The 57,671-nt window shown below is 32.1% G+C and carries 60 protein-coding genes and 3 tRNA genes (1 of these 63 running past the window's edge); 29 read left to right on the top strand and 34 right to left on the bottom strand.

Features of this window, described 5'->3' with window-relative positions; genetic code table 11:
- Positions 1–36: the 5' end (the start) of a DUF2608 domain-containing protein gene (locus tag VLB80_00940; protein ID HSC24768.1), read on the bottom strand. Its footprint begins 750 nt before the window's first position; the window shows 36 of its 786 coding nt (coding positions 1–36); it begins with the start codon at positions 34–36; its stop codon lies off the left edge, out of view.
- 3 nt (positions 37–39) lie between these two features.
- The gene (locus VLB80_00935; GenBank protein ID HSC24767.1) at positions 40–1,530 is read right to left on the bottom strand and encodes a S41 family peptidase; all 1,491 of its coding nucleotides are present in this window, start codon (positions 1,528–1,530) and stop codon (positions 40–42) included.
- 117 nt (positions 1,531–1,647) lie between these two features.
- Here VLB80_00935 and VLB80_00930 point away from each other — a divergent pair, with 117 nt between their 5' ends.
- The 3 genes from VLB80_00930 (at position 1,648) to lysS (ending at position 4,160) form a co-directional block, all read left to right on the top strand.
- Positions 1,648–1,932 carry a septum formation initiator family protein gene (locus VLB80_00930; GenBank protein ID HSC24766.1) on the top strand — a complete coding sequence of 95 codons (285 nt, stop codon included), beginning with the start codon at positions 1,648–1,650 and terminating at the stop codon, positions 1,930–1,932.
- Positions 1,933–1,982: 50 nt separating this feature from the next.
- The gene (locus VLB80_00925; protein HSC24765.1) at positions 1,983–2,597 is read left to right on the top strand and encodes a superoxide dismutase; all 615 of its coding nucleotides are present in this window, start codon (positions 1,983–1,985) and stop codon (positions 2,595–2,597) included.
- 75 nt (positions 2,598–2,672) lie between these two features.
- On the top strand, positions 2,673–4,160 hold the full coding sequence (gene lysS / locus VLB80_00920; protein ID HSC24764.1) for a lysine--tRNA ligase: 1,488 nt from the start codon (positions 2,673–2,675) through the stop codon (positions 4,158–4,160).
- 94 nt (positions 4,161–4,254) lie between these two features.
- Here lysS and VLB80_00915 read toward each other — a convergent pair whose 3' ends face one another.
- On the bottom strand, positions 4,255–4,857 hold the full coding sequence (locus tag VLB80_00915) for a hypothetical protein (GenBank protein ID HSC24763.1): 603 nt from the start codon (positions 4,855–4,857) through the stop codon (positions 4,255–4,257).
- Positions 4,858–5,111: 254 nt separating this feature from the next.
- Between VLB80_00915 and VLB80_00910 the strand changes: the two genes are divergently transcribed.
- Positions 5,112–5,188, top strand: a tRNA-Arg gene (locus VLB80_00910).
- Positions 5,189–6,123: 935 nt separating this feature from the next.
- Here the strand turns inward: VLB80_00910 and VLB80_00905 are convergent.
- On the bottom strand, positions 6,124–6,258 hold the full coding sequence (locus VLB80_00905) for a hypothetical protein (GenBank protein ID HSC24762.1): 135 nt from the start codon (positions 6,256–6,258) through the stop codon (positions 6,124–6,126).
- 332 nt (positions 6,259–6,590) lie between these two features.
- On the opposite strand from VLB80_00905, the gene VLB80_00900 reads away from it, so the two are divergent.
- Positions 6,591–6,782, top strand: a complete 192-nt coding sequence (locus VLB80_00900; protein HSC24761.1) for a hypothetical protein — start codon at positions 6,591–6,593, stop codon at positions 6,780–6,782.
- A 9-nt stretch (positions 6,783–6,791) separates the two neighbouring features.
- On the opposite strand, the gene VLB80_00895 is transcribed toward VLB80_00900, so the two are convergent.
- The 3 genes from VLB80_00895 to VLB80_00885 form a co-directional block, all read right to left on the bottom strand.
- On the bottom strand, positions 6,792–7,058 hold the full coding sequence (locus VLB80_00895; protein ID HSC24760.1) for a hypothetical protein: 267 nt from the start codon (positions 7,056–7,058) through the stop codon (positions 6,792–6,794).
- 46 nt (positions 7,059–7,104) lie between these two features.
- Positions 7,105–7,332 (bottom strand): hypothetical protein, encoded by a 228-nt coding sequence (locus VLB80_00890; protein ID HSC24759.1) that lies wholly within the window; start codon positions 7,330–7,332, stop codon positions 7,105–7,107.
- A 268-nt stretch (positions 7,333–7,600) separates the two neighbouring features.
- Positions 7,601–9,079, bottom strand: coding sequence for a hypothetical protein (locus VLB80_00885; protein HSC24758.1), 1,479 nt, complete (start codon positions 9,077–9,079; stop codon positions 7,601–7,603).
- 222 nt (positions 9,080–9,301) lie between these two features.
- Between VLB80_00885 and VLB80_00880 the strand changes: the two genes are divergently transcribed.
- Together VLB80_00880 and VLB80_00875 are read left to right on the top strand one after the other, a co-directional pair.
- A complete protein-coding gene (locus VLB80_00880) occupies positions 9,302–9,613 on the top strand; it encodes a hypothetical protein (protein ID HSC24757.1) in 312 nt (103 codons plus the stop codon).
- 51 nt (positions 9,614–9,664) lie between these two features.
- A tRNA-Arg gene (locus VLB80_00875) sits at positions 9,665–9,741 on the top strand.
- 224 nt (positions 9,742–9,965) lie between these two features.
- Here the strand turns inward: VLB80_00875 and VLB80_00870 are convergent.
- On the bottom strand, positions 9,966–10,661 hold the full coding sequence (locus VLB80_00870; GenBank protein HSC24756.1) for a hypothetical protein: 696 nt from the start codon (positions 10,659–10,661) through the stop codon (positions 9,966–9,968).
- 341 nt (positions 10,662–11,002) lie between these two features.
- Between VLB80_00870 and VLB80_00865 the strand changes: the two genes are divergently transcribed.
- Positions 11,003–11,079 (top strand) — tRNA-Arg (locus VLB80_00865).
- A 57-nt stretch (positions 11,080–11,136) separates the two neighbouring features.
- Here VLB80_00865 and VLB80_00860 read toward each other — a convergent pair.
- From VLB80_00860 to lepA, 5 genes are all read right to left on the bottom strand, one after another.
- Entirely contained in the window at positions 11,137–12,246 is a 1,110-nt protein-coding gene (locus VLB80_00860) for a hypothetical protein (GenBank protein ID HSC24755.1), read from the bottom strand.
- 144 nt (positions 12,247–12,390) lie between these two features.
- Positions 12,391–13,392: a hypothetical protein gene (locus tag VLB80_00855; protein HSC24754.1), complete on the bottom strand. Its 1,002-nt coding sequence runs from the start codon at positions 13,390–13,392 to the stop codon at positions 12,391–12,393.
- A 141-nt stretch (positions 13,393–13,533) separates the two neighbouring features.
- Positions 13,534–13,830 carry a hypothetical protein gene (locus VLB80_00850; protein HSC24753.1) on the bottom strand — a complete coding sequence of 99 codons (297 nt, stop codon included), beginning with the start codon at positions 13,828–13,830 and terminating at the stop codon, positions 13,534–13,536.
- Positions 13,831–13,901: 71 nt separating this feature from the next.
- The gene (locus VLB80_00845; GenBank protein HSC24752.1) at positions 13,902–14,108 is read right to left on the bottom strand and encodes a hypothetical protein; all 207 of its coding nucleotides are present in this window, start codon (positions 14,106–14,108) and stop codon (positions 13,902–13,904) included.
- A gap of 172 nt (positions 14,109–14,280) precedes the next feature.
- The gene (gene lepA / locus VLB80_00840) at positions 14,281–16,101 is read right to left on the bottom strand and encodes a translation elongation factor 4 (protein HSC24751.1); all 1,821 of its coding nucleotides are present in this window, start codon (positions 16,099–16,101) and stop codon (positions 14,281–14,283) included.
- Between the two features lie 464 nt (positions 16,102–16,565).
- Between lepA and VLB80_00835 the strand changes: the two genes are divergently transcribed.
- The 7 genes from VLB80_00835 to dnaJ all read left to right on the top strand — a co-directional run bounded on the left by VLB80_00835 (position 16,566) and on the right by dnaJ (position 23,066).
- Positions 16,566–17,951: a hypothetical protein gene (locus VLB80_00835; GenBank protein ID HSC24750.1), complete on the top strand. Its 1,386-nt coding sequence runs from the start codon at positions 16,566–16,568 to the stop codon at positions 17,949–17,951.
- A 143-nt stretch (positions 17,952–18,094) separates the two neighbouring features.
- Positions 18,095–18,904 (top strand): PP2C family protein-serine/threonine phosphatase, encoded by an 810-nt coding sequence (locus tag VLB80_00830; GenBank protein ID HSC24749.1) that lies wholly within the window; start codon positions 18,095–18,097, stop codon positions 18,902–18,904.
- Between the two features lie 197 nt (positions 18,905–19,101).
- Positions 19,102–19,914, top strand: coding sequence for a PP2C family protein-serine/threonine phosphatase (locus VLB80_00825; protein HSC24748.1), 813 nt, complete (start codon positions 19,102–19,104; stop codon positions 19,912–19,914).
- 73 nt (positions 19,915–19,987) lie between these two features.
- Complete coding sequence (locus VLB80_00820) at positions 19,988–20,872, top strand: hypothetical protein (GenBank protein HSC24747.1); 885 nt, start codon at positions 19,988–19,990, stop codon at positions 20,870–20,872.
- Between the two features lie 71 nt (positions 20,873–20,943).
- Positions 20,944–21,510: a hypothetical protein gene (locus VLB80_00815; GenBank protein ID HSC24746.1), complete on the top strand. Its 567-nt coding sequence runs from the start codon at positions 20,944–20,946 to the stop codon at positions 21,508–21,510.
- 141 nt (positions 21,511–21,651) lie between these two features.
- Positions 21,652–21,897 (top strand): DnaJ domain-containing protein, encoded by a 246-nt coding sequence (locus tag VLB80_00810; GenBank protein ID HSC24745.1) that lies wholly within the window; start codon positions 21,652–21,654, stop codon positions 21,895–21,897.
- 29 nt (positions 21,898–21,926) lie between these two features.
- On the top strand, positions 21,927–23,066 hold the full coding sequence (gene dnaJ / locus VLB80_00805; GenBank protein ID HSC24744.1) for a molecular chaperone DnaJ: 1,140 nt from the start codon (positions 21,927–21,929) through the stop codon (positions 23,064–23,066).
- Between the two features lie 114 nt (positions 23,067–23,180).
- On the opposite strand, the gene VLB80_00800 is transcribed toward dnaJ, so the two are convergent.
- Genes VLB80_00800 through VLB80_00785 form a run of 4 tightly spaced genes read right to left on the bottom strand, consistent with a single transcriptional unit; the run spans position 23,181 to position 26,605 of the window.
- Positions 23,181–24,146, bottom strand: coding sequence for an ATP synthase F0 subunit C (locus tag VLB80_00800; protein HSC24743.1), 966 nt, complete (start codon positions 24,144–24,146; stop codon positions 23,181–23,183).
- Positions 24,147–24,164: 18 nt separating this feature from the next.
- On the bottom strand, positions 24,165–24,896 hold the full coding sequence (locus VLB80_00795; GenBank protein ID HSC24742.1) for a FoF1 ATP synthase subunit a: 732 nt from the start codon (positions 24,894–24,896) through the stop codon (positions 24,165–24,167).
- Positions 24,893–25,162: a hypothetical protein gene (locus VLB80_00790; protein ID HSC24741.1), complete on the bottom strand. Its 270-nt coding sequence runs from the start codon at positions 25,160–25,162 to the stop codon at positions 24,893–24,895. Before VLB80_00790 ends, VLB80_00795 begins: the two co-directional genes overlap by 4 nt.
- 12 nt (positions 25,163–25,174) lie before the next feature.
- Positions 25,175–26,605: a hypothetical protein gene (locus VLB80_00785; protein HSC24740.1), complete on the bottom strand. Its 1,431-nt coding sequence runs from the start codon at positions 26,603–26,605 to the stop codon at positions 25,175–25,177.
- Between the two features lie 229 nt (positions 26,606–26,834).
- Here VLB80_00785 and VLB80_00780 point away from each other — a divergent pair, with 229 nt between their 5' ends.
- Complete coding sequence (locus tag VLB80_00780) at positions 26,835–27,449, top strand: L-threonylcarbamoyladenylate synthase (protein HSC24739.1); 615 nt, start codon at positions 26,835–26,837, stop codon at positions 27,447–27,449.
- Positions 27,450–27,469: 20 nt separating this feature from the next.
- Here the strand turns inward: VLB80_00780 and VLB80_00775 are convergent, their stop codons facing one another.
- The 3 genes from VLB80_00775 to VLB80_00765 are packed head-to-tail and all read right to left on the bottom strand — an operon-like array spanning position 27,470 to position 31,078.
- Positions 27,470–28,297 carry a hypothetical protein gene (locus tag VLB80_00775; protein HSC24738.1) on the bottom strand — a complete coding sequence of 276 codons (828 nt, stop codon included), beginning with the start codon at positions 28,295–28,297 and terminating at the stop codon, positions 27,470–27,472.
- 28 nt (positions 28,298–28,325) lie between these two features.
- Complete coding sequence (locus VLB80_00770; protein ID HSC24737.1) at positions 28,326–29,150, bottom strand: hypothetical protein; 825 nt, start codon at positions 29,148–29,150, stop codon at positions 28,326–28,328.
- Positions 29,151–29,206: 56 nt separating this feature from the next.
- On the bottom strand, positions 29,207–31,078 hold the full coding sequence (locus VLB80_00765) for a transketolase (GenBank protein HSC24736.1): 1,872 nt from the start codon (positions 31,076–31,078) through the stop codon (positions 29,207–29,209).
- A 307-nt stretch (positions 31,079–31,385) separates the two neighbouring features.
- Here VLB80_00765 and VLB80_00760 point away from each other — a divergent pair, with 307 nt between their 5' ends.
- On the top strand, positions 31,386–32,306 hold the full coding sequence (locus tag VLB80_00760) for a rhodanese-related sulfurtransferase (GenBank protein HSC24735.1): 921 nt from the start codon (positions 31,386–31,388) through the stop codon (positions 32,304–32,306).
- A 3-nt stretch (positions 32,307–32,309) separates the two neighbouring features.
- Complete coding sequence (gene murB, locus VLB80_00755; GenBank protein HSC24734.1) at positions 32,310–33,296, top strand: UDP-N-acetylmuramate dehydrogenase; 987 nt, start codon at positions 32,310–32,312, stop codon at positions 33,294–33,296.
- Between the two features lie 17 nt (positions 33,297–33,313).
- Here murB and VLB80_00750 read toward each other — a convergent pair whose 3' ends face one another.
- Positions 33,314–33,901: a hypothetical protein gene (locus VLB80_00750; GenBank protein ID HSC24733.1), complete on the bottom strand. Its 588-nt coding sequence runs from the start codon at positions 33,899–33,901 to the stop codon at positions 33,314–33,316.
- Between the two features lie 145 nt (positions 33,902–34,046).
- Between VLB80_00750 and VLB80_00745 the strand changes: the two genes are divergently transcribed.
- Complete coding sequence (locus VLB80_00745) at positions 34,047–34,724, top strand: queuosine precursor transporter (GenBank protein ID HSC24732.1); 678 nt, start codon at positions 34,047–34,049, stop codon at positions 34,722–34,724.
- A gap of 54 nt (positions 34,725–34,778) precedes the next feature.
- On the opposite strand, the gene VLB80_00740 is transcribed toward VLB80_00745, so the two are convergent.
- From VLB80_00740 to gyrB, 3 genes are all read right to left on the bottom strand, one after another.
- Positions 34,779–35,669 (bottom strand): phosphotransferase, encoded by an 891-nt coding sequence (locus VLB80_00740; GenBank protein HSC24731.1) that lies wholly within the window; start codon positions 35,667–35,669, stop codon positions 34,779–34,781.
- 234 nt (positions 35,670–35,903) lie between these two features.
- Positions 35,904–36,881 (bottom strand): tRNA lysidine(34) synthetase TilS, encoded by a 978-nt coding sequence (tilS, locus tag VLB80_00735; GenBank protein HSC24730.1) that lies wholly within the window; start codon positions 36,879–36,881, stop codon positions 35,904–35,906.
- A complete protein-coding gene (gene gyrB, locus VLB80_00730; protein HSC24729.1) occupies positions 36,881–39,316 on the bottom strand; it encodes a DNA topoisomerase (ATP-hydrolyzing) subunit B in 2,436 nt (811 codons plus the stop codon). The genes tilS and gyrB overlap by 1 nt, the downstream gene beginning before the upstream one ends.
- Before the next feature lie 209 nt (positions 39,317–39,525).
- On the opposite strand from gyrB, the gene VLB80_00725 reads away from it, so the two are divergent.
- On the top strand, positions 39,526–40,008 hold the full coding sequence (locus VLB80_00725) for a nucleoside deaminase (protein HSC24728.1): 483 nt from the start codon (positions 39,526–39,528) through the stop codon (positions 40,006–40,008).
- Between the two features lie 180 nt (positions 40,009–40,188).
- Here the strand turns inward: VLB80_00725 and VLB80_00720 are convergent, their stop codons facing one another.
- Positions 40,189–41,319: a DNA double-strand break repair nuclease NurA gene (locus VLB80_00720; protein HSC24727.1), complete on the bottom strand. Its 1,131-nt coding sequence runs from the start codon at positions 41,317–41,319 to the stop codon at positions 40,189–40,191.
- Between the two features lie 20 nt (positions 41,320–41,339).
- Positions 41,340–41,720, bottom strand: coding sequence for an iron-sulfur cluster assembly scaffold protein (locus VLB80_00715; protein ID HSC24726.1), 381 nt, complete (start codon positions 41,718–41,720; stop codon positions 41,340–41,342).
- A gap of 299 nt (positions 41,721–42,019) precedes the next feature.
- On the opposite strand from VLB80_00715, the gene VLB80_00710 reads away from it, so the two are divergent.
- The 3 genes from VLB80_00710 to VLB80_00700 all read left to right on the top strand — a co-directional run bounded on the left by VLB80_00710 (position 42,020) and on the right by VLB80_00700 (position 43,766).
- Complete coding sequence (locus VLB80_00710; protein HSC24725.1) at positions 42,020–42,730, top strand: class I SAM-dependent methyltransferase; 711 nt, start codon at positions 42,020–42,022, stop codon at positions 42,728–42,730.
- Between the two features lie 660 nt (positions 42,731–43,390).
- The gene (locus VLB80_00705; GenBank protein ID HSC24724.1) at positions 43,391–43,552 is read left to right on the top strand and encodes a hypothetical protein; all 162 of its coding nucleotides are present in this window, start codon (positions 43,391–43,393) and stop codon (positions 43,550–43,552) included.
- A gap of 13 nt (positions 43,553–43,565) precedes the next feature.
- Entirely contained in the window at positions 43,566–43,766 is a 201-nt protein-coding gene (locus VLB80_00700) for a hypothetical protein (GenBank protein HSC24723.1), read from the top strand.
- A 501-nt stretch (positions 43,767–44,267) separates the two neighbouring features.
- Here the strand turns inward: VLB80_00700 and VLB80_00695 are convergent.
- A complete protein-coding gene (locus tag VLB80_00695; GenBank protein HSC24722.1) occupies positions 44,268–44,732 on the bottom strand; it encodes an adenylyltransferase/cytidyltransferase family protein in 465 nt (154 codons plus the stop codon).
- Between the two features lie 104 nt (positions 44,733–44,836).
- Between VLB80_00695 and VLB80_00690 the strand changes: the two genes are divergently transcribed.
- From VLB80_00690 to VLB80_00675, 4 genes are all read left to right on the top strand, one after another.
- Positions 44,837–45,463: a Maf family protein gene (locus VLB80_00690; protein HSC24721.1), complete on the top strand. Its 627-nt coding sequence runs from the start codon at positions 44,837–44,839 to the stop codon at positions 45,461–45,463.
- A 336-nt stretch (positions 45,464–45,799) separates the two neighbouring features.
- Positions 45,800–46,348: a hypothetical protein gene (locus tag VLB80_00685; protein ID HSC24720.1), complete on the top strand. Its 549-nt coding sequence runs from the start codon at positions 45,800–45,802 to the stop codon at positions 46,346–46,348.
- Positions 46,349–46,378: 30 nt separating this feature from the next.
- Complete coding sequence (locus tag VLB80_00680) at positions 46,379–46,912, top strand: hypothetical protein (GenBank protein ID HSC24719.1); 534 nt, start codon at positions 46,379–46,381, stop codon at positions 46,910–46,912.
- A gap of 331 nt (positions 46,913–47,243) precedes the next feature.
- Positions 47,244–48,998 carry a family 1 glycosylhydrolase gene (locus VLB80_00675; protein ID HSC24718.1) on the top strand — a complete coding sequence of 585 codons (1,755 nt, stop codon included), beginning with the start codon at positions 47,244–47,246 and terminating at the stop codon, positions 48,996–48,998.
- Positions 48,999–49,284: 286 nt separating this feature from the next.
- On the opposite strand, the gene VLB80_00670 is transcribed toward VLB80_00675, so the two are convergent.
- The gene (locus VLB80_00670; protein HSC24717.1) at positions 49,285–50,325 is read right to left on the bottom strand and encodes a C39 family peptidase; all 1,041 of its coding nucleotides are present in this window, start codon (positions 50,323–50,325) and stop codon (positions 49,285–49,287) included.
- A gap of 185 nt (positions 50,326–50,510) precedes the next feature.
- Between VLB80_00670 and VLB80_00665 the strand changes: the two genes are divergently transcribed.
- Positions 50,511–51,782 carry a hypothetical protein gene (locus VLB80_00665; GenBank protein HSC24716.1) on the top strand — a complete coding sequence of 424 codons (1,272 nt, stop codon included), beginning with the start codon at positions 50,511–50,513 and terminating at the stop codon, positions 51,780–51,782.
- Here the strand turns inward: VLB80_00665 and VLB80_00660 are convergent.
- Complete coding sequence (locus tag VLB80_00660; protein HSC24715.1) at positions 51,779–52,309, bottom strand: hypothetical protein; 531 nt, start codon at positions 52,307–52,309, stop codon at positions 51,779–51,781. The two genes, VLB80_00665 and VLB80_00660, sit on opposite strands and share 4 nt — an antisense overlap.
- 536 nt (positions 52,310–52,845) lie before the next feature.
- On the opposite strand from VLB80_00660, the gene VLB80_00655 reads away from it, so the two are divergent.
- The gene (locus VLB80_00655) at positions 52,846–53,337 is read left to right on the top strand and encodes a hypothetical protein (protein ID HSC24714.1); all 492 of its coding nucleotides are present in this window, start codon (positions 52,846–52,848) and stop codon (positions 53,335–53,337) included.
- A 35-nt stretch (positions 53,338–53,372) separates the two neighbouring features.
- On the opposite strand, the gene VLB80_00650 is transcribed toward VLB80_00655, so the two are convergent.
- The 5 genes from VLB80_00650 to VLB80_00630 form a co-directional block, all read right to left on the bottom strand.
- Positions 53,373–54,110 carry a TlyA family RNA methyltransferase gene (locus tag VLB80_00650; GenBank protein HSC24713.1) on the bottom strand — a complete coding sequence of 246 codons (738 nt, stop codon included), beginning with the start codon at positions 54,108–54,110 and terminating at the stop codon, positions 53,373–53,375.
- 272 nt (positions 54,111–54,382) lie between these two features.
- Positions 54,383–54,994 carry a hypothetical protein gene (locus tag VLB80_00645; protein HSC24712.1) on the bottom strand — a complete coding sequence of 204 codons (612 nt, stop codon included), beginning with the start codon at positions 54,992–54,994 and terminating at the stop codon, positions 54,383–54,385.
- A 13-nt stretch (positions 54,995–55,007) separates the two neighbouring features.
- Positions 55,008–55,442 carry a hypothetical protein gene (locus tag VLB80_00640; protein HSC24711.1) on the bottom strand — a complete coding sequence of 145 codons (435 nt, stop codon included), beginning with the start codon at positions 55,440–55,442 and terminating at the stop codon, positions 55,008–55,010.
- On the bottom strand, positions 55,414–55,890 hold the full coding sequence (locus VLB80_00635; GenBank protein HSC24710.1) for a polymorphic toxin-type HINT domain-containing protein: 477 nt from the start codon (positions 55,888–55,890) through the stop codon (positions 55,414–55,416). The genes VLB80_00640 and VLB80_00635 overlap by 29 nt, the downstream gene beginning before the upstream one ends.
- Before the next feature lie 235 nt (positions 55,891–56,125).
- The gene (locus tag VLB80_00630; GenBank protein ID HSC24709.1) at positions 56,126–57,382 is read right to left on the bottom strand and encodes a hypothetical protein; all 1,257 of its coding nucleotides are present in this window, start codon (positions 57,380–57,382) and stop codon (positions 56,126–56,128) included.
- Between the last annotated feature and the right edge of the window lie 289 nt (positions 57,383–57,671).

Below are 57,671 nucleotides of genomic sequence, written 5' to 3'. Positions count from 1 at the left end.
AAGCAAAATCATAGAAAGTAGAGCAAGTTTTTTCATTTTTTATATTTTAACCTCTTCGATTTCTAAACTATCATGGCAGATGTAGTTTTTTTTAAGATACGAGATAGCATCTACACGTTTTGTGACAATTTGCGGCATATAAGTTTGGGCGGTGTTAAGCATAGTGATAAGAGATATACATTCACGTAACTGGTTATCGTTTTGAAGCATTTCTTTTGCGCGATCAAATCGTTTATCACCACTTTTTTTTGTTGTTATTAATGTTGGTTCTTCTTTTTTTTCTTTTATTTCTTTGGGCAACGGAATGCCCTTTTCAGTTACTTTAATGCTGTTGTCCAGTGTTTCTTCTCGACCATAATTTTTAATAAACCATTGAACTTGTTCTGTTATAGGCAGGGTGCGTTCAATTATAAAATCTGGTTCAATGCCTCGTCCTTGAATAGTGGTATCATCTGGCAGAAAGTAGAGACACGTTGTTATTTTAAGCGCACAATTATTACTTATTGGTATAACTTCTTGAACTGAACCCTTACCAAATGTTTTTGTGCCAACTAAGAAAACTAAAAAATTATTTGTTGTGTCAGAATTAATTTTGAGGCATCCCGCAATAATTTCAGCTGCAGAAGCAGTATAATTATTGATAAGAATAAAGATAGGGAGTTTATTGTTTATAATTGGTTTTCTTGTGGTACTATATTCTTCAATTTTTTTACCGTTTTTGTCTTTCGTTAATGTTACTAAGCTTCCTTGTTCCAAAAAAAGTCCTGCAATATCAATTGCTGCGGTAAGTAATCCACCTGAGTTATTACGTAAATCAAGGATTAAGCCCTTTGTTTCTTGGGTATGTGACTTTTTAAGTAATTCTTCAATTTGCTTAACAGCCGTATCGGTAAACATGGTAAGAGACAGATATGCTACATTATGATTTTTTATATTAAAACTTAAAGAATGTTGTTCTTTGACGACATCACGTACAATATCAAAAGCTAATAAATCAGAACTATTTTCACGCATTATTTTTACTTTGACTATTGAATGACGTTCTCCTTTAAGCCAAGAAATTATTTTCTCTGTCATTAGTCCTTCAAGTTTTTCACCATTTATTTCCACAATTTTATCCATTGGTTGAATACCAACCTTATCTGCAGGACCATCGGGAATTGTGTCAACAATGGTTAAATATTTATCACTTTGCTTTCTCATATTATCAATCATAATCCCCACCCCATAAAATTCACCTGAGATCATAGTATGCAAATCATTAAATTTTGTTGGATCTAATAAATTCGAATGTGCATCCAATGAATTAACAAATCCATCGATTGCTTTAATCATATTTGCCTGAGGATCAGTTATGGCATAATGTTTTTTATGTGCTATGTCTACTACTTGGGCAAAAGTACGTGACCAATCAAAAATTGTCTCATCAAAATTTTCATCAGAAGTATTAGTTGTTTTTACCGGTACATCTTCAGCTATGATGCAGGTAATGAGCAAGCTTATTATAGTAATAATAGATATTTTTTTCATTATAATTCCTTTTCTTTAGTAAAAGCTAAATATTGTAACACAAGTCAATATAATTGAAGAATAAAATAAGTTATATGAACTAATGTAATGGTAGCTCATAGCATAAAAGGAGTTTAAGTGATATATATAAAAAAAATATTTATACGATGTGTAGTGCTTCTTGAAATAACATTGTTTACACAATTGTATTTTTTTGGACCGAATGGTATTGTAGAGTTACGAAATCAAGAAAAGGTTGTTTTTACATTAAAAAAAACAATTGATACCTTACGCGAAGAAGTTATTAAAGTAGAAAAAGAGATTCATGCATGGCAAACAGATGATTTTTATAAAGAGAAAGTTGCCCGTGAGCAACTGCAAATGGCGCGTAAAGGTGATGAACTTTTTTATATAGGAATATAGATTTTTGATATAATAGTTTTAATCTTACATAATATAAAGGATTGCATAACATGAAATATGCATTACCAGCTTTACCCTATGAGTATGGCGCGCTTGAACCATATATTGATGCGCAAACAATGGAAATTCATCATGACAAACATCATCAAGCCTATATAAATAATCTGATTGCAGCACTCGAAACATGCCCCGAATTTCAGCCAACATCAGTTGAAAGTTTGCTTATTGATTTATTTGCGATACCTGAAAGCATCCGTACTGCAGTACGTAATAATGCTGGTGGACATTATAATCATTCATTATTTTGGCGCATTATGAAAAAAAATGGGGGTGGCGAGCCAAATGGCTTAGTTGGAGATGCTATTAAAAAAACATTTGGTTCATTTGCTGAATTTCAAGCGATTTTTAATGCACAGGCAAAATCTGTTTTCGGAAGCGGTTGGGCATGGCTTTCGGTTGATAATGATAAAAAATTGGTCTTAACAGCTTTACCAAACCAAGATTCACCTTTATTATATAATGCAACTCCCATAATGGGTCTTGATGTATGGGAACATGCATATTATCTCAAGTACCAAAACAAACGGCCTGATTATATTAGCGCATGGTGGCATGTTATTAATTGGGATATGATAGAAGAAAATTATCGTGCTGTTGTTGAGTAAGTAGTAAAAAAATACAGATATCTTATACTGATAGAAAATAGCTTTGATATTTTTTTATTGTATAGGATATCTCGTATGGAATTAAAAAATGGGTTACATGAACTACCAGAAGAACAATATCAAATTCGTGTAGAAAAAATAAAAAAAATGCAGGCTCTTGGGATTGATCCATGGCCAGCATCTAAACTAACAAATGCAACAAGTAGCGATGTTTTAATAGAATTTACTGATACACAAGAATCACGAATCTATGAAGTCTCTGGACGTATTTTAACCTCTCGTATGCATGGCAAGGCAGGATTCCTTACCATTCAAGATAGCAATGGAAAATTACAGCTGTATCTACGTGAAGATATTATTGGTGAGCAAGCATTTTCTTTCGTCAATAATTTCCTTGATCTCGGTGATATTATTTGGTGCAAGGGCACATCGTTTCGTACTAAAACAGGTGAAATAACTCTTAAAGCACAAGAAGTTACATTACTGAGTAAATGCCTTCATCCATTACCAGAAAAATTTCATGGTATCGCTGATAAGGAAATTAAATATCGTCAACGATATCTTGATCTTATTACTGATGCTGAAAGTAAAGATCGTTTCAAAAAACGTTCGCATATTGTTGCAACAATGCGTTCATTTTTTAATGAACATGGATTTTTAGAAGTAGAAACGCCAATGTTGCACCCAATTCCTGGTGGCGCGATTGCAAAGCCATTTGTAACACATCATAACGCGCTAAATATGGAGTTATATTTACGTATTGCACCAGAGCTCTATTTAAAACGCTTGATAGTTGGCGGATTCGATCGCGTGTATGAAATTAATCGCTGTTTTAGAAATGAAGGATTATCTATTCGCCACAATCCAGAATTTACCACGGTAGAATATTATATAGCTAATCAAGATTATATTTTTATGATGTCATTTACTGAACAATTACTTCATCATATTGTGCAAACAGTCTGCGGAACAACTGACCTTCATTTTGGTGAGTATGTATTGAATTTTGCTGCACCTTTTGCTCGTATGACTATGCAAGAAGCCGTTGCGGCTGTTCTTAAATGTACTGTTGAGGATATTATTGGTGATAAAATTGATACATATATTACTCAACATGCTATAAAAGTTGAGCAAAATAATCCATCATGGGGTTATAAACTTAATATATTATTTGAAGAGTTAGTAGAATCAACGCTTATTCAACCGACATTTATTACGCAATTTCCTATTGAAGTATCACCGCTTTCAAAACGTAATGCTGATAATAATGATTTTGCCGATCGTTTTGAACTGTATATCGCAGGCATGGAGCTAGCAAATGGTTTTAGTGAATTAAATAATCCATTCGATCAGGCTGAGCGTTTTAATGATCAAGCAAAAGCTCGTGCGGCAGGAGAAGATGAAACACATTTTTATGATGCTGAATTTGTAACAACTCTTGAGTATGGCATGCCACCAACAGTTGGATCTGGTATTGGCATTGATCGTTTGACGATGTTTTTGACCAACGCACCATCTATTCGTGATGTAATTTTATTTCCAACATTGCGGATGAAGGAATAGCGTTTAATTTTAGTTTTTTAATTTAAAAAACCTCATGTTTATATGCATGAGGTTTTTTAGAATGTTTACACGTGGTCAGTGATTTCTTAATGGATTATAGTTTATTTGCAATTTCAATGCCTATAGCTCTTGCGGCTGCTTGAGCTGTTTTTTCTTTTTCCATTTCTATCAGGTAATTTTTGTAAGTATCGCAAAGATCTGTATTTTGTGTACGATAAATTATAACACCTACATTTTTTAGATTACCATCATAATCTTTTCGTTGAATGACATTAGGACAAAATATAGCATTATTCATTTTTGCATGTTTGGTAAATTTAGTTCTGAGCTCTTTAGAAATTTGCTGTTTTTTTGTTGTTCTTGTATCAATTGCTTGCTGTTGCATTCTATTTTTTTCAATTGATCCAAGCGTTCCTACTTTTTGAAAAGTTCCATTTTTTGTGTGTTCGATAACTTCTATTTTTTTAAATGTAGTATCGGGGTTATATTGGGAACGATCATTGTTCAGATAATGATATAGGCTATTACCATTAATTTCGGTATAAAGTCCTTCATCAAAAACTTGACCAGATTTATTTTGAGACATAGGATTACTTGGATTACTTGGCAATTCTTCTTTTGATTCATTCGCCAAGGCTACATTACTTGCCGCACAAAAAATAATAGTTGTTATGAGTAATGTGTGTTTTATATTCATAATATTTGTTCTTTCACATAAAAAGTTATAGTTATTTTGTATATTTTTATTCTCAAGCTTAGCGGATACATGAAAAATGTCAAAGTACCCGATTTATAGGAGTATGATACTATATCTTTATTAAAAATATGATATGGGCTCTATATTAATTAGTTAAAACTGGTAAACTAATAATAGTTTATTTATTATTCATCTTTTTAAGCATGATAAATGAATTTTTCTTAATAGCTTAATAGATAGTTACATTTTGAATTGCGCCTGTAGCTCAGTCGGATAGAGCGCCTGACTTCGAATCAGTAGGTCGCAGGTTCGAATCCTGCCAGGCGCGCCAAACTTGATGATCCGAACAATCAAGTATCAAATCGAACGGTTTTTCCGCGTTAAATAGCAGGTTTTTGCCACTTAAGCGTAGGTTCGATAGTATCAGCTTGATAAGTTGCCGTTTTTCCTCAACTTCAGAACTTTTAAATAAATCATAAGCACGTTTTGATAGATCTAGTATGTATTTTGCAGTGATATAGTAGTTATCTTCAGCTTCTTGTAATTTACTTAATTGCATACTCAAGTCAGCAACTTTATCCCGTAGTGATGTGTAAAATCTGTCATAGTCGCTCTCAGTAATTCTCATCTTTAGTTTATCAAGGTATAAATTATCGAGCATCTTGGTGGTTTCTTTGTGTTCTTTTGTAAGCTTATCGAAATGCTGATTATGGAATTCAATTTTACTTTGATGCACTTCATTAAGTGTTTCAACAATTTGATCAACGATATCATCAGGTATTCGCATATTCTGGAATACTGCTTCCAATTGTCTTGTAATCTCTTCTTCTCGTAACCATTGGGCACCATGTTTGCCATTGTATTGTGTGCAATGATAATAGACGTGTCCTTTATGCTTTTCTGGTGTGATTGCAAGACCGCAATCAGCGCAACGGATAAGACCACGGTATATGTATGGTTTGCCGGCATATTTTATTGGTTTCTTGTTGAAGTTTTTTTTCACTTGTTGTACCTGTTCAAAAAGAGTGGGACTAATAAGAGATGGGTATTTATGAGGATATTCTCTACTCTTGAACACCATGATGCCATGATAGAATTTATTATTGAGTATCCAGTCTAGTTTGCTTGTTGTCCAATTAAGTATGTATTCGGTATTAATTTTTTTGCATAACAGAGCCAAAGAAAATGCTCCTGTTGCATAGAGTTCAAAAGCTTTCTGTACAATGCGTGAGTCATACTCTTCAACAATTACGGTGGCTTTGCCTTCTATGGTGATATTTTTATATCCATGAGACGCTCTGCTTGTCCATTCACCGCGTTGCCATTTTTGTTCCATTGCACGTTTGACGTTATCACTAATGGCATCTGAATAATACTTTGCAAGTCCAAGGCTGATTCCAAAATGGAACTTCTCTGCAGCAGAAATTTTGCTATTTATGATTTGCCCGTCTGAAGTGAAGTGTAATTCGATTTCGTCACATAATGCTTTGTCATAAAGGTGTGAAACGCGTTTATCAAATATATTACGAGATAACCGATTTACTTTGTCGCAACAGACGGCAATTTTTTCTTTCTGTTCAATAATAAAGTTAAAGATGGCATCAAACTCTGAACGATCATCTTTGTAAGCACTTTTACGTATTTCTTTAAGTGGACTATGCATCATAGGCAATGTAATCTTATTTGCCTCAGTAATAAGGCGATACCAAGATTGTGGTTTATGTTTGCCTATTATGGATTTAAGCTCTCGCAATGGAGCTGCTTCCATGGCTCTTTTAAATCCCAACAGCATCATTGCTTGTTTTGGTGTTATAGCAGATGATTTAAATTTATCAAGTTCACTGATTTGGTATAATTCAGGTGTAAGTGATAAAACTATAGTATCTATCATTTTGGGGTCTCATGAAGCAGATTTTATTTTTTAATCACAATTCTTAGTCGTTAATTTTATCTAAAATAAAGTGTGATTTTACATTGTTATGTAATTTGTTTTTGAAGCATTCTGTATGACAATAGAAAAACTGATCATGTTGTTGTTTTTTTGGTTTATCAATGTTAACGACAAGATTAAGATCAGCAGGATATTGATCAAGTGACATTATTGATTTGTTACAAAAACAACATGAAAACCCTAGTTTTTCATTCATTGGATTGACACTTATTTTTGACCATATAATTTGTAATATTTGTTTTATTTTCATTTTTTATACTTTGACTGTTGGATGATTATAAAAATATTGAAAAATATTAATCTTCTTTGATAAAGCTATCCAAGTGAAAATGTATTTTTAGTTTGGGGTCTAACTGTTCTTTAAAGCATTCCATGTGACAATAAAAAGTCTGATTATCTTGTTTGCTTTTTGGTTTGTCAAAATTTATTAAAATATCTATTTCCATAGGGTTTCCGTGTGAAGGAATGATTAACGTATTACAAAAACAACAAAGATAATTATTGTTTATTTCATTTCCAACCATAATTTTTCCCCATTTGAGTTAATTTTTTTTGAGTGGTGTTTTTTAGAGATGTTACAACTTCTTCTGTGTGTTCATTTAAAACAATGACGTTAAATTTTTCTCCTATTTGTTTTACATATGCTAGTGCACCGTCGTTTTGTATTTTTACAAAAGAGGGAGTTTTTATGAGAGCTTCTACTTCTTTTGGTGTGAAATCTCGTTCAATAAATCTTTCTATGCCATGTCGACTTGTTTTGAGAATGGAAGTAAATTCTTTGATTTTAAGCCATTATTTTAAATTATCATATTGATTAGGACAAGATGCAGTACAAGATGTTTTAGCGACGCTTTGTAACAAATATCCTTCAGGGGTTGCTAAATATTCTTGTATGGTAAAAGAAGAAACATTATTTTGCGCAAAACGTACAGCTTTTTGTTGAATGGTATTGCAAAATTTGCCTAATCCACCAAGTAATTTACCTTGTGCTTTATATCCGACAACAAAAGCAGTGCCACCTTTAATGGCATCGCGCACTGTTAATTCTTTTTTATAGATAGCATCAATAATGTCGTTTAATGGTTCAGTATATTTGTTCCATTTTTCTTTTGCATTATTAAGATTGTTTATGGCGGTTACACCAATGTCGGCAACATTATAAAGAACTTTACAGAGTTGATAGGTAAAAACCTGTTTGCCCGCAACTATGCTTATTGTTACCTGGATAGGATTATTCAGAATATCAGTTGCGGCAGAATATACGCCAAGTGCAGCTCCTTCAGCAACTGCTTGGCCATAATCAAGAAGGGTCCAACACAGATCACCAATGTGCATAGCTTTATCAGTAAGGTTTTCATGATTATAATCTACCATTGCTACCGTAAAATCGATTAACGCTTCTTGGTGATCGTGCAGCATTGAATTGTGTGGTAAGGTATCAATGCGATTAAGAATGTCCAAAGATTCCTGATGAATAACATGGTGTAACTGATGGCCATAGCATTGGGTAAAGCGTGTTGCATCATGTTCGTGGTGCGATAATAGTTGTTGAACATTATTGTTGAGGTTATATGATTTGCTTGTGTATTGCAGAGCGTAATCACCTTTGGTCATATCTTTATATGCATCTACCCGTTTTCCAATAGCAGTAGATAGAGATGGTGTATGTGTATTATACGTCGACTGTAAAGCCTTATACTCAGACTGTTGCGCAGGGAATGTTTCAAGCGAATGTTCTTTGTATGCTGAGGCTGTATAAGCGGGAGCTTTATGTTTAAGTGTGTTTAATTGATCATATAAAAAGTGGATGCGTTTTTGTAATCCAGGACAATAAGTGCCTTTAATTATGCAATGAGCTTTTTGTATAATGTTAAGGTTGTTTAATTCAGTATAGAGCTGTTGTATAGCGCATTGGTAGCTGGAATATGTTTGTGCAAATTTTACAAAATTATCAAACATATATAAACAATGCTGATTTAATATTTGGCTTTCTGCATATTGCTGAGCAATAAAATGTTGCTGAAAATCCTGAGGTGTATAGCGATCAAAGTGATTTCTGTGCGAGGAGCTTTTATTAACATTAGGATTGTCCCATTTGTTATTATGAGAAAAGTCATGCTGAGATCTATTTCTTGTAAAGTCTACACTATGTGTTTGATTTCCTGAATTGACTGTCATTTTTACCATAGAATATTCTGCAGTAATAGGAATGCAGAGTAAAGCAGAAAAAAATAGTGTGATAATGTGAAAGCGATTGTAGGGTGTATGCATTGTCTCTCTCTCTTTTTTTTTGTTCTTCGAATTTTATGCGAAGGAAGATAAATAGAGACAGTTTAAATAATTTTTAGCATTATGTCGTATTTTTAATATTATTTTAGCCTCAAGAGTTCAATGACCTTTTGCACACTCCTGTAGTATGCCAAAGTAAGATGAGGTTTATATATCCCGTTTAAGAGTTCTTTTTTTGGTACCGTTTTGTTTGGATACTATGCTATGAAAGGCCTTGGTCTTCGACGCTTTAGCGGAGTAAATTTTTGGGATGAAGCATTAGCAAAGTATTATGAAAATACTATTCTTCCTATTTATGAAAAAGCAATTGATTATACAGATAAATTTGAACAAATTATGCAAATAACTATGGTTACATTTTTACAAACAAAAATAGATTTTACTCAAAATCAAATACGAACGAGCGAAGTTCAGCAAGCAGTTTGTAATGCCTTTAGTCGTCTTGAAAGAGTTGTTGGTAAAAGAATTGATCTTATGGATCACAATTTTCAAATTACAACGCACATTGCATTGTGACATACGGGATAAATGGCTGCAAATACAAGGCCGTACTGTTCTTATTGAATTGTGCCTGTAGCTCAGTCGGATAAAACGCCTGACTTCGAATCAGTAGGTCGCAGGTTCGAATCCTGCCAGGCGCGCCATACTTGATGATCAGAAAAATCCCAGCATCAAATCGAACGGTTTTTTTCGCGTTAAATAACAGATTTTTGTCCCTTAGGCGTAGATTTGATAGTGGCAACTTGAATAAGTTGCCACTATTTTTATTCAACTTCAAACTTTTTAACAAATCGTAGACAATAGTTGATAGAATTGATATGTATTTTTCAGTGATGTATAAATTTTTTTATAGTTGCTTTCTGCGATTTTAAACTGTTTGCTTAATTTCTTTTAATTGTACAATAATCGCTTGATCACGTTCAAAACGTTTTTGAAGCTTTTTAGTACATGCATTCAATTTGCCATGGTACCTACAAATGTGATAAAGTATCGTTAAGCATACGCCGCCGGAAGCAAGAGCAAGAAAGAAGGATGGTAATAACCATTCAACAGCCTTGATTACTTCAGGATTTTGGTTTAACTTCCATGCTAAATTTTGCGCTACTACTTTTTCATAGTCACTGGTTGTCATCTGATAATACGCAACATAATCAGTGTACAAATTCCCAGTTTTTTTAAATAAATTACCATTTTGGGTAGCTTGTCTTACTTTATCTGCAGCAATAGCATGAATAGTCCCTGTTAGCAGAGTAATGCTTCCAAAAAATCCCGCTGCTAATTTATTCAGAAAAGGCACAGTGCTGCGGACAGAAGTACTTTTACAAAGATCAATTTTAGCTTGTAGTACGTTTTTATGATCAAATAATAATTGAATATCACGATCAATAACTTCTGATAATGTTAGATCATTTTCTGCTAACGTAGCTGTATTGATGCGGTTGTGTTCATAGTTCGAATATAATTCTTTGCGAATTGCACGCTTTTCACTATCACTCATTGGGAGCATTGATGTTGTGCAACATACCATCACATTGATTGCTAATATCATATTTTTTTTATTCATAATCATCCTCATATAATTATAGTTAGTATTGCTTTGTGCAGCATACTTATAATTTTATATTTTTATTTCAAAATGTCAAAAAATCCCATAAAAGCGATATAAATATATAAACTATGCAGAAAAACCCATTAGCACAGCAAAGCAGGCATAAGAAGTATTGTTCGGGTTTTATTTTTTTTTAAGCATCGCGATGGTATTTTTTCTTGCAGTAAATTAATAAATATTTTTATTTTGTAAAAAAGTGTTTGCATGGGATGTAAACTAACGGTAAACTATATTTTATAGTTCCTGAAAATGTCTAATATTTAATGTACCATTTTTCTTAGAAATTATAGTCTATTGCGTCCGTAGCTCAGTTGGATAGAGCGACAGATTCCTAATCTGTAGGTCACAGGTTCAAGTCCTGTTGGACGCGCCATATTTATTCAAATTTTTTTTTAGTCAGTTTAGCAATGTTAAGCATCTGGTAAAGAATTTATCCTTTTAAATAACTTAAAATACCAAACATAAGCTCAATAAAAATTAAAATTATAATAAGTACAGAAAAAAGATCTTCTCGATTAGCATCAATTTTTTGTTGAAATACTGTTTGCACATCTTCGACAATGCGTAACTTTCTATCAATACCGTCATGCCAATTTTTTAGATCAAGTTTATCCGCAAGAAGATTATGAATTTCTGAATAATATGGTTCACCTGCAATTTTTATACTGCTCTCTAAGCGTTCGGTAATTACTGAAATATCAGCTTTTAATTTGCGTAGTTGGCCAACAGGATCGCTAAAAAATGTGCCAAAAAAGGGTAAATATGCGCCCCAGGACAATGTTGTTTCTTTTCGTTCATAAATAGTATTTATCTGGTGGTCAAGAAGTCGATCAAAAAAACGTAATTCAAGCTGTTGGATATTAGCAAATTCAAAAAGATCTATAATGTCGTCATAATCCTCTTCATAAACAAAAGCTGCATCAATATCAATGACAATTAAACTACCACGAAAATAGCCAATAGCAGAATCTAAAATTTCATTTTTTTGTACTTCCGATAATATTTCTGTTTCAAATCTGAGTGTGGACGCAATGGTGCTACCATATTCTTTTTGTAATTGAGGCAAATCAAGTGACATTGGCTGAGGGTCAACTTGGATAATAACATAGGAGGCACTTGTTTGAAAAAATTTTGGTTGAATGATAAAAGGTTCTATTTTTTGATAGATAGATTGTGCATCTTGAATGCTTTGCTGTTGATATTTATTGGCAAGTTCATTACAGTTAACGCGTAGATTTTCTAATGTATCGGTGAATGGTATTTTATAGGTTATTGAAACTGCTCCAAAGCTATGTATTTTATTGCCAATACATAGCGAATGATTATCTGAATGAGGAAGTTCAATAGCAACAGGGACATTATATTGTTTAAAATGTTTGGGTAATTGCAATGGTAGTTTAATAATAGTATCGGATTCTTCAATTTTTTGAAGATTAATATCTTCGCCAACGTCATATGCCCATAAGATAAGAATATTGCCTGAAAATATGTGATCACTTTTTTCTTTTTTTAATTCATTATTTTGCATAAGAGGATGCACAGATAGATCTCCTTTTTGTTCAAATATAGACGTGATTATTACTGAGCATAGCTAATATTGAAATATTGAGCAATGGGGATGATGTAAAAAAAAGGGCGTACCAATTAGGTATGCCCTTACATATTCATCTGCCTGTAGTTTTTTTTAGTAATTCCATCTAGAACGACGACCATACCGACCATCGTGTCTATAACGATCGTAGTCACCGGAGCTATTATAGTAATATTCACAATCTCTCGGACAATCTCCATCAGGACAATCATATTGCGTATCACATTCATAAAAACTTATACGATTGTATTGAGGAGAGTAATAGTAATCATACCACCACGGATAAAGATCCCAGAAGCCATACCATGGTGTCCAAAATCCATTATACCAATAATACGGCACACCGCCCCAAAACGAGGTTGCATAGAAACGATTTCCATGCCAGAATCCCCATGCCCTACGTCCGCCAGCGTTAAATGATTGAGGTAAGGCATTACGTGTGGTAGCACCGCCGCGTGGCGCTTGTGTAACTCGCGATTGTTGGGCAACTGCGCTATTAACTGCAGTTGGATTAGCTGCAGATTGTGTTTGAGCTGTTTGAGTCGCTGTACGTGCTGCCGCTACACTTGTTGGAGCTGTTTGAGCGGTTCGTGTCGTTGCTATACCACTGGTTCTCGCTGCCCCAGTAGTTGCAGCTGTTCCGGCTGTAGCTCTTGTTGATGTTGGAGTTGCGGCACCACTAGCAAGGTTGGTTCTTGCTACTGGCTGACTTGCTCTAGTTGCAGCTGAATTAGTTGCTGCAGAAGACCCGACAGCTGCAGAAGTACCAACAACTGCCGCTGTTCCTAGCGCTCCACCTCTACCATAATACCTAGATCCTGTTCCAGAAACATTAACATTAGTTGTTCGGCCGACATTTGCTCTTCCTGGGCCAACGCTCCTACCACCCGCACTACTGAAGCTTCTGCTGCCACCCATACCACCCATACTTCTACCACCGCCGCCCATGCTTCTGCCACCGCCACCGCCACCGTGACCTCCACCGCCACCGCCATGACCTCCACCACCTCCACCGCCTCGAGGTAATATATCTTGTGTTAATAATAATATACTTGCAAATATGCTCAGTACTAATGCACATTTTTTTTTATTCATAACTAATCCTCTTTTTTTAGTGATCATCAAAAGATAATAATTGATATTACTAAAAACGAGCTTTCACATGATGAAAAAGCTCGTTTTTAGAATAATTAAAAAATAACTGTATGTAGTTTTACATCTAGTTATAATTTTTAATTACCATTTTTTCTTTGATGTATTGTCTTGTTGTTTTTTGTCCTCGTGACTGCTGCTTTGATTTTTGTAGCCTTCATTGCTGTTCGTCATTTTTTTACTATCACAGCTTTTGTCATCACATGACTTTTGAGAACGTTCGTTTTGCTGATTAGGATTATAAGATTTTTGCGTTCCGCTTGTGGTGTTTTTGCTAAAAGGCTCATTTTTTGATCCATGAGACTTTTGTGTAGTTGATTCTTCTGATGTTTTGTTATGGATATCGTTTTGATATCCTTGATTATTTTTATGATTTTTCATAAAAATTCCTTTTTTTGAGAGTTTAGAGATATTTACTATAATATTTTATAATTCATCGTAAACCTTGTGTTTTAGTCACAACAATGGCCACCGGGTTTAGCATTGCAATTACAATTATTGCAACCACAACGGCATTCAGTGTTATCGCAAGAACTTTTTTTCGAATCATTATTGTCGAAGTACTTGTTCTTTTCTGTTAAACCATTATTCTGGCTATTTTTTTGTTGATTCGATGTAGTAGTATCATTGAGATGATTATTTTCTTTATGATTCTTCATAGTGATCCCTTTTATTTAGAATTAAGCAATATATTACTTTTTAAATATATTACAATAAGAAAATAAAAAGCAACCTTTTTTCTATTTTTTTTAATAAAAAACGTTGATAGGCTAATGTTTTTTGCTGAAAATAGCGTTCCCATGATAACAATTCAGTGGGCACATTGAATATTTATTTTTTAAGCAATGACAAGAATGCTTCTTGAGGTACTTCAACAGAACCGACTTGTTTCATTTTCTTTTTACCTTCCTTTTGTTTCTCAAGAAGTTTACGTTTACGTGAAACATCACCGCCATAGCATTTTGCTGTTACGTCTTTACGTAGGGGGGCAACTCGCTCACGAGCGATAATTTTGGTTCCAATAGCTGCTTGGATAATAACCTCAAACAGTTGTCGATGAATAACCTTTTGGAGGCGTTGAGTAAGATCTCTACCTATATAAAAAGCTCTATCGCGATGAATAATGATGGAAAGTGCATCAACAGGTTTACCATTAAGGAGTATATCCATCTTAACGAGGTCTGCAGGTTCATATCCGGAAAATTCATAATCAAAACTTGCATAGCCTGAGCTAAGACCCTTAAGTTCTCCATAAAATTCCATTGCAACTTCATTAAGTGGGAGTCGATATTTTAAGATAACTCGTGTATCATCAAGATAGGTAAGATTTTGCTGCTTACCTCGTTTTTCCTCACATAATTTGATGATGCTACCAAGATATTGTTGAGGGACAATGATCGTTGTATCAATCATTGGCTCAAGAATCTCATCAATATGGTTACGTTCAGGAAAGTCTGATGGGTTTTCAATATCAATGATTTTGCCTGTTCCAGCCATTTTTATTTGATAAAGCACGCTAGGAGCAGTAGCAATTACTGACAAATTATATTCTTGCTCTAAGCGTTGCTTAAATACTTCCATATGTAACATACCCAAAAATCCACACCTAAAACCAATGCCAAGCGCTGCAGATGTCTTTTTTTCAACCGATACGCTTGCATCATTAAGGGTTAATTTTTCAATCGCTTCTTCTAATAAACCAATTTCTTCAGTATCAACAGGAAATATTCCCGCAAATACCATTGGTTTAGCTGGTTTAAAGCCAGGAAATAATTCAACGGTTTTTTTATTATGATAAATAGTATCGCCAATTTGCGCCTCTTTAATGGTTTTCATACCAGTAATTAGATATCCTACTTGGCCAGCATAAAGCGCATTAGTTGCCGTTGGTTCTGGATACATCAGGCCAACTTCCAAAACTTCATAATGTGAGCTTGCTTGCGCAAGACATATTGTATCCCCTTTTTTGATGATGCCATCATGAAGTGCGATAAGACATACAACACCACGATACTCATCAAACCATGAGTCAAATAATAAAGCTCGTAATGGTTTATCCGCTGATACATGTAAACTCGGAATGTTTTCAATAACCGATTGAAAAATTTCTGTAATACCAATATTGGCTTTTGCTGATGCTCTGATTACTTCAGTTGGCTTAAAATCAAATAAATTCACAAATTGATTAGTAACTTTTTCAGGATCAGCATTAGGTAAGTCAATTTTATTAATAACCGGAATAATAGTTAAACCCTGTTCAAATGCGAGATAAAAATTTGCCATGGTTTGTGCCTGCACTCCTTGAGCAGCATCAATAAGTAATAAAGCACCTTGGCATGCATAAAGTGAACGTGAAACTTCATAAGTAAAATCAACATGACCTGGTGTATCAATAAGATTAAGTAAATATTTTATCCCTTTATATTCATAAAACATGGAAGCCGTTTGCGCCTTAACGGTAATACCCCGTTCACGTTCTACCTGAAGTTTGTCTAAAAATTGTTCTTTTTTTTGGCGTTCGGTGATGGTTCCTGATACTTCCAACAATCTATCAGATAAGGTGGATTTACCATGATCGATATGGGCAATTATTGAAAAATTTCTAATCCTATCAGGAGTGAATTCTTGTAAATTGGGAATGCGGTGGCTCATGTATTTCTCATTCTATATTTTATTGGTGTTTTTTAAAGGGAAAAACCTTAGATTTAAGTATAAGGAGATACCGTTTATTTGTAAATTTTTGTACTGATTTTTTAGAAGTTATTTTGTATGTAGCTTATAGCAATATTTTAAAGATGCTTTAGTAGTATACATTGTTACATAATGAACAGCTTAAACAAAAAAATTAAAAAGCGTAGGATAATAGTTTTTTAACTGTTTTTTGTGTATAAATTGACCAATCTGCAAACTTACTGATTAATGCATTCACTGGATGGACAATAAGTCTATTTTTAGGTTCTCTTTTGCTTTTACTTTATCATTTTTGACGAAAATATGCTTGTTGAGCGCAGAATATCATATAGTTAGACGAGAGGTTATATTTCTATTTGACAGTATTTAAAAATAACGATAAAATAATAATAAACAGTTAAATGGCTTATAAATTAAGGGTTTTTATGAAAAAATTATTATTTATTATTGCAATTATGATGGGTATTGCGCATGAGTCGAGCGCAATGATTCTTAAAAACGAAAACGGTCAATATAGATTAGCATTATATAGTGACCCTTGTTGTAATACCGTAAAGCCATCACCCGCATTACCTTTAATAAAGTTACACTATGATAAATGGTTTTTGTTTTTCAGTAAGCAAACAATGGTTCCTGCATGGAGTCATGTGACGGAAGAGGTGAATCGTCAAGGCGGAGGCAAGGCACTGAAAAGTAAAATTTTGGATAAAAATGAACAGTTTGATGGCGCTATACGTAAAATTGGTAATCCTAAGATGACTTATAGTTATGATGACAAAGGAAATATTCTTAAGAGACAAAAGTCAAGTATAGATAAAAAAAATATTACCACTGCAAAAACAAGGCTTAATCAATGGTATCAAATCTTGAAAGAAAAACAACCAAATGGCGGAATAAGCAAATCGTCATATAACGATCATAAAGAATATTATGAATCATATTATCTACATCAAAATCTTATAGCTGAAATAAAAAATAATGATAGTGTGGCATTGAATATTTGGTACGCTTTTTTTAAAAACAAAGATTTAGAATGGGCTAAAGGATTAGAGAATGATTATAAAGCATTGATTAATACGGCAAATTCTCACAAAAAAATAAACAATAAAAATTCAGAAGGGTTAAAAGAAATCAATAATGCAGAAAATCAGGCGTTTGTTGAACATCGTGAGTCATTATATATGTTAAAGGCGGTAATGCAAAAAAACCTTGAAAATACTTTTATATTGACAATGTTAAAGGCGGTGATGCAAAAAAACCTTGAAAATGCTTTTATACTGACAATGCCTATTAATACTATCAAAAAATATCAAGAATCAATCAAAACTTTAGATGATGAAATTCAAAATTTTGAACAGTCAATTAATCGTTATGCATTTACAAGATCATGCGTACCTAATGGGGGCTATTTGATTCCTATTAAATATATTAACGAACTTGCATCAGATTTTAAAAAAAATATCACTACTGATACAAATAAAAAAAATATTAACTATTATTACAAAGTAGATGATCTTAAATCAAAACTTCAAGACCAAATTAAGAATAATGATGAAGATGCCGTTCTTTTAAAGGATACAACAGATCAACTTATATTACAACTAAACAATAAAATAAACAAAGATAGAACTGAGGCCACAAAAAACAATATATATTATATTGAAAAAACAAAAGTTGATGGTGTTGTATCAACTTTAAAAAGTAATATATCCACACCAAAAAAAAATAAAAATAAAAAAGATATTTTGTATTATCAACTTCGAGAAGCTCGCCAACAAATAAACCTATCTGATGATACTACAAGGTGTTAAGGATCACCATTCATTTTTAAGTATCAAATATTTGTATGAAAACGACAGAAAAATTAATTTTTAAAAAACTTTCTATCGTTTTTTTATTATGATATAGCATATTTATATGATCTGGAAAATGATAATAGCATTAGGAGTTTGTGGTGAACAAGAAAATTAGTTTTTTATTGTTGGTCTTTATTACATCATGGAGTTATGCAAGTGAAAAACGTGAATTAGCTATAAGTTGTTATTCTTGTCAAAACAAACGGCCTTATCAAGAAGATAGATTTTATCATGGTAAAGTTAAAGGTGGCAATTTTTATGCTGTGTATGATGGTCATGGTAGTAAGGATGGTTATCAGATAGCACAATTTTTGTCAGAAAATTTGCATACTTTTTTTAGTGAATCAACCGGATTTATTGCAGAAAAAATGAACACGGCCTTTGAGTACGCTGATTCTTGCGATTTTGTAAAACAAAATAAATTTAGTGGCTCAACAGCATCCGTTGTGTTTATTAAAGATAATGTTGCTCATTTTGCACATGTAGGAGATTCGCGTGCGGTATTAGAATGCGATGGTAGCGTCATGTTTTTTACCAGTGACCATAAGCCTAATAGAGCCGATGAATATGTCCGGATAGAAGATGCAGGGGCGAAAGTTTATAATAAGCGTGTTAATGGCTGTCTTGCTGTATCACGCGCGATTGGTGATTGGAATTTAGATAAAAATGCTATTATTGCCAAGCCAGAATACCAACAAATATTGTTAACGAAAGAAAATAAATTTTTGGTTATGGCAACTGATGGTTTATGGGATGTTATGAGTAATAAAGAAATAATTGATCTGATCATGGAGTTATACACTACAAAAAAAGATATGCGCGGGATTGCTAAAATATTAACCTCGGCTGCGATAGAAAAGGGATCTGCTGATAACATAACGGTGATGGTAATTGATTTGTTGTCGTGATTAACATAATCAAATAGATAAATCTTATTTTATTTTTCCTAATGATACTACACGGTGTTAAGGGGCACAATTCATCTTTTAAATATCAAAATTTGTATAAAAAAAACGATAGAAAAATTAATTTTTCTATCGTTTTTTTATTATGATATAACATATTTATATGATCTGGAAAATGATAATAGCATTAGGAGTCTGTGGTGAATAAAAAAATTAGTTTTTTATTGTTGGTCTTTATTACATCATGGAGTTATGCAAGTGAAAAACGTAAATTAGTTATAAGTCGTTATTCTTGTCAAAATAAAAAGCCTTCTCAAGAAGATAGATTTTATCACGATAACGTTAATGGTGGCAGTTTTTATGCCTTATATGATGGCCATGGTAGAGATGATGGTTATAAAGTAGCACATTTTTTGTCAGAAAATTTGCATGCTTTTTTTAGCGAATCAATCGGATCTATTGAAGAAAAAATGAACACGGCGTTTGTATATGCTGATTCTTGCGATTTTGTAAAACAAAATAAATTTAGAGGCTCAACAGTATCCGTTGTGTTTATTAAAGATGATGTTGCTCATTTTGCACATGTAGGAGATTCGCGTGCGGTATTAGAGCACCAAGGTAGTGTTTGCTTTTTTACTAGTGATCATAAGCTTACGAGAGATGATGAATATGATCGCATAGAAAAGGCGGGTGTATCAGTCTATTGGGGACGTATTAATGACTATCTTGCCGTATCACGCGCAATTGGTGATTGGGGTTTAGATAAAAATGCTATTATTGCCAAGCCTGAATACAAACAAATAGTGTTAACGGAAGAAAATAGATTTTTAGTTCTGGCAACTTATGGTTTGTGGGATGTTATGGATAATGAAGAGATAATTGATATGATCATGAATTTCCACGCTATACAAAAAAATATCTGTGGGATTGCTAAAACATTAGCATTGGCCGCAATAAAAAAAGGATCTTCTGATAATATAACTGTAATGGTGATTGATTTATGTCGTGATTAACATAATCAAATAGATAAATCTTATTTTATTTTTCCTATCAAGTAACGTAGAATGGAAACAAACAAAGGAATTCATGAAGCCCATTCAACGTTTCAAAAAAATAATTATTATTGCGTTCGTTTTATCTTTACTCTTACATGTAGGAAGTATTATCTATATTTTTTGGCAAAAAAATAATGGATATATTAAAAACCATATCAAAAACGATGAAAATGAGCTGCAAAAAAAGATAAGGAAAGAAGATATCTGGGCGGAGACAAAAGCACGTTCAGGGTCGCCGAGCGCTCAAGTATTATTTCAAGATGAACCAGAACATACTGAATCGCCACAAGAAGAAACATTGCCTTTACAAGAAAAGATAACAATTCAAAATAGACCTGAAGATTCAACAATTTTGACCACACCATTACCGGAAATGCACATTACCACAGATACCTCAATTAAGCCTTCATCACCTACACAATTTCCTACAAAAAAACCTGGCTATCAAACCCCGCCAGCTCCAATTAAAAAACAACCATTGTCACTTGCGCAGCTAACACAAGGATTTCTTAATCATAATCATAATGAAGGAAAACATAGAATAAATGTACTTGGTAAAAAAAATAGCACCCCAAGTGATGAGCAAATTAAACATGAACGTTACTTGCAAAGGTTAAGCTTGTGTCTACAAAATTCATTTAATATAAATAGCTATAATTGCCCTATATCGTTGCCAAAGGATACAATTGTACATGTTTTTCTTGCTCTCAACAGAGATGGCACCATTAAGCAGTTGCACATTACTCAAACATCAGGAGATAGGAATTTAGATGCTTTTACACTTTTAGTATTTCGTGAGGCCGGTGGCTCATTTCCGCCCGTGCCAACATATTTGCCCTGCAATCCTTTCATTATTAACTATGTTGTCGGCGTAAATAGTATTGAGCGAAATAATATTACACTATATCGTCGATAATCAAAATTATTCACCTTCACATAATAAATATGATACGGTTTATGTAAACGTATAATCTATGCGGAGATAGTATGAAATATCATATGTATTATGTCTTATTAGTTATGGTCAGCTCTATATCATTCTTAATTTTTTGCACTGAAAAATTTAATGTTATACTAAAACCAAAATGGTATGATCTCGATCAAAATTGTACTAAAGTTGATGAATTTGGGGGCAAATGGATTCTTGCTGGTAGCATTACTTTTAAAAAAAGATGTAAAAATTCAATTTGCATAGAAACAATTTGTCTTCAATGGAATGGTGAATGTCTTGACAACCTTATTGCATCGCTTTATAAGAAAAACCTTGATAAAGATGTTTTTTTACCTATCGAAGAAAATTTAATATGTGATGGAACATGGAACAAAGACAAACAAACATTAGTACTAAACTTTAATGAAAAAGAAAATCTTGCCCCGACAACTGTCTTTTACCTTGTTCTTACTGTTCCTCAATCAATTGAGACCTTGTTAAAAAAGGGATCATTTTTTCTCGAAGAGCAATCTCTTCCAAAACCATTCAAAGAATGTGCTCATCATGAAAAATTATCTTTTATGATGAATGATGCAACAGCCAAAAAATATCATAAAAACTAACCTCATAATCCAATACATTGGTTATTATAATTTCGCACTAAGGAACCCCTTTTTTTTAGCATAAAGAGTAATTTTGTGCTATAATAAGAAAGTAAAATATCAATTTAGTTGTAAAATATAGTTTTAACTCTATGGATTATCATGAAATATTATAAAATTCTTGGTCTTGATTCATTGGCAACATTAGATGAAATTAAAGCTGCATATCGTGCTTTAGCTATGAAATATCATCCAGATCGTAACCCTGGTAATATCGTTGCCGAAGATAAATTTAAAGAGATTCAAAAAGCGTATGAAATACTTGAAGAAAGAAAACAGCTATTTACCCCTAAACTAGATGCTTTACGCTCAAAATCGAAGAAAACGTCTGTACAAGAAGAAAACTAATATGAGGTTCTGTAAATCTGGAGACTATTATGAATAAAACAGATTATTACAAAATTTTAGGTGTTGATAGCTCAGCAACGACAGATGATATTAAAACAGCATATCGTAAGCTTGCAATGAAATATCATCCTGACCGTAATCCAAACAATAAAACTGCCGAAGATAAATTTAAAGAAGCAACTGAAGCCTATGAAGTGCTTGGTGACACACAAAAACGCTCGCAGTATGATCAATTTGGTCATGCCGGCATGCATAATAATGGTATGGGTAGCGGACATGGACATTCAGGCAACATGAACATGGAAGATATCTTTGAAAATTTTGGTGATATTTTTGGATCTATGTTTGGTGGCGGCGCTGCTAAACATCGTCGCAAAAAAGGCCCTCAGCCGCAAGCTGGATTATCGCTAACGAAAGAACTAGAAATAACGCTTAAAGAAGCATTTCTAGGCACTAAAAAAGAAATTGCTTATCATCATTTCTTTACGTGTGACTCATGTAAAGGTTCTGGCGCACAGACAGGAACGTCTGCTCAAACTTGTACTACATGCAATGGCTCTGGTGAGATGCATTTCAAACAAGGCTTTTTTATGTATGCACAAGCATGCACTAGCTGTAATGGAAAAGGATTTATTATTCCTACTCCTTGTTCAACATGCAATGGCCAATCACGTGTTCAACGTTATGATAAATTCACTGTCAATATTCCGCATGGAATCTATGACAATGCAGAGCTACGTGTTAGTGAAAAAGCTGACGCTGGACTTTATGGTGGCCCTGCGGGAGATCTTTTTCTACATATCCGTGTAAAAGAAAATAAAGCATTTAAACGTGAACAAGATGATCTTGTATGTCATGTTATGCTTACTTATCCACAACTTACCCTCGGATGTCAGTTAGATATCGAAAGCATTGACGAAACAAAACATGCGATCAAAATTCCAAAAGGTTGTCCTGTCGGAGAAAAAATTGTTATTTCTGGTGAAGGATTTTATAAATTACGCGGTAAAGCTCGCGGTAATTTAATAATTATCACTCAGTGTTTCATTCCTCAAAAAATATCCGCTGAAGCAAAGAAAAAACTGCAAGAATATGCTGATGCTGTAGGCACACAAACCACTAATTCTGAAGGTTTTATTACAAGTTTTTTCAAAAAATTTTTAGGATAATGGCTAATCTTTATATTAAATAAACGTTCATACATATCAAAAAGTATGAGTGTTTATTTAATATTTTGAAACAAACAACTCTTCTTTTTGTAACATAATAATAAGAATTGATTTCTATCTAAAAAATATCATTAATAATGATAATATAACACTATAAAGAACAACAGTTTCGATTAAACTTTGAGCAAGTATACTGGTACGAGATAAAATATTATACGCATCTGGATTTTTACCAATCTGTGTGCATGCAGCAGCAGCGGTTGACCCTGAGCTTATCCCTGTTCCTAATGTTCCAAGTCCGGTACATAAACCAGCTGCCAAAAATATAATACCATCGATACCATCACTTGTTACCGTACTTGGTAAAACAAACAATAGAGTGATTGCAATGATTAAGCAAAAAATAATAGGTGTTTCAATAAGCGCTTGGCTAATAAAAGTAAATGAAAGTAGTTTGTCATAGGCTTTTGTATTTTTTCCTAGGCTATTAATTGCCGCTTGTGCAAATGTGCTAAGACCAATTGCTGGTCCAATACTACCAATACCAACTGCAAGACCACTTGCAATAAGTCGAAAACTATCATGCATGGTTACCGCTAAACCTGACTGTCTTTGAATAAAAAGAGAAACTAAAAACGCAGAAATCATAGGTGTTTGAATAAGCACTTGCGTCATAAGCATGAATCCAGAAATTCGATGTGCAAAAAAAGGTTGTCGAGCAACTGCATGGCAAGCTGCCTGAGCAGGAAATGCTGATGCAAACCCAATGGTAAGTCCAGTTATTCCCATTGCAAAAATAATGCCTACTTCAGAATAGTGTGAAAATATATTACTAATGTCAGTGTTAGTATACATTAATAAAAAAATTGAAATAAGCAAGCCAAGTATCGCAACTGTCTCTACTAATGTCATACCAATGATTGCTACGCGCATAATATCATTTTGCGCTGTTGGCTGTCGATCAATAGCGCAAAGCGCGCTCCAACTAATGAGTCCTTCACCGAGACCAACAGAAATTGAACTAATTGCTATGGATGTTGCTATGGCACCATAGTGTAGAAATTCAGGTGAAATATACATAGAAAATTATCCTTAAAATTAATGACCGCCTTCTTGTGTTCCTATAGAAAGGTAGGTAAGCGTTAACATTGCAAATACAAAAGCTTGTAATAACCCTTCAAATAACGTAAAAAATGCAACAATTAAGAAATTAGCTCCAGAAAAAAGCCCTAATAATTCCAAAATGATTGATCCGCGTATAGAACTAAAATAAAGTTTCGTAATAATTGCTCCGCCAAATATATTTCCAAACAAACGAAATGATATCGATATAATTGATGATAATTTACCAACAATATTCAAAGGAAGCATCACAAAAAATGGTTGAAAAAAATCTTTTATATATGAATATATACCACGTGATTTTATAGTAACCGTCTGAATATAAAGAAATGATATTGTTCCAAGGGCAATAGCAGTATTTAAGTCCCTCGTTGGTTCATCAAGGTATGGAACTAAAGACGCGGTATTGCAAAGCGCAATAAAAATAAAGAGAGAAGATGCAAATACGCAATGTGAATAAACAAAAGATCCAAGAGATTGTTTGGTAAGATCAATAAAAAACGAAACAATCTTAAGCAATATAAATCGACCAAGTGTTGTATAATGCAAAATATAATTAACAGAAGCAAGTAGTAATGCTAAAAAAATCATAATAATCCAGGTATGAATTATTATTTCGCTATTAATCGTAAATAATGGATGATCTTCATAACCTATCATTGAACCAAAAAACCATTGTGGTGTTTCGACTAATTCAGCGTTGTTCATAGTGTTATACTCTTATATTTACGTATAATATACCAAAAGGCTAAAGAAAAAGATATTAACACTAGTATAAGATCGATTGATGATGAGCGCAATACATATATGATACAAAATGCAAAAATAATACAACGAATACAAGAAAATAGCAGTGATGAAAAAAGGTAATAAAGTAGAGATACATGACCAAGAGATAAAGCTCTTCTTTGTTGTGCAACAAAGAAGAGCCCATAAACAGTTCCAATAATTAATCCAAGAATAATTGATATCATCGCTACCAGGATTTAATTAGATAGTTTTTTTAGTCCTTTATGTTTCCAATATTCGGACACAATTGATGTAGAACCGGTGATTACAATAACCCCATGGCGCTCATCAACAGTCTTTTGTGCAGCTTCAAGAGCTTCAGCAAAAGTTGATGTTGCTTTGGCTTTGATTTTTAAACTTTTAATATCATTAGTTATTTTTTCAACATCCCACGCCTTATTGCCTTTATGTCCAGGAACTGAATCTACTGGGCATACAATAACCTGACCTGATGTTTTTTTGAAAAAATAACGTAATAATTTAATAAATTCATGAATATTTAATTCTTCATTATTGCAACCAAGAATAATAGCAAGTCCCTTTAAAGGGCGTTTGTAATGAATAAGCCTTGTTCCAAGAAGCAAATTTCTAAATGCATCAAGATTTGCTGCTGGATCTAAAAGAATTGTTGGTTTTTCTTTATCTAATAATTGGAAATGACCAGGTAGTGTATTTAATGTTTCTTTCCAAAATTGTTCTATGGTGCGTTTTGGATTAAGTTCGGTTTGACGTTTCACCTCAAGAGTTGGTCTACCGCGCATACCTTTTTTCTTAGTTAGAAGACTGTTGGTAACTATAACTGCATCTTTATTGGCAAATGAATTAATATAGATTGAAGTAATTCGTTCTGCTAATGCAGCACATCTACCATGTAACTGTTCAAATGGGTATGCAAGTGGAGCAAGTTTGCGAATAGGCATTGCCCATTCAGCACTTTTTTCTGTGACGATATCTTGCATTGTTTGAAGATTAAGTTTGCTTTGGTCAGCAGATACAACAATCGACCCTGGTTTTACTATGTTTAAAATTTCTTGAATAAGCGCTTTATCTGTGCTTTTTGCATTTGGAGATGCCTGAGGGTCTATAATTCTTGTAACAGCTACAATTTTTGACGAACAAATATTGGTGGCGTCAGATTGATTGTTTTCATTAACTTCGAGAATGGCAATATCAACATTATTTTGTTTAAAATATGTAAGAGCCATCATAGTAAGTAATTCAAAGGAATTAAGAGTTAGATCAAGCTCTTCGGCAGCATTAATAATTTCATTACCAATATCAGTAAAAGTTTTATTAGATACAAGTTCATTGTTAAGAGAAAATCGTTCATTATATGTTAATATATGTGGAGCATAAAATGTACCGACAGTTAAACCTTCTTCTCGTAATAGACGCGTTGTAAAATGTGCGGTTAAACTTTTGCCGTTTGTACCAGCTATTATAATGGTTGGTACTTTTTGTGAAAGAGATCCAAGCGCTTTATCAAGCTGCTTAAGTGAGGAAAGAGCGGTATCTGTACGATTTGCTGTCCAATGTGTATCTAGATAGTCAACAACTTCATTGTAACTACGTTGTTTTCCTGTTACTTTAGATGTTGCGGTAGATTTCTGACCTGTAACATTTTTCATCGAATTTCTCCATCAATTAATGGTTATTTGGTATTAATTTGATATTCTTGCTTTGATTATTGTACTTGCTAATTATATTGATCAATTATTACATATTTTGTAATAAAAATTAGCCAGTTAGGCAAAAAACATTATTTACTTTTCATGATATATCATAATACAAAAATGTCAAACAAGAAATTATAATCTAGGTATTGTATCATTATTTACAAAAGAAAAAGGCTTTTATATGAGAAAATTATTATGGAGTAGTCCAAAAACAATAGATAAATTAGACAAAACATTACGCAATGGTTCTGTTATTTTAGCAGAAGGAGATACGGTTTTTGGCCTATTAGCTGATGTATCCGAAAAAGGACATGCTCGTCTTGATTATATTAAAAATCGATCAAATAAACCTTATTTAATTCTTGTACATGATATAAAAAAGGCATTAAATTTTATTGAAAAAGAGACCATCCATAATATTCAAATTGAAAAAATAATTAAAACGTGCTGGCCGGGACCTGTTACTCTTCTTTTTCCGGCTAAAAAATCTATTTCTAGCTATGCCAAATCTTCAAATGAAACTGTTGCTTTACGTATCCCAAATCATAAGGGATTATTACAATTATTATCTAGACGCGATGGTTTATTCTCAACAAGTGCTAATAAAAGCGGCGAATCAATTCCACATTCTCTTGAAGATGTTGATAAAGATATCATCAATAACATTACCAGCGTAGTAATTAATGATGATCATCATCACGGAACCAATCTACCTTCAACAATAATTGATTGCACACAAGAACAATTAGTCATTGTCCGTCACGGAAACTTTGATGCATCTAACCTAATAAAATAAAAAAAACAATTTTATACAATTTATATAATTATTCTATGAGAATAGCTCTTACGATTACGATACCCTCCTTTAATATAAACCATACAACCAATACAAGGAAAAAGAAGAAACATACAACCTAACGCTACCATCAAGGAAACCCCCTTAGGAGCTCCTGCCAATAGAAAAACTCCAAAAATCGTTCCGCCACCTATTATATCAAGAATAGCTAGCAAACCTGTTGCTATACATGGATTTCTAAAAACACATGGGTCGTGTGCATCAGTATAATAAATCGTCGTCTGCCTACCCTGCAAATAATCATTTATTATATTTTTATCCAGCCTACTAATCATCTCGCTTTCTTCAACAGAAATAATGGGTAAACAACAACTGTTATCTTCCATTAGTCTTAACACCAATTCACGCTCCTCTAAAGTTGATTTAAACAGAGAAGCTATTGACGTATTGTTGCCCGTTAACCGTTTTTGTATATCAGAATACACCGTAAATGCTTCTAAAATTGGCATTTTATAAAATAATTCTACAGCATTCCGATCTTCATCAAGCATATACTCAAGAATATTTTTTCGTATTTCTTCAGGTAACAATAAAGCAATACCATGCAGCGTAAGTAACTGCTCAGACATGTTGTTTATTAATTTAGTTCTGGCAAAAGAAGATAATTCATAATAGTTATCACCAATAGTAGAAAGTGATAATGAAGGTAATGTTTTTGTGTAATATTCTTTTGACTTCTCCATAACAGCCTGATGTGAAGGATTATTTTGTAATGATGGAATAAGTCCCATGGAATATAAACATGGTGATAGTGATAGAAAAAACAATTGCACAGCTATATGCTTCATATCGATTAAACCTTTTTTTTGTAAAAATCTATAAAGTTATTATTTGAGCATGCTTTTCTAGGTATAGTCCTTCCATGCACATTGTAGTCATACAACCACCGGAAGTGAAAAGACATAAACTAGACGAGGCCATAACATAAGCAGTTGCGTCAAGCATCCCGGTGCAAGCTGCTATTCCAAGTATAGTTCCTGAAAATGCTGTACCAACAACACCGAATAAACTTATTATAGCACAATGGCGCTTACAGCTAAATGTATTATACTTGTTATCAGCAAAAGTAATTATTTCCTTATTCTCCAAATAATTATGTTTTATATTTTCATTTAATTCATTGATTATATTATATTCTCCACAAGTAATAATTGGAGGGGAATACCACGACGGATGTGTTACTTTTAATATTAATTTACGTTCTTCTGAGGATAACTTAAATAAAGAAGCTATTGGTTTATTACTATTTCCCCAGTGATGTTTGATATCGACATACAAGTTAAATGCTTCTAAAATTGGCATTTTATAAAACAATTCTGCAGCATCCCGATCTTCATCAAGGATATACCCAAGAATATGTTTTCGTATTTCTTCAGGTAACAACAAAGTAATACCGTGCAGCATAAGTAACTCCTTAGACATTCGTTTAATTACTTTACGCCTGTCAACAATTGGCAATTCACAATACGTATTACCAAGGGTAGAAAGCGTTAACGTAGGTAATGTTTCAGAATAATATCGCTTTGATTGTTGAATAGAGGACTGAGATAAGGGATCTTTTTTTAATAATGGAATAAGTCCCATAGAATATGAACATATTGATAGTGATAAAAGAAACAATTGTACAGCTATACGCTTCACATTCATTAACCTTTTTTATAATTTTTTATATGAATACAGTACTTTTATATAAAAAATTACAGCTTTTGTACAGCTCTTACAATTGCAGCAACATCAATACCTTCCATCGTCAAAAGTTCTTCAGGAGAACCAGATCGAGGCAGACGGACGACTGCAAGAGAATGTATTGTAAAATTTTCATTACGTAATGCACTAACAATTGTTTCGCCAATACCACCTTCAGGATAATGATCTTCTACCGTTATTATTTTATTTTTTGATGCGTGAGCAACAGAAACAATCGTGGCAACATCAAGAGGTTTTATTGAATATAAATCAATAACAGAAATGAAAATATTTTTCTGAGCTAAAATGGCATACGCTTTTAATGATTCATGCAAGGTAATTCCTGCTGCTATTATACATGCAACGTCATTTTGTGATTGCCGCACTACTTTACAGCCACCAATAGGAAACAATTCATCATTGTCGTATAAGACAGGCGTTGCCATACGTGTTGTTCGTAAATAACTAATACCATCACCATATCGCGCCATTTGTTCAACAAGTTTATGCGTACTTACTGCATCAGATGGATACAAGACAATAGAATTAGGCAGACAACGCATCATTGCAATATCTTCTAAACCCATTTGTGAAGGACCATCCTGACCAATAGAAACACCACAATGCGAACCAACTAAGCGCAATGCAGCATTGCCAATTGCCGCCATACGAATTTGATCATGCGCTCGAGAAAAAAACGAACTAAAGGTAGAAATAAACGGAATTCTACCGCGACAATCAAAACCTACCCCCATACCAACCATATTTTGTTCCGCAATAAAACATTGAAAAAAGCGATCCGGATGAATGCTTTCAAAAATTTCTGCATAAGTTGAATTTTTTACTTCCGCATCAAGACTAACCACTGCATCGCATACATCACCTAATAACGCAAGCGCAGTGCCATATGCTTTGCGCGTTGCAATCATTTCACCTTTTGTATATTCAGATGATTCCATAATAATTATTGTTGTTGCGCCCGTATACGCAAGAGCCTTAGGATGAGGTCGTTCTACGTGCCATTCATCATTATCACTAGAATAGTGAACTGCTTGAGGAAAATTATGCTGTAGCTGCCCAAGAGCTTTTTCCTCTTGATCGCCAGTAAATGCTTTTCCATGAAATCCTTGCAATGCAGCAGCAAAATCAACGCCGTATCCTTTTATTGTTTTTGCAATAATCATTATTGGTTTATCAACAACATGATGTGTTTTACCAATAACATCTATTAAACTCTTAATACTATGACCATCAACTTCAAAAACATGCCACCCAAATGATTGGCAGATAGCAACATATCGATTAATATTATAATCAAGCATTGTTTCTGTGCTTTGACCAAGATTATTTACATCAATAAAACATATAAGATTATCAAGTTTATAATGTACTGCTAACTGCACTGCTTCCCACACACTTCCTTCAGATGATTCACTATCACCCATTACTACATAGGTGCGATAATCACGTTTATCAAGCTTTGCACACAATGCAATGCCAACCCCCACAGAAAGACCGATACCTAATGATCCGGTTGCAGTTTCTGCGTAAGCAAAACGTTTGGTTGGATGTCCTTCTAATGGAGAATTTATTTTTCTGTATGAAAGCATGTCTTTATCAGTTAACAAACCTAATTCACGCCATGCAGCATATAATAGTGGAGCAGCATGACCTTTTGATAAAATAAAACGATCATTATCAGGGTTTGTATAATGATATGGATCATAACGCATAGCATAAAAAAAAAGTACCGCAACAATATCTGCTGCGGATAAACATGAAGTAGTATGCCCTGAGCCGGCTTGTGCTGGTGCAATAATAGACCAACGACGTAAGCAATATGCCTTATGTTCAATAAATTCAATTAATTGAGATTCTTTCATTATTACTACCTACCATTAATCATTAGTCTTTAATCTTTATTAACCATACTTATAAAAAGTGATTAAGACATAGATTAAAAAATATGACATTAATTGCAAGCATTGTAGCACACTATGTATTTTGACTTTTTAAGCATCCTAGGGACAGAAAGGTGTTTTTTCTTACGTTCGTAAGTCGCATTTTCATCTAATTGTTTTTGAAAATAATTTTGTGATTAATTCACTAGATAGCATAAAAAAACTTTTAAAGAATTGCTGTGAAAATATGATATACTATTAATAAAACTATTTAATAAGGTAATTAATCATGAATAAGATAATTCTCTTTTATAAATATATTTCTATTGCTTATCCTCACCAAATCATGAAATGGCAACAGCAAATATGCATAAATTTAGAACTTGTTGGTAGAATTCTTATTAGCCATGAAGGTATTAATGGCACTTTAGCTGGATCGAAAAGCGATATTGCTAACTATATTAATCTTATGTCTAATCATGAATTATTTGGCGATATAGATTTTAAAGAAAGTGATGGCGATTCTACATGTTTTCCACGACTTTCTATTAAAGTACGCAATGAAGCTGTCTCTTTGGGTATCCCTTGTGATCAGTTAACAGCTGAGAATGGAGGACAACATCTTACACCTCAAGAAACACATCAGCTCATTACTAATGCTCCAGAAGATCTTATTATTTTTGATGCTCGTAATATGTATGAATGGGAGATTGGCCGATTTAATAACGCAGTTACTCCTCACATTAAAAATTTTAGAGATTTGCCAAAATATCTTGATGATAATAGTGATATGTTTAAAGATAAACAAGTATTAATGTATTGTACTGGCGGCATTCGTTGCGAACGAGCTAGTGCGTATCTTAATAAAAAAAATGTAGCTAAAAAAATATATCAAATTAAAGGCGGTATACATCGCTATGCAGAACAATATCCAGATGGGTTTTTTCGCGGTAAAAACTATGTTTTTGATGGCCGTATTGCGGTAAAAATTACTGATGATGTTCTAAGCACATGTACATTGTGTACAAAATCATGCGATGATTATCACAATTGTCTCAATGCAAGATGCAATAAACATTTCATTTGTTGCGCTGATTGTAGAGAACGATATAATAAAACCTGTAGCAAAGAATGTGACATACTTATTTCAGAAAATAAGACAATGCTGAGGCCAGCATTTAATAAAATTAATTTGTTATATAAAGAATAAATCATGCATACAACATTATCACCAAGCCCGCTAATATATTTACATTCCTTAGTTATTCAAACTAACATACCTCTTGCAGATAAAAATTGGTTTGGAACTGGTGGCTCCGCGCACTTTTATTGTGAGCCAAAAACTTCTCAACAATTTCAAGAAGCAATTCTGTATGCAAATGCTCATAATCTGGATATTTTTATCTTAGGACAAGGCGCTAATATTCTTATCAGTGATGAAGGCTTTAATGGTCTAGTTATTCGTCCATTTTTGACAAACATTGAAATTATTGCAAGAAATTTAGACAATAGTGTCTTAATTAAAGCTGGTGCTGGTGTTACAATGCCTGATCTCATCAACTATTGTCTTGATAATAATTTTGTTGGACTTGAAGAATTTAGTGGAATTCCAGGCACTGTTGGCGGATCTGTTTATATCAACCTTCATTATTTTGAGTTTTTACTTGCTAATTTTCTTATTTCTGCAGAAATTTTACACAAAAAAAATGGCACACTTCATACGGTTGACGCTCAATGGTTCAGTTTCGGGTACAACAACTCAGAACTACATAAAAAAGATTACTTTTTAGTAAATGCAACATTTAAGCTACGATCGGCGGATGAATCGCAGGTTGCTTTTGCCAAAGGACGCAAAGCGGAAATAATTCGTCATCGCGCACATCGTTATCCACAGGCACGCACCTGTGGTAGTTTTTTTAGAAATTTTTTTGATAATGAAATAACTTTGGAAATCGAAGGTAAAAAAATAATTTTTGTTGCTTATTATCTTGATAAAATTGGAATTAAGGGAAGCTTATGTAGCGGTGATGCAATTGTTTCTCGACAGCATGCAAATATGATTATTAATAGTGGTAATGCTACGAGTAATGACATTATTAATGTTGCATATCAGATGCAAGAGCTGATGAGTGCTACTTTTAATATTATACCGCAACCCGAATGCCAGTTAATTGGCTTTAAAACATATCCATTGTTATAAAAAAAATTTCAAAAAAATTATTTCTTTAATTCTAGTTCTAAATAATATCGTACTGCAAAATTCAAAAGAGTAAACCGCATGTACTCATTTAATAATTTCTTATCTCCATTGACAGAATTTTTTCTTATAAATTCATCCATTTTAATGGGGTAATCTCTAAATGTTTTTTTATTAGCATCATCAATAATACTATCTACTACAGATTTATATAAAAACTCTGCAACTGTATCATCATCAAGCTTTTTTTTACTTTGCCGAAATTTCTCTTTAAATAATTCTTTCATCTCATGTATATAAGATGCAGATATATTATCTTGAAAGCAATTAAAAGGTATTAGATCTTCATGTTCAAAAAATAAAAATGGAATACTATCATATGTATAGCCAGTTATTCCTCCGAACCATGTAGCTGCAGTCTTGCCCCAAGTTTTCGCGCTGTTAATGTCGCTTTTTACTTTTTTTAAAATATATGTTTCAATATGTGACTGATCCTGCAGTAATCGTTCTTGAGTAATATCTGTTTGATTTCTATCGTTTGAACACATACTCATACAGGTAGAACTTACTAACACCATTATCATTTTACCAACAAAGATTTTAGACATAATATCCTCAAAAAAATATTTTTCCCAAAAATGTTAACACCACTAATTTAATCAATAATCATATAACCATCTGTACAATATACTATAAAACTAATATATTATAAATAATAAAAAAAAAAGTTATGAAAAATATACAATTTGACACATGAATGAATTAATTTTTGTCGCTCACGCTATTATTGTTGCAGGGACTGCTCTTGGAGCTCTTGTTCTTGGGCCATCTGCATTAGTTGCCTTTGTATGTACTTGCTGCGTATTGGCAAACTTATTTGTTTTAAAACAGATAACTCTTTTTGGTTTTGCTGCAACATGCGCTGATGCTTTCACTATAGGAGCAACCATAGGGCTCAATTTATTACAAGAATATTTTGGTGCTTCTCATGCCAAAAGAGCGATTGTGATAAATTTTTTCATTCTTATTTTTTATGCAATTGTATCACAAATTCATCTTATTTATATTCCCAGCAGTAGTGACGAAATGCACTTTCATTTTATGCCATTACTTAACTTTATGCCTCGCATTATCATTGCTTCATTGTTTGTTTATTATATTTCTCAATTAGCTGATTATTATTTCTACGGTCTACTCAAAAGAATATTTCACCATACACATATTATTTTCCGCAATTATGTATCTATCGCATTGTGTCAACTATTAGATACTATTTTATTTAGTTTTTTAGGTCTCTATGGAATTATTAATAATATAGGAGAAATAATTATTATTAGTTACCTCATTAAACTTATTAGCATTTTTATCGCTATTCCTTTTGTTGCTTTTTCACGTAAAATTTATAATTATGTTCATAATAATCATATTTGATCTACCATGTAGGCTTGCCCTTTTATCATGGCAATACAATGAGGGAATGTATTTTTAAATTTTAAAACTTTTATATTCTTCCAAAAATAATTGTAATTGGCTTACTCCAAGTGCTAGCAATAATTCAGAAGAATTAGCAGTACTATCCTGAGCAAAGATATTTTCATAATATTCAAAATTGTTGAACGATTCTACAGAAAGGACTTCAGGAATATGATTTAAAAACTCAAATGTACTAAAAACATATGTCACTCTTGCTAATAATTTAACAATGTTAAAATGTTGCATATCATCGCTACAAGGATCTTTTTGTAGGTATTGCTTTAATAAGTAAAAATCATCTTTTTCATTAAGGCATGCACATAAAGAATAAACAGCTAAATCATAAAATTGATCATTAAATCCTACCATTTCCCAATCAATAATTATAACATCTGTTCCGGTAAAAAAAATATTTCTTGGATGCAAATCATTATGACTAATAACTAAAGGACGAGCATTATTCTCAAATTTTTGATAAATAATTTTAACTTTATCTAATATTTCTTCAAAAATAGGATCTATAATTAAATTTTTATTTTTTATTTTTTCATAATTTTCAATTATTACAGTAAATAAGTTTCTTGTTCTTAGGGTAAAATTCAAATCAAGCTCTTGTATGCTTTTAACTTTTCGTGCTATAAAATCAATAGTATAATAATCTTTTGCTTGTTCAAGAGAGAGCGTAGATTCAGGAATAAAATCCATAATAATAAGAGAGAATTCTTTGGTGTGTTGATGGTGATAAATTTTTGGTGCTATAAATTTATCAGCGGCAGCACTATGTACAATAACTTCGTTTTGACGTATTAAAAGCGGTTCTTTAAGAATACGCACTAAGTATTTACTATCATTTACTGTATATATATTGTGTGTTGTATGATAATCCTCCATTAATTTTTTCACATTTATAGTTATAAATAATATTTATGAATTGATTAAACCCATTTAAAATTACGTCATTTTCTGAAGCGTATACACTCTCAATACTAGTAAAAAAAAATAGCAAGGGTGTTAGTTTAGAAAAAATTTTTTTAATTATATACATCATTTCCCATTGGTACATATATACAATATACTTGTGCAATATCTATATAGGCTGTATTAATATTAAAAATTAAACAATTATTATGTAAGTTATTATATATTGTTACGTGATATTACTATAGTTTTTTGTTCTTTTATAAGAGACCATTGTGTATGAATTTCATGTTTACCACCGTGAGGATTATTGATAAATCGAATAACCTCATTAAGATATGCTTCAGATGGTGAAAAGGGTACATGTTCAATGATAAACCAATGGATTACTATGCGATGCTGTAATAGCCTATCAATAGCAAGGAATTGAGGAATGTGGATATAAAAGTGAGTATCTTGTATAAATGAAATTTCCTCAAATGTTTTTTTTGTGAGATCTTCTAAAAAAAGTTCCGTTGCTTTAAGTCGATTAAGTGTGGTGAGAAAATTTGTTTCAAAACGTTTATCGCAAGAACGCAATGCTGGTAGTACGGTAAGTCGAATACGATTACGTAAATAACTTAAAGATTCATTACTGGTATCCATTGCATAGATAATATCGTTGTTGTGTAGCCAATTAACAATTTCAGATTTATTAATTTCAAGTAATGGCCTGATATACATTCCATTTTTTGCTTTTATTCCCGTTAATCCAGATAAACTTGATCCACGAATAAGACGAATAAAAAATGTTTCTTCTTGATCTTGTGCATGATGAGCAAGCGCAATAGTATTAGCATTATATTCATTGGCTACTTTTTCAAAAAAATATCGACGTAATTTTCTACCATACTCTTCTTGTGAACCATTCTGCTTGAAGGGTATAGAGAACTCCGATCTTTTTTTTGTTATAAATGGGATAGCAAGCTTATGTGCAAGGTTACGACATAATTCCTGTTCCTGATCACTTTCAGGTCGCCATTCATGATTAAGATGTGCGGCAATAAATGTCAATGAATATTTATTGCGTAAAGAGACAAGAAAATAAAGCAGAAAAACAGAGTCGGGCCCTCCTGAGAGCCCAACTATTATTTTTGTATCGCACTTTATGAGTGCATGATGTGCAATAAAAGCTTCAATATTTTGATAAAGATTCATTATACATCTAAATTTTTAGCAAATTTACCATAGTCTTTGATGTATTCTTTTCTTCCTTCGACATCTTCACCCATTAATGTTGAAAACCAGCGATCTGCTTCTAAAGAGTCTTCAATAGTAACTTTAAGCAGCGATCGTGTTTTATTATCCATCGCTGTTTCCCATAATTGATCAGGGTTCATTTCACCCAGTCCTTTATAGCGTTGAATATTCATAAACGGTTTACTAATAGCTTTAATCGCAGCAAGAAATTCAGTTGCACCAATACCGCTTATTGCACGTTCTTTACCCGTAATGGTCAATGTCCATGGATTATCCTGAACAATAGCTAGTTTATTTAACATAGCAACTGTTTTTTTAACTTCTGATGCTGAAAAAAAGTTTAAAGGTATATCCCAATGCTTGCTCATCATTTTAAATGAAATTCGCGTATGGAGATTGCGTTGATCTGATTTTTCTATTTCATCATTTGTATCAGTTGAATCATCATTATTATTGTGTTGACTATCAAAAGCTACTGCATACCCAGAAAAAAAGCTTTGTAGATGCGTTAATAGTTGGTCAATTCCATTTTCTTTTTCCCATGGATATTTGTGTAACGCTGCAATAAGCGCGTTACATTGATCAAAAGATATTTTAAAATCAGTGCTTAACGTGCTGAGCTTACTATCATATTCCTGAATATCAGTAAGGACATTTGATAACGTTGCCGCTTCCATCTCCTTATCATCAACCGTAAGTACCGTTTGTTCTTGTGCCCAGTCAAAAAGAAATTGCATAAATGCCATATCATCTTTAAGATATTGTTCTTTTTTGCCAATTTTAGCTTTATATAAAGGTGGTTGCGCAATATAAAGATAGCCTTGGTCGATGAGTGGTCGCATATATCTGAAAAAGAAGGTTAATAATAAAGTTCTAATATGAGAACCGTCGACATCGGCATCGGTCATAAGAATTATTTTATGATAACGAGCTTTATTAAGATCAAAATCTTGTCCAATACCGCTACCGATTGCTGAAACAAGAGCTCTAATTTCATCATTTGATAATATTTTATCAAGGCGAGCCTTTTCAACATTTAGGATCTTACCTTTTAATGGTAAAATCGCTTGATTGCTACGATCACGTCCTTGTTTTGCAGAACCTCCTGCAGAATCTCCTTCCACGATGAAAATCTCAGTTAGCGCAGGATCTTCTAACGTGCAATCAGCAAGTTTTCCTGGCAAAATCATTCCCTCAAGAACTGTTTTTCTTCGCGTTAAATCACGAGCTTTACGTGCAGCTTCGCGGGCACTTCGTGCAATATCAGCTTTCTGAACAATTTTTTTTGCAATAGCTGGATTTTCTTCAAAAAAAATATCAAGGTATGCGAATAACCATGATTCAACAATGCCTTTTACTTCATTATTACCAAGTTTTGTTTTTGTTTGACCTTCAAATTGTGGTTCAGGTACTTTTATACTTAATACGCAGACCAATCCTTCTCGTACATCTTCACTTGAAAAAGTATCAGTACCTTTTAAGACACCAAATTCTTGAGCTTTTTTATTACAAACTTTAGTTAATGCCCCTTTAAGACCAGAGACATGAGTACCGCCTTCTACCGTATTAATATTATTAACAAATGAAAACAGTTGCTCACCGTAGCCATCATTATATTGAAGAGCAGCTTCTAAAACATATTTATCATCTGTTTTTTCACAATAGATAACTTCAGGAAATAAAGGAGACTTATTTTTATTAATATGCTCAACAAATGAAACAATTCCACCGGCAAAGTGAAATTCATTGTGCTTATTGGTACGTTCATCATTAATACTGATACGAACATTTTTATTAAGAAATGCAAGCTCGCGCAAGCGAGATGATAATGTTTCAAAGCTTAAATCAGTGGTTTCAGTGAAAATTTCTGCATCTGGTTTAAATTGAACCAATGTTCCACGTTTGGTGGTTGTACCAATAATCTCAAGTGATTTTATTGGTTTACCGCGATTAAATTCTTGATAATAAATATTACCTTTTTGGTAAACGGTTACATGAGTCCATTCTGATAGAGCATTTACAACAGAAATACCTACACCATGCAAACCACCAGAAAATTGATATGTATCTTTGTCAAATTTACCACCGGCATGTAATTTTGTTAGTACAACTTCTACAGCAGATACCTTTTCTGTAGGATGAATATCCGTTGGTATTCCGCGGCCATTGTCTTCTACTGAGCATGATCCATCTTCATGCAAAGTAACATTGACAGTATCGCAATAACCTGCAAGAGCTTCATCAATAGAGTTATCAACAACTTCATAAACGAGATGATGTAATCCTTGAGGACCTGTTGATCCGATGTACATAGCAGGTCTTTTTCTAACTGCTTCAAGACCTTCCATCACGCGGATGGATTGCGCTGCATATTCTTTTACTTGTTTAGTCATAATAGTAACCGACCCTTTCTTTTGGGGTACTCACAATAGATGAAATTTGTAGTTTTATATAATTAATTCAGCATTATTTATTATATATTTATTGTACAGCAGTGAATAAAAAAAGTCGATTATTAAAGGAATTCATATTCAATTTTTCGGAGATTGTTTAAGGTTGTAGTGAATATATTGAATTATTCTTAAGTATAGAGAGGAAATGGATGTTAGAGAGTATTTTTGGAAGAGAAAAAGACATTTTTTTTATGCATGCAGCATTGGATCAAGCACGACGCGCTTATGAAATTAATGAAGTTCCTATTGGAGCCGTTGTTGTTAATAATGAAGGTGCTATTATAGCACGGGCATATAATACTGTTGAACGTGATTGTACACAGCGAGCGCATGCAGAAAATTTGGCAATAGAAATTGCCGGTAAACACTGTAATGATTGGCGTTTATCCGGACATTGGTTGTATGTAACGCTTGAGCCTTGCTCGATGTGTATGGGATTAATTAAATTAAGTCGATTGGCAGGAGTCGTTTATGGTGCGCAGTCACCTCTTTTTGGTTTTCATCGTGATAATGAGGAGCAGAATTGGTTAATTAAAAAAAATAATTTTTTAATTATTGAAGGAGTGGCAGCTGAAGAAACAGCAGCATTACTTAAAGATTTTTTTTACAGCAAAAGAGCTAGTAAAAAATAAAATTGTTTTTGTTAAATATATAAAAAAATAGACTTATGATGCCGATCATCATAAAAATGCACTCATTTTTGATACACAATTTTTCAAAATACAATTCTATTTTTTTTGTCATTATATAGATAATTTTTTATTTTTTTGCCATGACGCAATTAATTGCAATACTACTTTTCTTGTTTTTTACTAAATGCCAATACTGCGTTTCCTTAAACTTTTACGAGAGATAGCCTGTGCGTAATTACGTTCCATACCCATTTTTTGTAAATAATGATAAAAAAACTCTCTATCTTGACCTTTGACAACTGCTTGCTCATGAGCTTCAGCTAGCGCAACTGGATAACCCCCTCCTTTAATACATTGATCGATAACAATTTGCGCAACACGATCAACCATCATTGTATCTTGCGCAACCCATGCAGGTAATTCAACACGGCCAATTTCACTACCTGTATGAATATAAAAGAAAAATGGCCGAAGATGATGAGGATAGTAAGCACTGATACTGCTATGATTACTAAAAACTATAGAACGCGTATAAGGCATTAAAACATTCTGCATAATACCGCTATCAATTACACTATCAACCAATGCATATGCTTCTTTGTTTTCAACATCAAAATTACATAAATATAAACGAATTAAACTGATTAATTCTTTACTTTTTGGTGTGCTAATATACCAACATAGTAATATTTTTTCATGATAAAGTTCATCTAATAATGCAAGGTATGTGCTCAAAAATTGGTCTCTAACATGTATTTCTTTTGATGATAAATGCCAAAAAATTAATGATCCATCAAAAAATAAAATAGTGGGAGCAGTGTCGCTGTATTCACTTTTTATCTTTTTACCCAAATGAAGTCCTGCTCGTAGTTCAAGTTCCTGACGCTTACAATTGACACTATCGGTAGTAAATGGTTGTCCATTTTCATCAACTCCAGCAAATACTGTTGGTTGCGATAATAGTTGTACTCGCATTCCTTTACAATTATAGGGAAGCACCACAAAACCAGTATTAATCAAGCAACATGACAAAATATTATGTCGATCAGGATAAATTTGAGAACCATCAACAGAAAGAACTACATGGGGGTACGTAGCTCTTTCAACAGGAATTATATCGCCTACGTTACCTTGCCACAATGGAACTGGCCATGGTGCATTATTAACTTGTCGTACTTTATATAAAAATGTTGAATCCTTACTGATTGCGTGCCAAATCTCTTGAGCAAGATTATATGAAGACGTTGTATCCACAAATAGTTGATCGGTAACCCGTGTAAGCTCTACTAATAGCTTTACGCGATCTAACATGCTTACTCTCTCTTTTTTATTTATTCATTACGTTGTTTATAATCACTGATTGCAAGTTGTAAAGCGGTTAATGATAACAAACCACACAATAGTCTAACTGGTCCCAATCGCATCCCAATCATATTAATCAGATCATCTTTATCAAGAACAAGAATAGCATCAAGAGGCTTATGCATGACAAATTCAGATATGATTGATGCTGTTGCTTGACTAATTACACACCCCTTTCCCTTAAAAGCAATAGAAACTAAAACATTTTTATGAATAGTTCCGGTGCAAATCACTTCATCACCACAAGAGCTATTACGCTGTTCGGCGCGCATATTACACACATCAAGAATTCCGTGATTACGAGGGTTACGATAATGATCCATTAATATTTCTTGATATAAGTTCAACATACTATAATCCATTCATTTTTTTATCATTATCAATTAGTCTAACACAAATAGCATGAAGAATTAATGCGTAATTACTCAACAAATGGAAATTGACAAAAGTATAAATTACTTCACACCGATTGAATGCAAATTAAATAGACCAATGGATTTATACTATAATTAAAAAAACAATAGAATTAAAGTGTGATTATTTAATTTTATTGTTTTTAATTAACTATTGTTTTCCCCTCTCTTGTATATGTTACTATTAGAATATATTTGATAAATATTATTTATTTTTTTTCATATAAGGATGCATAATGAAAAAAATAACTCAATTGATTATTGTGATTGCTTTCACCAGTACAACAGTAATTTTTCCAATGACATATCTCAAAAATTGGTTTAATGACTATGTTTTTTTTTGGAAAACAAGAGATTGGCATTCTCATTTTCAGAGAAGATTGTATCAAGAGCCACGACCTTTATTAATGCGAGCTTTAGAGGTATATAATACATCATCAAGTCAGGAAAAAAAGGCATTAGATTTAGGAGCAGGAGCAGGTAATGAAACAGCATTTTTATTACAAAAAGGATGGATTGTTTGGTCAAATGATAGAGAACAGGAATCAATAGAAATAATTAGCAATAGGAAAGACGTTTTACCTTATAAAGATAAATTAACACTCATTCATAAAAGTTTTACTGATATACCATGGGATAATCTTCCCTTATTTAATTTGATTTGTGCAATCTATACGTTACCTTTTATAGATCAAAACAATTTTCATCAAACATGGAATGCTATAGTTAATCATTTAGAAGCAAATGGTATATTAGCGGTTTCTTTATTTGGCGATAAACACGATGTTTTTGGTTGGTGGGAAAAAAGAAGCATGAGTTTTTTTACTAGAGAAGAAGTTTTAAATTTATTGAAAAATTTTGATATTAAATTTTTTACAGAATCTTGTGAAAAAAATGATGAAGATGTTATGGAACATATCTTTAGTGTGGTTGCACAAAAAAAATAAATTACTGATCTATTGGTACGTGACATTACAAAAGAACAATTAAACATTTTCTGACAAGACGGTTATTTTTCAATTAATCAGATGAATTATGGTGATTTTTCACTCAAAGCTAAAGGACGTATAAATGGAGGTTGTTCTTCTTTGAATGCTTTACGGTTTTTAAAATTATTCTTTTGTTTATCATTTGAGTAATATGTGATATTGTTTTGCTCAATAATTACTCAGCAGAAATTTTCAGGAGACATATTCATGTTTTAGCCACAACATGTTCTAACTACAATGTTTTTCTTTTCTCGTTTTCGTTGACTATAGTTTCATTAATTAATTATATTACCTACTTCATAAATAAAAAACAAAATGAATTACGTCTTTTACCTTAAACAACAAATAACATTATATATATTAATAGTGTTAACTACATGTATTTTCTATCCTATTGCGTGTTATTTTGGATGGAGAGATCCAACAACTTTATCTTTGGGGTCATTAATTATATTTTCATTTACATATATTTTTTTTGGTGCTTTCGTGCAATGGTATTTGAATTCACTAAAATAAATTACTTAAAGGATATTCTTATGAAAAAGATTTTATATCTATTATTAATCTCATCGTCTATTTTTTCAATGCGATTGGATGTTGTAAGTTCCAATAAATCGCATGATAAACCGTCTTTTAGTTCTGGTACCTTATGAATCGCGAGCAATTGAACATGGCGATATGAATAAAGTATACATTAATTCTGCATCAATTTTTGCTCCTGAGCGATTAGGGTTAGTTGAACTTTATCATGGTAAAATTGGTATGTTACCCACTCCATAAAGTATAAAATAAAATGAATATAGTTCATTGTCTTAAACAACAAATAAAAAGATTATTATTATTAGCATTAACATGCTACTGTTCATATAATATAGCTTTATATTTTGAATTTAGAAAAGCTACTATATTGCCTATAGAATGGTTTATATCATTCGCAATAGGATATATAGTTGTTGGTACTTTTTCAGAATGGTATTTGAATCCATTAAAATAGATTACTTACAGGATATTCTTATGAAAAAATTTTATATCTATTATTAGTCTCATCACCTATTTTTTCAATGCAGTTGGATATTGTAGAATCAAATAAATCGCATGATAAACCGTCTTTTAGTTTTGGTACCTTATGAATCGGGAGCAATTGAACATGGCGATATGAATAAAGTATACATTAATTCTGCATCAATTTTTGCTCCTAAGCGTTGAGGGTCAGTTGAATTTTATCATGGTAAAAAGGGATTTTCTATTCATCAAAATGGCAAGAAGCATGCCATTAAGAAGTACTTTATTGATCCACTGTTATGTGATATAGCCACCAAAATACAGCAGATTTTTTCTTTTAATTTTTTTCACGAGTTATTTCAGGAAGCCAACCAGGAGTTGCGTCAATGATATGATGAAAAACAGAAATATCCTTGGATCACTTTTTGATTATGTTGATGAGACCAAATTAGATCTACGAAATTTAGATGTTTTTTATATAGCTTATCTGATATTATGTAAAGTTATTTTTTATTATTGTAGAACTAGAGAATGGTTCAATTATATTGGTTACAATTATAAGCTGTGCATTTATTACGTCAGCTTGTTTTTGTTTATTGATCATTTGAGGATCATTATTAGTTATTGCAATTATATGTGGTTTAATGGTCTGTACGAGTTGAAGGTAATCTTTAAAATCATGTAAAAATGGAAGCATAATTACGTTATCAACATGGCGAATAGCATTTAAATTATATGCACGTTCTGTTTGTTTATGTACAGGTATACGATGTTTATAGTGTAAAATATGTTCATCTGATTCTAGGGCTATTACAAGATAATCCCCCATTTCTTTTGCTTGTTCTAAAAATCGTAAATGTCCAAAATGAATAACATCAAAACATCCTCCAACAAGAATAATTTTTTTGTCGGCAGGAATTAAAAGCTTTTGAGCCGGAATATATTGTTGATTTTGCATATAATAAGTATAATTTGTTTGTTTAGCTTGATCAATAAATAAATCTTGAGTTTGTCATATAAAAATACAATTTTATCTTAAAAATTTTATAAAAAGTTGATGATATGGTTAAAAATACTTTATACTTCGGTTCTAAGTCACAGTCGCGACGTATGTTATTAGAAGAATCTCAAATACTATTTACTATTGTTGATCAAAATGCTGATGAATCACGGTGTGATTGGAATCTTCCATTAGCACAGTTAGTTTTAAGTATTGCGGTGTATAAAATGCAACATGTCATACTTCCTCATGGTAAAGAGGAAGGTGATGTTTGCTTTGTATTAACTGCAGATACAATGTCACATGACACAGAGGGAGTAATTCACGGAAAACCAATCGATAGAAATGATGCGATTGCAAAAATAAAAGCAATTGCTAAAGGAGCCTTTTTGTGTACAGCCTTTTGCTTGGATAAAAAAATATGGCGATCGGGAGCTTGGGTTATTGATAACAGAATTGCTGATGTTGTTAAAGCAGAATATTTATTTGTTGTTTCTGATGAATGGATTGATACATATCTTGAAAAAACGCCATTTTTAGATGTATCTGGTGGAGTTGCAGTGGAAAAATTTGGAAATCAGTTTCTAAAAACAGTGCACGGTTCTTATTCTACTATCATTGGCCTCCCGCTTTTTGAGGTACGTCAAGCGCTTGAAAAGTTAGGTTTTTTTGTACAGTTAACTGAATGAATAACAATAAAAAACATAGTAAACTTCAACCGGCCTTTAGGCCGGTACTTTTAATTAAGGAATTTATGATTATGAAGATTTTAAATTTACGTTATAGGTTTCGACTCATCATCTCAACCTTTCGCTTATTATGAATCGCATTCATTATCGGCTTTGCAAAGCAAGAGTTTTCTGCTCAGTTAAATAAAAAGTCAATTTGTTAGCGAAACCTAATAATTAAATATATTCCTCTTTTTTTGCATTGATTAAATTATTGCTATTAGATTGTTAATATTGCTATTATTAAATTTAATAGCAATAATTTAATCATTATTTTTTAAAAAAAGGAATTTTGTCGTGAAAAAGCCATTAATTTTGTTTGGTATGTTATTAACAATAGTAACTGGATTAAATGCATTTACAAAGCATGAGGTATTCAATCGATTATCACAGGCTATGGATAAACTTCAAGCTAACGAATATGGAACGAATCCAAATGGATTTGATGATTCATTATTTAATAATTGGTATGATACGCTTGCATTAGCAAAAAAATTTGTCATTGATAATAGCAAAAACCTTATCGGTATTAAAGATTCTGATATAATCAGAGCTATAACCTACCTCTTGGATGTAAATAATACATTATGCACTAAAGTAATATCTATTGTTCGTAATCCTACAACAACCTTTAGTTCGCTTAATGAAGAAAGCAATAAATTGGTACAAATCAAAAATGCTTTGACTCAAAATATGAGCGTTATAAGGAATAAACTACAATCAATTAATTTTAGTAAGAGTAAAGAGGAAGCACGAGAAATTGTTCTTATTATTGCTGGCTTTCTGCAAAGGATGATTGCAGCCGTTCAAAAAAAATCTGACGAAAAAATGAGTAAATGGGGATAAATTAATTTTTTCAAAAAAAAGGTGTTTCTTATGAAAAAACAATCTGTTTTATTTGCTGTATTATTAGTAGTAGTGCCTGGATTATATGGAGCAACTTCAATTGACGTGAACTCGCGATTATTGCAATCGGCGAGAAGTCTTGAGAATAAGGAATATGGGATTAATCAAGTTGAATTTAATCCGTCACTGTTTAATAATTGGTTTGATACATTTGCAATGGCACGAGAATTTATAATCGATAATAGTAAAAACCTTATTGGCATAAAGGATTCTAGTATAATTAATGCTCTGTCACATATAGAATTAGTTAATAAAACTTTGTTTACAAATATAGTAAGAATAATTCGTGAATCTTCCAATTTGGAAGAAATTAAGAATCAAATTAACAGAATTGATAATTTAAGAAATAATTTAACTAAAGAAATTATTAATCTTCGTAAAGGACAGATGACACTTAGTAATAAAAGAGAAGCAACAAATGTCCTTTTTACTCTTGAAGGTATTTTAAATAAAATAATGACTTCTATTGCTAATGCAGCTCGAACAAAACTTAGATTACAATAGATATTTACTAAGATAAATTTAGAATCAATTAGTTTTTTTTTGTAATTGTATATCTATTTTTATTAATAACAAACAAGAAAAAAAACCAATGTGCAGCGCTACATTGGTTTTTTTTCTTGTTTTTATGATTGTTTGGGAATAATACGCAAAAAACTATATGAAAATTGAAAAATCTTTAACAAATATTATTTTTTTATATCTTGCTCATGACTATATAACTTTTTTGTACAACAATAGTGCTCTAAGCCCTTTTGACAAATGCCTAAATAACGAGTATCCTAATAATACAGATAGAAATTTATAGCTTCTCTTTGTCAAAAAAGGATCTTAAATGACATACAAAATGAATCATATGGCGCTATTACAGCTTATAATCATTGCTACATCAACTTTAATAATTACACATAACATTAATGCCCTGCCCAACATACTACAAAAAAGTTCTGCGGCACTAAAAAATACTCAAATAACAATGAAAAAGCGAGTACAATTCACATCAATAATGGCTAAAGCTCTTCATAATCATGCACGTGGCACAAAAAGCGACCATATTGCTATTGAAAAAAAATTAAAAAATATATACAACTCAACATCATGTACACCAGAACAAAGCGCTATAAACCTACATAAAGCACTACAAAGTAATACAATAACTTCCGATAATGAACAGCATTATTTTGGCGCATCAAGTTCAGCTCTTCAAACTGAAGGTGGTCTTGATGAAAATTCTGCAGCAGCACGTTTTTGCAAAGAGATAGCACAACTACCAACAGCTGAAGATGCTATTGATTTTTATAATCGCTACGAAACTATTATTAAACAAATGAAAGACGAACTTAATATTAATGCGTTTCGCATCTCACTTGCATGGAATAGAATTGAGCCACGCTGCGGAGAATTTAACATGCAAGCAATTACATTCTATGGCAATGTTATTAATACACTCCTAGCGCATGATATTACACCCATAGTGGTATTTCATCATTATGATGTACCAACATGGTTTGAAGACCTGAAAGGATTTGAGTTACAAGAAAATGGTATATTATTTAAACGATTTTGCACTACTGTTTATAAAGAATTAGCTGTTGAACTTGGTAATTGTCTTCTATCTATGTGTAATGCACCAGAAGGTCCCGCCTTTAAAGGGTATTTCACCGGTGAAGGAACACCAGGCGAAAAAGACAATTTACAAAAAACACATACGGTAATTGCCAATATGTACTACGAACTTGTCGATACTGCTTTAGAAATTCAAAAAATATATATTGCGTTAAAAAAGGAAAATCAATTAATAAAACAACCTTCAATTGGAACGCAAATCAACGTCGTATTATGTGATCCTCATCATAACAGTCAACAAAATTGGAGAAGTAGATTAAAAACTTCATTAGGTTGCGCAATGGCATCATACATACAATCAGGTGGAACCTTTAATTTTTTGATCAATGGTGAATATTGTATGTATACCCCTAATGCTAAATTCATGAAACAAGCAAAAGGAGTTAATGTATATCGCTATCATCCAGATGCATATAAAGCATTTGATTGGATTGGTGTGAATATCTATTCTAATAGATTCTTAAATGGCTTTGAGCAAGTTACTGGTAACAAACTCATCGAAGAAGATCAAGAACGCTACACGGATAATCCAAATTATCGCAATTACCCTGAAGGAATTTATCGCGCAGTACAAATGATAGCAGAAAATATCACTATACCTCTTGGTAAACGCAAAAATAAAGATGGTAAACCATTACCTATTATCATCACTGAGAATGGCATTGCTACCAAAGATAACGTTAAACGTACACGATACTTCCAACGTGCGATTGCGACCATTACACAATTAATAATCGATGGATATTATGTCACTGGCTATTTACCATGGGCTGCCCATGATAATTATGAATGGCCAACCCAAGAAAACCCTGAAGGTTTTGGTTCAAAATGTTATGGTTTTTTTGCCGTAAATTTTGATAAAAAATCACCAGATTATCTCAAAATAACCCTAAAAGAAGGCTCTCATTATTATGCCAACTTTGTTAAGTCATTTCTAAATTATCAAAAACCATCTATGTGCTGACAAAACACAATTTAAAAAAAAGCAAATAATTCAATCGGCATTAGTTATGCTTAAGCATTGATAAAAATTTATTATAGATGAAAGATATATTATTCATTGATCTTTTAATCGATAAAAATAAAGGAAAACGATTAATAGTAACACCACAAATAAAACAGTCAACAAGTGAATTGTTCAATAATTAGGAAACAATCAATGATAATTAGTAGCCCAGTAAACAATAAAAATAAATCAAAAAAAATATACATTTATAGTTAAGTTAAAAAAAATTACTCTATCATTGTACTTATTCTCTACTAACAGCTTCGGCAATATACGCCAATCGATGAGAAGATTCCCAGGCTCGTAAAAAATATACTAATGGATAGCGTTTAAAAACCATATCATCATTATTCGCTGCAGGATCATGACATAATAGTTCCTGTGTACGTTGATCCCATCCAACAACCACGAGTAAATGTCCATGAGGAAATGATTTTAAGGCACCTGGCAAATTGCCACGAACACTAACAATAATGGGAATTCCTTTTAATAAATATGCATGTAAATCAAGAAATGAATTCATACGCTTAACAAAAAAACACATTTTTCCGCCAACCTGCTCAAATGCATGTGCTGTGTTACACCCCCAACTACCATATATATCAAGTCCTTTATCAAAAACTCCTGCAGCAAAATCAAGCGGATCGAGCCTTTTTTTTGTAATATAGTTAGTAACCATGGAACATGATACAGGTGAACATATACGAGATTTATCAACATGATCAAGTGCAAATTGTGCGACTTCTGGAACATTTAAAATATGAATAGAAGGTAAATTTTTAAAAAGAACATTATCGTATATTTCTGGTTTAAAATTATTAAAATCAGAAATTGTTACGGTAAAATTACGGATTAATGATAATGATACTGATTTTTGCGACTCAACTTTTATACGAAAAGCATCAGAAACTTTTTTATCGTCTATTTCAAGTCGAACATGAAAATAAGAAGAAAAACCATCGCTTTTACTGAAGTATGATTGTTGCATATTATCCCCCCAATCTACCATGTGATGCCATGAACCCCATTTTTTTGTTATAGCATCACGAACTTGCACGTAAAAAGAAAAATAATCTTTTTTTGGTCGAAAAGCATTCCATGAAAAAATTAATTGTGTAAATGGTGGCACATTTTCTTGCGTGAAAGATATAATTTTTTTATAAGTATTTGCTATAGATAAACTTTCTGAAAAATATTTAGAGTATGTCCATGTCCAATGATGAATAGGATTGCCGTCACCACCATATGATAGCGAAAATGCTATGCATAGTAACGCCATTATCATTCTTATCACTATTGCCCCTTGTATTATCTATAACTCATCTCAACATAATTACACACCAAGAGTAACATTTGAATAAATTAATTATCAATATTTCTAAATGAAATTAAAAAAACAGTTAATAAATAATGGCAAAAAATGTACTTAATGATATACGCTACGTTATGGTTATCGTATAAAGGAAAAAAATGAAACATATATACCATTACATTATTTTGGCTTGTTTATCCTGTTCATACATGAGCAATAAAAATTTATTTTCGGGGCAAAAGGCAATTATAAACGTTCCAATTGTCGATTTAGTCGGACAACCGATAACAACAATTTTTTCTGATGAACATCCAGAAAGCGCTTATAATGCATTAACATTTTGCAGTGCACAAACGAACTCTCTCTCATGCCCACGATTGCATCAATTATTGTATAACGATACAGTTAATGTAATAAAAACAACTGAAAATGAGGCTCTTGTCAGTATTATGCATTCATACTATCTTACTCCTTCCTCATCACTACCTCAAACTAACTACTGGCTCCTTAAAAAAAAAATTACTTTGTATGATAAGCTTATATTACACAACATCCCTACATCACATATTCCCGATCCAATAGATTTTTCAGATAAAGATGGTAATGTATTTACACATACTAATATTATAACATTAACAAAACCTCATTATGATCCTAACTTAAAACTAACATTCTCAGTAGGAACGCGATTTACCCGCGCACTATCAACGGCAACAGAAAAGCGAACTACTACAATTGACGCTTTTGCGATTGATTACACAGGAATGAAAGAGGTTTTAATAAAAATACCTAGTAATAAATGTAAAATTATCAATACAACACAATCTATTCAAGATCGCATAGCTGATTACGTTAATTTACTTAGACAATGGACTACTATAAAAGATGGATGTATTCCTTATACATGGGGAGGAACAAGTTTTGCACATACAACGCGTAAAACATTTAAAGAGATAATAAAAAAAACAAACAATGGAGACATAATCTCATATGCCTATGAAAATGATATTAGTTCGCCAAAAAGTGGTTTTGATTGCTCAGGGGTTATTATACGTGCAACACAGATATGCGGTATTCCCTATTTTTGTAAAAATACAACAACAATCCCAAAATGTCTTACATTATTAGATGCTAATCAGTCTTTATCTGAGGGAGATCTAATTTTAATTCGTGGACATGTTATGGTGGTGTCCGACATTGCCAAAAATTTACTAATTGAAGCTCGTTCTTATGCACATGGTTATGGCAAATTGCATGAAATAGCTATTAACAAAGTTTTTGAAGGAATAGAAACATATACAGATTTAATTAATGCTTATCACAACAAAACAGTCATAAAACGAAAAGATAAACAAGGAAAAATACGTGATACCTTTTCAAATTTACAACTGTTTTCAATGTCAAGCGTCTGGAATAAAAAGGAATCTTAAACTTCTATATTAGACGCATTATGGCTTTGAGGAATATCTAAATTTATACTAGGTCTATTAGGTATGATATTCTGTTTTTTTGTTGTATTATAACGTGGTTCAAATTTTAAAATACCTGCAACAAGGGTAACGGCTCCGCCTAAAAAATAGCTTCTACTTGATAATATCCTTAAGCATCTGATATTAGATAATCCTGCACCAAAAAAACCTGCGCTTATAAGTTGAGTAGAATGAGAACAATTATTCTCAATTTTACCTGCAACATTTACCGTAGTCGATTGAACGACCACAGAAGCATCTTTCATAAAATTGATTATCTTTTCTTTTGGTAATGTATCAAGATAATCTAAAATCAATTTTTTAGTATTATTATAGCTTAATTCTGATATAGTATCCTGAGAAAGTTTTTCTCTATCTATAAACTCTACGTTACCTTCACTTGTTTTTTGTTCTGACTGAATCATACCAATTGAAAAATTAATTGATAAAAACATAATGCTTGCCGAGAATCTATTTAACTTAAACATTTATAAACCTTCATATGTGAGTTTAGGATCTTAATTATGCATTACAATTTTATCAAACGAATTGCAGTCTGTCAAATTAGTTTATTTGATATGAATTTTAAGCTATATATTAAAAATTTAATATTCAACACTTTAGAAATTTGTTGACCTATCTAACGAACAAAAATAATAATTTCCATCCTTTTACATCATAATAAGAAGGTTACAACAATAGACTCCTCGCCAAATATTAACCCATAATAAAAAACCTCTCCAATAGCTCTTATGAGTGATTTATTTTTTTTACTTTTTGTATCATAAATTATAGGTATAGAAAATTCTTTTCCATTGGGTTTACTAATTAGCAATGATTTTCTAATTTGTTACAGCATACACCGCATCATATGGCAACTTTCCTATTTGGAACATAGATTAAAATATATAAAACCATAAAAATAAAACAAAATAGTCCATTTTTGACCATTTTACTCAAAAATGTTATATTAAATATAATAAAAAAAATACAAGACATAGCACTCAAATACAGAGGTTTTGCAATGCATTACTCAATTTTCAGAAGAATTCGAGATATTTTTTTTCTCTATATACTGATATTTCTTGTAAAAATCGCTTTTGATCGCACTGTTACATACATAGAAATGCATTCGCAATCAATTATTCATGAGCTTGATCGTAGTTTTATTGATCAAGTTTACACCGCACAACGACAATTGCATATCCTACAAGAACATCCTCTTTATATGGATGCGCACGCCATAACTATGGCTGAAATAGGATCAGAATTAACAATGATCGAAGAAAAATATAAAAAAAATTCACTGGGGCTTGCCTTTCTCGGCCCTATTGGTTCAACAGCTATTGTAACAAAAGAAGAAGAATTACAAAAAAAATTATTACTATCAATTAATGATTTAGGTGAAATTCTTAATAGTATACACAATAAACAAGAAAGATTTTCACCTGCTCAAACAATTGAAAATGGACTTGACAGTAATAAACAATTATTACAAACCTTAGGAAATGTTTAAAAACCCGATAAAAAAATACCGATTAAAATATATTGTTAGTTTTTTCGTATGAAATAAGCTAAGAATTCTTTATTTCCCTTTGTGCCAACAATCGGTGAATCTATTACACCAATACATTCAAAACTATAATGCACAATACCCTTAACTACCGTATCTACGATAATTTTACGTATGTTATCATCTCTGACAATACCACCACTACCAATTTCGTGTTTGCTAGCTTCAAATTGTGGTTTGATTAACACAACCAATTTTCCATTGTTTTTTAGAATTTTACCAACGGTTGACATGACCTTTAAAACAGAAATAAATGATAAATCAAGCGTAATTAAATCCACCAATTCACCAACAGATTCTAATATTCTCACATTTGTTTTTTCTAATAAAACTAGGCGCTCATCTTTGCGTATTTTATCATGAACATCGCCATATCCTACATCAACACCAAATACCTTTTTTGCTCCACGCTGTAATAAACAGTCAGTAAATCCACCGGTTGAAATACCCGCATCCATTACTATTAAGCCTGTTACATCTATATTAAAATAATCGAGAGCTTTTTCTAATTTTAAACCAGCACGGCTTACAAATTGTGGCTCTTGAATAGTGTGAGAAATTTTTGCATCATCAGCAACCTGCATTCCTGGTTTTGTACAGCGTACATCATCAACGAAAACTTTTCCTTGCATGATCCAGCTTTGAATATGGCGCTCATCATACTCTGGTAATAATTCCTGTAATTTGACATCAAGTCGTTTTTTTATTTTAGCCATGCTTGCATTTCTATTTTAACAATATTCACAATTCTCGATGATGTAACTATTCATACACGTATTCTACGGTATAATATCAAAATTAACAAACAGATTAGTCGCTACAAAAATAACTGATACACACGGTCTAATGAGCAATAATGAATAATTATAATATAAATCAATATGAATTTCATGAAGAATATAACTATGTAATTTAACTTAAAAAAAGGTTGTTTTTAAGATGCCTTAATATAACCATAAATATTTTATATATTAATAGCTTCTTTGCGTCAATCTCTCACTATATTTGCATCTATTTGTTTTATTAATGCATTTGCCTGCTGTAACCATTGCTGCGCTATTTCTTTTGGTATTACCTTTATAACATAAGGCTTATAATTTTTAATCCATTCATTATATGAAATAGAAGATAACTCTTTAGGGGTATCATAAAAAAAAGGATAAAGAGGAGTAATTTCAAAAATAATTAATCCATTTTTATCATTATATAGCCATGTTACACATTCCTTAAAAGCCCATAAATGATATATTGTTCCTATCCATACATTATTTTCTTCTACATTTTTATCTAAAAAAGGATTAGTAATTATAAAATCATCTTTTAACCAAAGAGAATAATTATACTGATTATATACAAAACCAATATCTTCTTTTATAGATTCAGGTAAAAGCAATTTTTTATTTAACGATTTCTGTAATAAAATACCTAAAATATAAATAGCATCACGAATTGAACCGTCATTTAATATAATTTTATAATAATCTTGTATAAATGTAATTAATCCATCATCACAACAATCAATTTCATGCAACAAGCCTTGAAACGTAAGACGTATTTTTTCTTTGTGATTAAGTAAGAAAACTATTTCATTATTGTCCATTTTTTTTAATCCTTTATATATTTTTAGCAATAACTTTACCTGATCTATTAACTAATCCATTATTTATAAAGGCATTTCTAATCAATTGTGTAGCAGACCCTTTATTGCATAATTCTCCCCAGGTTTTGATGATATAACCATGAAATTTTCGTGGAGCAGTTTGTTTTAATATAACAAACATGCCGTCTTCTATGCTAATTCGATGTACAGAATCTCCCACTGAAAATGAATTATCTAAACACCATTGTCCATCTTTAGGACAAACATTTTTACATCCATTACTATTTTTATGATGATATTTAGCATTTTCGTAAATGCCATTCGGATGTTCTTCCTTATCATCTTCATGCTTTGGCGGCTTTCCTCCACAATTACATGCATTGGCTATGCGATCTTGCAGAGGATATCTATTATACTGTTTATTTTTTTGAAGTTTTTTTATGTGCACAATAACATCCAAGACCAACAAAACCAAATGCTATAATTTCTCCAACTATTACAGCAGCTCCTGCCGGAGGACATATAAACGAAAGTACTGCAACAACAGCGGTTGTTGAACTGACTGGTTCTATATTATGTGCAATAATTCCTGCATGACCAACATAAAATAAATGACTTTTTTCTACCGACAATGCATACATTTCTTGCTGTTGATACACAATTTCAATCATATCAATACAAACAACGTTGCCATCACCACATAAAAGTTTATCTGATACAATTAATTCATCAGCACAAATCCATCTGTTTTTATCAGCTAGATAAAATTTTTGATCTGATGCAGAACATATACAGTCATTAGTAACAATTATTTTTATAAAACGATCTACATTACAGTGATGTATTTCTGTAACGATGCCTCCAAATGATATCGTACATTCCGTACATTCCAACATTATCACCAATTACAATACATTTGACAGGAACTATGCCGTTTTGAGTATATACCAATGTATCTGCAGCAAACCCTTCTGATTGCGCTAGCGATATGCACAGCAATACGCCAAGGATACAGATAAAAATTGATAATTTTTGTTTCATACCAACTCTACTGAATAAGATATAGTTATTATATTTATACAATAACTATATCTTATTTTTTTAATAGCTTAAAAAATTGGCTTTCCATTTTCAAACATCTTTAATTTCAATAGTAGGATCATTCAATAAATCTAAGAGCGATTCTTTAGCAAAATTAATTTTTTTAAATTCCCAGGAAAGAAAATCGTGAATTGATAATGTCACAAACGTACTAACAACACCTAGAAATAGAACTAAACTTAAAATGTTATTAGTTGTTATTATATATAAAAGAGGAGATGAAATTACTGAAAGAAAAAAGCTGACGGAACCGAAAGCAATAGTCACTTCTAATAACCTATAGATAGTCTTTATATAATTATAATCATAATAGATTGTCATTCCAGGAAGAATAAAAAATAAAGGAAATAATGGTACTAATCTCCTTGATAATTCACTGTAACTTCCACAATATTCACTTACAAAAGTAGGCCTCATGAGCGGTCCTGTGTGCTTTATAAAGTTTAATTGTTCCACAATATCTAAAACACGATTAGTTTCTGCTACACTACTCATTAAACGATTATTTCTCTCTTGAATAAGGTTAGATATATCATCCCATACAGGATTAACACAATACTTAAAATAAAGAAATAGCCCAGCAATTGATAAAATATAGGGAGAATTTGAAACAACCACTTTTTTAATTATATGTTCACAAAAATTAAATACAGAAATTTTTCTTCGTTTAAAATATGATATACGATAATTACGATCTGCTCCTCCATTACCACATATAAAACAAAGATATGGTTGTATTTTATTTTTTATTTCCGGGGGAAGCGAGTCAAATATATGAAGTTGTTTTTTACTAAAAATTATTTCTTGAAGATTTTGTTGAATGAGATTTTTTTGTTCAGAGTTAAGTAGCAGTTTCTCTCGCACAGTAAGCGTATAACCTGTATGACACTCCCACCAATTAATCCTATAATTTTTTAAAATATCTACTTTCTCTGCGATATTTAAAAATATATCTTGTATAGTTTTTTCTTCTATAAGCTTTGGAAGATTGGATGCTTCTTTATACTGACCAGTAAAATCTTCACTAATCAATCGGCACTGAAGCTCTTTTGGTAAATGTAATAATCCAAAAGCAAGTTGTAATGGTAAGAAAGGAAATTCAGGATTATGTTTAAGATGATTAATTTTATCCCAAACCATTTTTTGAGTAAACGGCTTTAATGCCTTAAATTTGGTCTGTGCTGTTGATAATTTTAATGATAATAATTCATTAAGAAAAACGTTTACATCTTTTTTATGTTGTAAAAATTCTTGTTCTAGTTCTGGCGTAAATGTAAACAATTCCATAGGTAAAATAAGGCTGTGTAACAACAGTGTATTAATGAAAAAACAAAAAGATATTATGCGTGCAATTTTATACTGATACATGGTATTAATGAACGAAATTATAAAAATTTAAAAATATATATTTTATTAGAACATGAAATGGTTTTTATATTGACTTTGACTAACTAATCACTAATGTTAATTATAGAATATAAGCATTATAAGTACAATAAATAATATAAATTTGGGAAATAAACTATATGCGCTATTTCAACACGGCAGGGCCGATCAATCCAAAAGATCATTATTA

This window comes from Candidatus Babeliales bacterium, from assembly GCA_035455925.1.
Taxonomy (GTDB): domain Bacteria; phylum Babelota; class Babeliae; order Babelales; family Vermiphilaceae; genus SOIL31.
Note: the sequence above shows the minus strand (reverse complement) of the source record. Positions and strands in the feature narration are given on the sequence as shown.

What these genes read in the sequence shown, in the direction of transcription:
- VLB80_00935 (HSC24767.1), bottom strand. Translation starts at nt 1,530, where the DNA reads ATGAAAAAAATATCTATTATTACTATAATAAGCTTGCTCATTACCTGC.
- VLB80_00925 (HSC24765.1), top strand. Translation starts at nt 1,983, where the DNA reads ATGAAATATGCATTACCAGCTTTACCCTATGAGTATGGCGCGCTTGAA.
- lysS (HSC24764.1), top strand. Translation starts at nt 2,673, where the DNA reads ATGGAATTAAAAAATGGGTTACATGAACTACCAGAAGAACAATATCAA.
- VLB80_00915 (HSC24763.1), bottom strand. Translation starts at nt 4,857, where the DNA reads ATGAATATAAAACACACATTACTCATAACAACTATTATTTTTTGTGCG.
- VLB80_00900 (HSC24761.1), top strand. Translation starts at nt 6,591, where the DNA reads ATGGATTTAAGCTCTCGCAATGGAGCTGCTTCCATGGCTCTTTTAAAT.
- VLB80_00895 (HSC24760.1), bottom strand. Translation starts at nt 7,058, where the DNA reads ATGAAAATAAAACAAATATTACAAATTATATGGTCAAAAATAAGTGTC.
- VLB80_00890 (HSC24759.1), bottom strand. Translation starts at nt 7,332, where the DNA reads ATGGTTGGAAATGAAATAAACAATAATTATCTTTGTTGTTTTTGTAAT.
- VLB80_00885 (HSC24758.1), bottom strand. Translation starts at nt 9,079, where the DNA reads ATGCATACACCCTACAATCGCTTTCACATTATCACACTATTTTTTTCT.
- VLB80_00880 (HSC24757.1), top strand. Translation starts at nt 9,302, where the DNA reads ATGAAAGGCCTTGGTCTTCGACGCTTTAGCGGAGTAAATTTTTGGGAT.
- VLB80_00870 (HSC24756.1), bottom strand. Translation starts at nt 10,661, where the DNA reads ATGAATAAAAAAAATATGATATTAGCAATCAATGTGATGGTATGTTGC.
- VLB80_00855 (HSC24754.1), bottom strand. Translation starts at nt 13,392, where the DNA reads ATGAATAAAAAAAAATGTGCATTAGTACTGAGCATATTTGCAAGTATA.
- VLB80_00850 (HSC24753.1), bottom strand. Translation starts at nt 13,830, where the DNA reads ATGAAAAATCATAAAAATAATCAAGGATATCAAAACGATATCCATAAC.
- VLB80_00845 (HSC24752.1), bottom strand. Translation starts at nt 14,108, where the DNA reads ATGAAGAATCATAAAGAAAATAATCATCTCAATGATACTACTACATCG.
- lepA (HSC24751.1), bottom strand. Translation starts at nt 16,101, where the DNA reads ATGAGCCACCGCATTCCCAATTTACAAGAATTCACTCCTGATAGGATT.
- VLB80_00835 (HSC24750.1), top strand. Translation starts at nt 16,566, where the DNA reads ATGAAAAAATTATTATTTATTATTGCAATTATGATGGGTATTGCGCAT.
- VLB80_00820 (HSC24747.1), top strand. Translation starts at nt 19,988, where the DNA reads ATGAAGCCCATTCAACGTTTCAAAAAAATAATTATTATTGCGTTCGTT.
- VLB80_00815 (HSC24746.1), top strand. Translation starts at nt 20,944, where the DNA reads ATGAAATATCATATGTATTATGTCTTATTAGTTATGGTCAGCTCTATA.
- VLB80_00810 (HSC24745.1), top strand. Translation starts at nt 21,652, where the DNA reads ATGAAATATTATAAAATTCTTGGTCTTGATTCATTGGCAACATTAGAT.
- dnaJ (HSC24744.1), top strand. Translation starts at nt 21,927, where the DNA reads ATGAATAAAACAGATTATTACAAAATTTTAGGTGTTGATAGCTCAGCA.
- VLB80_00800 (HSC24743.1), bottom strand. Translation starts at nt 24,146, where the DNA reads ATGTATATTTCACCTGAATTTCTACACTATGGTGCCATAGCAACATCC.
- VLB80_00795 (HSC24742.1), bottom strand. Translation starts at nt 24,896, where the DNA reads ATGAACAACGCTGAATTAGTCGAAACACCACAATGGTTTTTTGGTTCA.
- VLB80_00790 (HSC24741.1), bottom strand. Translation starts at nt 25,162, where the DNA reads ATGATATCAATTATTCTTGGATTAATTATTGGAACTGTTTATGGGCTC.
- VLB80_00785 (HSC24740.1), bottom strand. Translation starts at nt 26,605, where the DNA reads ATGAAAAATGTTACAGGTCAGAAATCTACCGCAACATCTAAAGTAACA.
- VLB80_00780 (HSC24739.1), top strand. Translation starts at nt 26,835, where the DNA reads ATGAGAAAATTATTATGGAGTAGTCCAAAAACAATAGATAAATTAGAC.
- VLB80_00775 (HSC24738.1), bottom strand. Translation starts at nt 28,297, where the DNA reads ATGAAGCATATAGCTGTGCAATTGTTTTTTCTATCACTATCACCATGT.
- VLB80_00765 (HSC24736.1), bottom strand. Translation starts at nt 31,078, where the DNA reads ATGAAAGAATCTCAATTAATTGAATTTATTGAACATAAGGCATATTGC.
- VLB80_00760 (HSC24735.1), top strand. Translation starts at nt 31,386, where the DNA reads ATGAATAAGATAATTCTCTTTTATAAATATATTTCTATTGCTTATCCT.
- murB (HSC24734.1), top strand. Translation starts at nt 32,310, where the DNA reads ATGCATACAACATTATCACCAAGCCCGCTAATATATTTACATTCCTTA.
- VLB80_00750 (HSC24733.1), bottom strand. Translation starts at nt 33,901, where the DNA reads ATGTCTAAAATCTTTGTTGGTAAAATGATAATGGTGTTAGTAAGTTCT.
- VLB80_00745 (HSC24732.1), top strand. Translation starts at nt 34,047, where the DNA reads ATGAATGAATTAATTTTTGTCGCTCACGCTATTATTGTTGCAGGGACT.
- tilS (HSC24730.1), bottom strand. Translation starts at nt 36,881, where the DNA reads ATGAATCTTTATCAAAATATTGAAGCTTTTATTGCACATCATGCACTC.
- gyrB (HSC24729.1), bottom strand. Translation starts at nt 39,316, where the DNA reads ATGACTAAACAAGTAAAAGAATATGCAGCGCAATCCATCCGCGTGATG.
- VLB80_00725 (HSC24728.1), top strand. Translation starts at nt 39,526, where the DNA reads ATGTTAGAGAGTATTTTTGGAAGAGAAAAAGACATTTTTTTTATGCAT.
- VLB80_00720 (HSC24727.1), bottom strand. Translation starts at nt 41,319, where the DNA reads ATGTTAGATCGCGTAAAGCTATTAGTAGAGCTTACACGGGTTACCGAT.
- VLB80_00715 (HSC24726.1), bottom strand. Translation starts at nt 41,720, where the DNA reads ATGTTGAACTTATATCAAGAAATATTAATGGATCATTATCGTAACCCT.
- VLB80_00710 (HSC24725.1), top strand. Translation starts at nt 42,020, where the DNA reads ATGAAAAAAATAACTCAATTGATTATTGTGATTGCTTTCACCAGTACA.
- VLB80_00705 (HSC24724.1), top strand. Translation starts at nt 43,391, where the DNA reads ATGATAAACCGTCTTTTAGTTCTGGTACCTTATGAATCGCGAGCAATT.
- VLB80_00700 (HSC24723.1), top strand. Translation starts at nt 43,566, where the DNA reads ATGAATATAGTTCATTGTCTTAAACAACAAATAAAAAGATTATTATTA.
- VLB80_00695 (HSC24722.1), bottom strand. Translation starts at nt 44,732, where the DNA reads ATGCAAAATCAACAATATATTCCGGCTCAAAAGCTTTTAATTCCTGCC.
- VLB80_00690 (HSC24721.1), top strand. Translation starts at nt 44,837, where the DNA reads ATGGTTAAAAATACTTTATACTTCGGTTCTAAGTCACAGTCGCGACGT.
- VLB80_00680 (HSC24719.1), top strand. Translation starts at nt 46,379, where the DNA reads ATGAAAAAACAATCTGTTTTATTTGCTGTATTATTAGTAGTAGTGCCT.
- VLB80_00675 (HSC24718.1), top strand. Translation starts at nt 47,244, where the DNA reads ATGACATACAAAATGAATCATATGGCGCTATTACAGCTTATAATCATT.
- VLB80_00670 (HSC24717.1), bottom strand. Translation starts at nt 50,325, where the DNA reads ATGATAATGGCGTTACTATGCATAGCATTTTCGCTATCATATGGTGGT.
- VLB80_00665 (HSC24716.1), top strand. Translation starts at nt 50,511, where the DNA reads ATGAAACATATATACCATTACATTATTTTGGCTTGTTTATCCTGTTCA.
- VLB80_00660 (HSC24715.1), bottom strand. Translation starts at nt 52,309, where the DNA reads ATGTTTAAGTTAAATAGATTCTCGGCAAGCATTATGTTTTTATCAATT.
- VLB80_00655 (HSC24714.1), top strand. Translation starts at nt 52,846, where the DNA reads ATGCATTACTCAATTTTCAGAAGAATTCGAGATATTTTTTTTCTCTAT.
- VLB80_00650 (HSC24713.1), bottom strand. Translation starts at nt 54,110, where the DNA reads ATGGCTAAAATAAAAAAACGACTTGATGTCAAATTACAGGAATTATTA.
- VLB80_00645 (HSC24712.1), bottom strand. Translation starts at nt 54,994, where the DNA reads ATGGACAATAATGAAATAGTTTTCTTACTTAATCACAAAGAAAAAATA.
- VLB80_00635 (HSC24710.1), bottom strand. Translation starts at nt 55,890, where the DNA reads ATGTTGGAATGTACGGAATGTACGATATCATTTGGAGGCATCGTTACA.
- VLB80_00630 (HSC24709.1), bottom strand. Translation starts at nt 57,382, where the DNA reads ATGGAATTGTTTACATTTACGCCAGAACTAGAACAAGAATTTTTACAA.